This window comes from Formosa haliotis (assembly GCF_001685485.1).
In the GTDB taxonomy this organism is placed as follows: Bacteria; Bacteroidota; Bacteroidia; order Flavobacteriales; family Flavobacteriaceae; genus Formosa; species Formosa haliotis.
Window position 1 is genome coordinate 4141887 of the sequence record NZ_BDEL01000001.1, and the last position, 57671, is coordinate 4199557.

A 57671-nucleotide genomic window follows, 5' to 3' on the forward strand; every position below is an offset into this window, starting at 1 on the left:
TCGGTCAGAATGAAAAATTAAAGACTGGGTTAAAGTTGTTTTCTTTATAGCCATATGCCAAGCTTTAATAATAGTATCCTCTGTGCTTAGGTTATCGCTTAGAGCCCACCCAACAACTTTACGGTTAAACAAATCAATAATGACAGTAAGATATAACCAGCCTTGTTTGGTTTTAATATAGGTAATATCACTTACCCAAACTTGATTTTGTCTGCTTACTTCAAAGTTTTGGTTTAATAAATTAGGTGCTATAGGATAATTATGCTTACTATCTGTGGTTGCTTTAAACTTACGTTTTCGTTTTGCAAACAAATAATTAGCACTCATAATACGCGCCACTCTGGGCTTTGATATTTTATAGCCTAATGTCTCCAGTTCTGTTTTTATTCTAGGAGAACCATAGCTTTGAAAACTATCCTTAAATATACCTTTAATAAGCGCAGTTACCTTTTGATTTTCTAACCATAATTTACTTGGTCCTGATTGCAACCAATGGTAATAACCGCTTTTGCTTACCTTTAATATTTGACACATCGTCTCGACAGGAAATCTCATAAGGTGTTGTTTTATAAACCTGTATTTTTCTTGTCGATCGCGGAGAAGATGCTGATGGCCTTTTTTAAGATGTCACGTTCCATTTCAGCACCCTTTAAAGCTTTTTTTAATCGAGCCATCTCTTTTTCTTCATCGGTCATTTTAGGATTACCACGGCCTGGAAAACTGTTCTTACCGTAATCTTTTAACTCTTTACGCCAACGGTAAAGTACGGATGGGAATATGTCCAGGTCTTCACATACTTGCTTTACATTGCCTTTGGCATAACTCAACTCGACTGCTTTTTGTTTAAATTCTAAGGTGTAATGTTTAGATTTTCTTCTCATAATGGCTAAGATAAAAACTAACTAACATATTCTCTCATCTTTACGTCCAGTCTAATATAGGAAGTCCAGTCGATTCAATTTTAGTATTTAAATATTTCACTACAGACTATATTTTTTTTGCCACCATCTTTTTATGGTATTAGGATTTTTACCATATCCGTATCCATATCCGTAACCATAACTTTTTTTATGATCAACATCATTTAGAAGTATGGTCATATTAGGTAATCTTTTTTCATCGTACATGGTCTTCGCAATATGCAATCCTCGTTTATCAATATAATTAGCACGAACTACATAAATAAATAAATCAGCATATTTACTTATGAGTAACGTATCTGTCACCAAACCGATAGCAGCAGTGTCTACAATTATATAATCGTATTGAAGTCTTAATCCATGGAATAACTCAACTATACGATCATTCATTAGTAATTCTGCAGGATTTGGAGGTATGGTACCAGAAGGTATTATATTTAAATGAGGATTATGTTTTATTGGAATTATTATATCTTCAATTTTTAATGAATTATTACTTATAAAATCGGTTAGACCTTTCTTGTTTTTTACATCTAAATATTTAGATGCTTTAGGAACTCTTATGTCCGTTTCTATAAATAAAACTTTTTTATCTGAGTATGATAATGATAAAGCTAGATTGACTGAAGTATGTGACTTCCCTTCTTTACTAGTTGTAGAGGTAATAAATATAATTTTAGCGCGATCCTGTATATTTTTCAACATGAAATCTATGTTTGTTCTTAAAATTCTAAAAGCCTCAGCTTTTGGTGAATAATCTACTTTCTTTACAGTAACATCTTTTGAGTTTGATTTAGGTATTTCACCAATAAATGGTATTTTTAAATAATCTATTAAATCTTTTTTTGTATGAATTTTGTTATCCAATAAGTTTTGTAAATAAATTATTGAAATAGGAACGAACAGACCTAATATAAAAGAAGCTAATAATATAATGTTCTTTTTAGGAGAAACAGGGTTACTTGAAGCATAAGCTTTATCTATTATTTTAGCATTTGGAGAAGACATACCTAAAGAAATAGCTGTTTCTTCTCTTTTTTCTAGTAAATAAAGGTATAAAGATTCCTTTATATTTTGTTGTCTTGTGATATCTCTAAACTGACGTTGTTTTCCTGGAGCAGAATAAATTTGAGAGCTAATTCTATCGTCCTCTTTATTTAAATTATTTAGGGTAATTTGATTAGTTTGTTTTATGTTTTCTAGGCTTTGTTTTAAATTTTGTTTAAGCGCACTTATTTGATTATTAAGATTTATTACTGTTGGATTCTTTTCACTTGAGTTTTTTAAAATCCTATTTCGTTGTAGTACCAATTCGTTATGACTCTTTGTTATTTGGGAAAGTCCGGAGTCTGTAATTCCTATGTCTGCAGGTAATAAGTCAGAATCTTTATCGTTTTCAGTTAGATGGTCACTCATGTAATTAATTAACTGTAATTGATTTGATGTTTTTATTATATTGGACTCATTTTCTCTTTCACTCTGTAGATATATATCTGCTTGTGATGCAAGTGCTGTTAATTTATTCTTTTTTTGGAGAGTTTCTGCAGTAAAATCAATGTTTTCAAGTTCTATAGATACATTCTCTAATCTCTTATTAATAAAATCAGATGTACTTTTTACAATTAATTCTTTATCTTTTATAACATCAATATTATATTTTTCAATAATTTTATTTAATATAGCTACAGCTTTATTTGGAGTTGTTTCTTCTAAGCTCAGTTTAATAACGTTAGATTTTTGATCATTTGAAATTTTAATTTCTTTTAGATACTCATCAACAACTAATTCATAAGGAGATATCTTTATTTCTATAAATGTTCCTGTGTTAGCTCCATATCTTCCAGGGTTGGGAGTAATAATTAAATTTCCATATTCTGTTGAAATTTTATTCCCAAAAGTATACGAAACAGGAGGGTCTGAGTTATTGAATTTAAGTAATTTACTTTTATCATTTTGGTATAAATCAAATTTAGATTCTGATAGGATTTTTATATAAAAAGAAGTATTAATATTCTTTATAATAGAGTCTGCCATAAGAAAATTAAGATTTACAGGTGGATTAACAAAAACTTCTTGGTTTTTTATCTGACCTGAAACATAAAACTTGATGTTTAACTTCAACTCATCGACAACCTCACTAATTATAGTTCTTGATTTTATAATTTCAATTTCATCAACTACTTTAGTGAAAGTGTTAGAGAACATTCCGTAATCTTGAAGTGCAGAAATTTCTGGCATTTTTTTAGAATTTTCATCCTCTTGAATTTTAATCGTTGCTTTTGCATTATATTTGAATGTAGAATATTTGATTTTCAAATAACCTAAACCTATAAAAAAAAATAAACTTAAAAGAATTAGTTTCCATTTAGAAAGATATAAATTAAAAATATTTATAAACTCTTCTTTATTGTTTTTAGATTGAATGTTCATAATCAATTGTTAATTATTAGTGCTGTAATTGTAGCTAATGTAGCTATTGCAGAGATGAGTACAATATTATTCTGATTGTATTTCGAAGATTTAGATTTAGCTTTATTTGGTTCTACGTATATTACATCATTCTGTCTTAAATAATAATATGGTGAGTTTAAAACACTTATAGAGGTTAAGTCAAATTTAAAATACCTATTTTCACCATCAATCTCTCTGATTAAGAATACGTTTTCTCTTTTTCCGTAAATTGTTAAATCTCCTGCCAAGCCTAGAGCTTCTGTTAGAGAGATTTTTTCATCCTGGACGTTATAAGTTCCAGGTCTATTTACCTCTCCTAATATTGTAATAACAAAATTAGCAAGCCTAATGTTTACTATTGGGTCTTTCAAATATTCAGTCAATTTATTTTTTAGATAATTATTGGCCTCGCTTCTTGATAAACCACCAATTTTAATTGTACCCAATATTGGAAATTCTATATTCCCAAATTTATCTATTAAATAAGTTTGCATTTTCAATGTACCCTGTGCACTAATAATCGAAGTGGTATTGTAAGAAACGGCGGGTAAATTAAATGGCTTTGCCGCTTCAGGATCTAATGCTGAAACATCTATCGTTAGTAAATCATCAGGTTTAAAACGTATTTCAAAATCAGGTAAGTTGTTTGAGGAGGAGATAAGTTCATCCTGAAAGTAAGCAATGTTTTCAGAAGATCCACATGAACACAATAAATAGGATCCTATAAATATTGTTAATAATTTAATGTTTTTCATATTGATTAATTGCGTTGATTTTGGTTAATTGATGTTTTTTATTTGTCTAGAACTTCAAATTCTGAATTATTTGAAATATACTCAGGAACAATTTCTTTGATTTTACTAACAATTTCTAAATTTTGCCAATAGGAAATGTTATCATTTAAATCGGTTATTACTTTACAGAGGTTTTTAGAATCTATCATTTTAGACTTTGCTATCATTATTTTTTCATGATAAGTAGGTTTCGTGTTTTCATCATTAGCTAGTAGTTCTTCATATATTTTTTCACCAGGCCTTAAACCCGTAATAGCAATATCAATATCCGAAGGGTAATTAAGACCTGACAATGTTATCATGTTTAAGGCTAAATCGAAAATCTTAACTGATTTTCCCATATCGAAAACAAATATTTCACCTCCTTTACCCATAGCTGCTGCCTCCAATACTAATGAACATGCTTCGGGTATCGTCATAAAATATCTAGTTATATCTTTATGGGTTACAGTTAATGGACCTCCCTTCTCTATCTGTTTTTTGAATAAAGGTATCACGGAACCATTCGATCCTAAAACATTTCCAAAGCGCGTAATTATGAATTTTGTTCGGTTTTCTTTATTAAGACAGCTAATGTATAATTCGGCAATACGTTTTGTGGCTCCCATAACATTAGTAGGGTTAACAGCTTTATCTGTAGAAACCATTACAAACTTTTTAACTTCGTATTTTATTGCTAAATTGGAAATACTTATTGTCCCTCCAACATTTACACTCACGGCCTCAAAAGGATTGTTTTCCATGAGAGGAACATGTTTGTATGCTGCAGCGTGAAAGATAATATCGGGTCTATAATTAGAAAATGTTTGATCTAGTCTATAACTATTGCGAACATCTTGAATAATGACTTCAAAATTCTTTATGTTATTTTGTAAAAATTCTTGTTGCAGTTCGTAAAGTGGTGACTCTGCCACGTCAATCAAAATTAATTTTTTATAATTGAATTTCGTTATTTTCCTAGCAATCTCACTACCTATAGAGCCTGCAGCTCCTGTAACAAATATAACTTTGTTGTAATATTCTTCAATAAGTATTGGGTTATCGATACTTATTGGTTCTCTACCTAGTAAGTCTTCAATATTAACGTCTTTAATCTGACTTATTTTTAAATCACCATCTATCCACTGTTGAACCGGCGGGGTAATTTTTACTTTAATATTTTTAGATAAATAATTTTTTGTGATTTCTAATAAACGATCAGAACTAATATTTTGGATAGATATTATTATTTCGTCAATATTATTTTCCTTTATAAATTCTGTCGTAATTTTGGAGGGAGAATAAACCTCCAATAAGTTTATTTTTTTACCTATTTTTCTGATATTATCATCTATGAATCCGAAAATCTCAATATTACTATTTGAGTCGTTTGTAATCGCATCATAAGTAACCATTCCTGAGTTTCCAGCGCCATAAATTAAAATTAAATGATCTTTTTTTCCAGTTAATAGTAGATCAGATTTTATACTGTGATATACTGATCTTATAAAGAATTTTGCTCCAATTAAGAAAAATATATTCAGTAATAAATGAATATAAATTATTGAACCAGGGATATCAAAAACAGAGTCATAATTATAATTACGACTAATGTAAGTTGAAATAATTAATATCGTTGCTAAAAGGTTGATTCCTATTATTATGTTAATAACATCTTTAATACCAGTAAACCTTACGACACCTTTGTGTGAATTAACTAAAATAAAACTAATGGTAGCTGCAATTAATACAAAAGGGACTTGTTTAAAGAATTTAGTAAAATCGAAAGCTAATTCAAAGTTATATCTAATAAGATAGGCTAGAAAAAACGTAAAAGTAACGATACATAAATCAAATAATAAAACCAGCCATTTGGAGGCATATCTATTTGAAAGTTTGATTAATATGTTGTTTATTTTATTCAAAATATTGAATGATTAAAGACACGATTCTGTTTAAATCTTCAGATGTTAAATTAGATCCGCTAGGAAGACATAGCCCACGATTAAATAAATCATCGGATACCCCATTTATATAGCAAGGATAATTCTTGAAAATGGGCTGCTGGTGCATAGGCTTCCATAAGGGACGTGATTCTATATTATCCTCTTCAAGTAACTCTCTTAATTCTTCTCGCTGATTTTTGTTTTTTAGTAATATACAACTTAACCATCTATTGGAAAAATAGCCTTCAGGCTCATTAAGAAATTCAATAGCATTTATATGATTTAATTGTGCTTTATAAAAATTATAATTTTCACGCCTTTTGGTTACGTGGTCTTCTAAAATTGTCATTTGACCTCTACCAATTCCAGCTACAATATTAGACATCCTATAGTTGTAGCCAATATGAGAATGCACGTACGCAATAGCTTTGTCTTTAGCTTGGGTAGCTAAGAAAACAGCTTTATCCTTGTTTTCTTTTGAATTGCAAACTAAAGCACCTCCTCCAGAAGTTGTAATAATCTTATTTCCATTAAAGGATAATATACCAAATTCTCCTAGGGTACCACACTTTTGTTTAAAATAAGAACTTCCTAAGGCTTCTGCACTATCTTCTATAACAGGTATATTGTATGTTTTCGAAAGCAATGAAATCTCTTTGTGCTTGTATGGCATGCCATAAAGGTGAACAGCAATAATAGCTTTTGGTTTTTTACCTTTTGCTATTCTGTCTTTAATTGCTTGTTCTAATAGTATTGGACAAATATTCCAAGTATCCTGTTCACTATCTACAAAAACAGGTGTAGCACCTTGGTAAACTATTGGATTGGCCGAAGCAGAAAACGTTTTTGATTGGCAAATTACTTCATCTCCTTGCGTAATATTTAATAATATTAAGGCTAAATGTAAAGCCGAAGTACCAGAACTAACAGCAGCGACTTGTTTTTTATTATCTAAATAGCTAATTATATCATTTTCAAAACCGGTTACATTTGGTCCTAGAGGTGCAATCCAATTGGAAGAAAAAGCCTCGTTTATAAAGACAATTTCATTGCCACTCATATGCGGAGATGATAACCATATTTTAGATTTCATAAGTAAAATTGTTTGGTAAAGTTTGTCAACAATTTTATGTTTATTCAGGGACTTTGAACATAAAAATAATACAAGTTTTTAATTTTATTTTAAATGCTGTAAGATAATTAAGTATATAAATATCAACAATTAGTTTATAGTAATTCAAATAAAAACGATGAATAGCAGATATTTACGTTAACTCTTAAAAGAGTGTTAAATTGTCTAATTCTGTACTTTTACAGCTATTAAATTAACATTAAAATCTAGTTAATCACCTTGTTTTAATGCAATTAATCTATCGCATTTTGAGAAAGTCAGGTTAGGTTTAAAATGGTTATGTTTTAATGGCTCGTTGATACCGTTTAACCAGTCGATATACATATTTACAATATGCCCTCCAGCTTCATGGGTAAATGGATAACCTCCCCCAAATCGAGGATTTAATTCAAGAACATAATATTTGTTTTTATGTTTTAAAATATCGCAATCTAGGTTCCCTATATGCCCAAGGCTGTTGCTAATTTTTGCACCAATATTTTGTATAGTTTCGTTAATAATAGACTTAGCAATATCTGTTTCGCCAGATCTCATTTTTATTTTTTCTTTTACAAATGTAGTGACATAATTAGTGTCTAAATCATTTAAAATATCTATTCCATATTCAGAGCCTTCAATTTTTCTTGAATGAGAATAGCGTGATCAAAATCAGCTTCGCTAGCTGTATTAAGAATTGATTTTTTTAGTTTGATTTTTTGTAAAGCGTAAGCCAGTTTCATTTCTTCAATAGATTCTGCAAAATCTATCCCAATTGAAGCACTTCCCCAACGAGGTTTTATAACAACAGGAAAAAGTAATTCGTCTTGATTAATACCATCTAAAGCATCATCAATAGTTAAATAAGTTTTAGGAGTAGGAATATCATGTTTAATAAAGAAATTATAAGTTTCCCATTTATCGCATGAAATGTTTATGACACGTTCGTTAGAAACGATTAATGCTACTTGTCTGTTTTTAAATGCTTCAAAATGTTTAGATAATATTGGTAACTCCAAGTCGTTTAAGGAAATGATTGCTGTTATCTTAAATTGATCTATAATTTTTAGTAGCTCTGGAATATAATTTTCGCTATAAATACTAGGAACTTCAATAGCAACATCGGCATCACTCATAGCTGGGGCTTGAGTGCTTATATCGGCAGCATAAATTAGCCCGTTACCATTTAAGGCTTCTTTAAAGTAATTAATCAGATAGTTTCTTCTACCTGCACAAGTAAATAGTATATTTTGAATCATTTTTGGTGGTTTATGTTGATTAATAGCAATTATTTAAATTAAGTTTTCGTGCCTTTAAAATCGGGTACTATGTCGTTTTCTACACTGTAAATTCCATCTTTTTGAAAACTTTATACACGGTTAGAAATAAAATCTTAATATCAAGTAGGAAAGATAAATTGTTAACATACCAAATATCATATTCAAATTTTTGTTCCCAACTTAATGTGTTTCTACCATTTATTTGTGCCCAACCTGTAATACCGGGTTTTATATCATGTCTATGTTTTTGCACATCGTTATATAGAGGTAAATACCTAACCAATAGTGGTCGGGGGCCAATTAAACTCATGTCTCCTTTTATAACATTTAATAATTGTGGAATTTCATCTAATGAATATTTTCTAACAAAAATCCCTGCCTTAGTTAAGCGCTTCGACTCTGGAAGTAAATCTCCTTTTTCGTCTTTTTCATCGGTCATGGATTTAAATTTAATTATTTTAAATACTTTACCGTCTTTTCCTGGACGAGGTTGAAAGAAAAATGGAGAGCCGTGATTTATCCACGATAATATTAGAGCAACTGTAATAAATATTGGAAAAAGTATGATAAAACTAGTCAATGCTATTATGAAGTCTAAAAATGGTTTAAATAAATTTTTATATATTTTCATATAATTTAAGCATTAATATTTTCAAGTGATTTATACTCGTTAAGTAATTCTTTCCAAATATATTCTTGTTGGTAATTTTTTATAATATTATTTCTTGAATTTAATTTTAATGTTTCAACTAACGTAGGTTCGTTTAGTAATAATTCCATAGCTTTATATAATTCCTCTTCATTTTTTGAAGGAACTATTAGTCCATTAATATTATGTTTAATAATTTCATTACAACCATTAATATCACTTACAATACATGGTAATTCCATAGCACTAGCTTGTAAAACTACGTTAGGAAAACCTTCTCTGTAACTAGGGAAAACTAATGCGTTAGCAATTACAAAATAAGGTCTAACATCGTTTTGAAAACCTGTTGCAATAATATTTGGGTTATTATCAATTTCTGAAACAATACTTTTATTTAATGGATCTAGGCTGTTTTCATATCCACCCACTAATAGTAACTTACATTTTTTATAGCGTTTATTCAGATTTAAAAAAACTTGAACTAATTCGTTAATACCTTTATCTTTAACAAGTCTCCCAACAAATACAAAGATAAAATCAGAATCTTTAATATTTAATTCTTTTTATAATTTAATTTAGTTTGCTGGGAAATTAGGTTTGGGTCAAAATGGTTTATGTTTATTCCGTTAGAACTTCCTTTCCCAATAACTTTAAGTTTAGATGGATTTGTGAATTTTTTTTTAAGATATAAGAGTATAACCCATTGGAATTCGGATAAATTTTGGTGGCACATGAGTACGTTATTTTTTCAACCATATTTAAAATATGCATTTTAATTCCTGAAGACTCCATCAGAGGTAATCCTGCTATAGTATGTAGTCTATTTGGTACACCTGCTAATTTGGATGCTAACATACCAACTGTACCTGCTTTAGGAGTATGTGTATGAACAATAAACGGTTTTTCCTTTTTAAAATTTTATATAGTTGGTATGTAGATATTAAGTCTTTAAAGGGTGTAATCTTTCTTGTCATCATTACACCAATTGTTTTAATACCTTCTTTTCTAGAAACTTGGTCTAAAATGTCTCCTTTACTTGATATCCCAATAACTGTATAGAATTGGTTCATATACCTTAGTTGTCCTTTAAGTAAACTGTCTAAAGATGTGGGAACTGTTGTTATTCTGATTATTTTTTTGATAATGATGTGATTAAAATATTAATTCAAAAATAATTATTCAATATAAGAATTTATTTGTTGTATAAATTTAATTATTGTTCTAGTTTCTAAAAATAAATCAAATTCTTTCCTATTAAACGAAGTATCACTAGAATAGCATAGTTTTAAACTCTCATATAAAGAATTTATACATTCTGTATTACATGTGAAAATTCCTTTGATTTCATTGATTCCTCCAGCACATAAAGTACTAACTACTTTTGTGTTTTGAGACATCATTTGTAGTAATACATTGGGAAACCCTTCAACCCTTGAAGATACTACACATATTTTTGCATATTTAAAATAACTATATACGTCATCAACATGTCCTGTAAATATGACACTTGTAGATAAATTTAAATTATTAACTAAGCTTTTTAATTCGGTTTTATTTTGACCATTCCCGAGTATATATAAATATAAATTTGGAAAATCTTTTTTTAATAATTCAAATGATTTAATTAAAATGTCGAAGCCTTTTTCATCTATGAGTCTACCGGCTGAAACTATATAATCATGATTACATGATTGTATTTTTTGATTAGTTTTTATTTTTTGTGAATAATTTAAATTAATTGGATTGGGTATAACTTTTACTAATGTTCTATTTTTTATAAAAGGAATATTTAAAATTAGTTGATCCTTCATAAATTGTGTCTGACAAATTAATAAGTTAATGTTATAATACCCAATTTTATATGCTAATTTGTAGCTAAGTAATTTACTTCCTTTAAATCTTGTGAAAATTGAGGTAGACTCTCTTGCGATGAAGTATTCAGTTTTTAATGCCTTAAATTTTAGTAATAGACCTATTAATGCATTTAGGTAAACATGCGATGTAAAAACATAATTAAAATGTAGTTTGTTTTTTGTTATATATTTCACAAATTTGATCGTACCGTGAAGTTGTCCTTTATTAGAGCCAATTATTTGTGTTGTGTTTAATATTAAATCATCCCATTGCTTACTTTTATTATCTTTTAAAAGTAAATAATAATTTTTTCTTTTAAATAGAAGCGAGTAATCATCTTTAAAATATTTTCAGCCCCACCGAGATTATTATTGGGAAGTACAATCAATATTTTTTTCATTTTTTTGATACTAGTTCTGTAAATAAAGATTCGTATTTTGGAATGATAATTGATTCATCATATCTATCTTTTATAGTCTTATTTATTTCTTTAGGGTTAAAATGATAGTTCTTATTTATAGAATTTAAGGTATTAATAAACTCATTTTCAGATTTAACAAGAAAACCATTTTTTGAATTTATTATTATTTCATTTAATCCACCAGGGGCTTCAAATGCAACAACTGGCGTCCCTATAGCACAACTTTCTACAAGTGCATTAGGAAAACCCTCTACATAAGACCCGTTCAAAAAAACATCACTAGTGGCTAAATATTTAGACACGTTATTTGTGTAGGAAATGTGAGTAATCTTATTTTCTAAGTTTAAAGCTTTAATAAGCCTTGTTATGTTTGGTAATTCTTCTCCATCACCGATAATTATGTACTTGAAATTATGATTTATTTTAGAGAGCCCATAAATTATTCTATCGTAACCCTTTCTTTTGTGTAATGTACCGATTGTAATATATTTAATTGGTTTTTCAAATTTATATGGAAGTGGTTTGCATTTAAAATTTTTTGATACGGGATTATTAATTATTACAATTTTTGTGTTTTTAATATTATAATTTGATTTAAGATCGTTATACATGTCTTTAGATTGACATATTATCACATCAAGAAATGAGTGGTAGTTAGAAAAAATATTGATTTTTTTGTTTTTAGAGGGTTCAGCAAATTTTTTTAATGTGGTTATTACACTAGCTTCACGGCCAATAAATTTAATTTTAGGAAAAAATATAGAAATTAGTGATAAAAGCTTATTAACATGAGATATAGATCCTAACACAATGTCGGGTTTAGTTTTTATGATTAAGTTTAGTAATGGAGGGACTCCTTTTAATACTCTAGATTTGTTTAAATAATAAACATCTGTTTTATTAGTAGTATAAACAGCATCCTTTTTATAACCGATTACAATCAAAATTGGAATAAATTTCTTTTTATCTAAGTGTTTTGAAATATAAGAAATAACACGTTCAGCACCACCTGCTTTTAATGAAGGTAAAACAAATAATATTTTTATTTTTTTAGAAACCATTTAGCGAATTGAATAACCTTTACCATTCTTAACTAACCATTGCTTTAAAACTAAGAGACTCCAAATTGTAGAATACCTATTACTCTTTCTTGACATATGCTCAGCTATAATCCTTTTGGCGGCAGTCTTATTTATTAATGGAATAAGATCCAAGCCTTCATCGTTTAATTCTGTTAATACATATTCTTTTAACTCATTTCTAAACCATTCAGAGAAAGGCATTGTAAACCCAGATTTAGGTCTGTTAAATATATCTTTTGGGACATAATCAAACAATAATTCTTTTAAAATATATTTGGTAACATTATTTTTAAAATCATATTTATAAGATGTAGGTAAAGATCGAGCAAATTCAACAATACGATAATCTTGAAGTGGAGCTCTAACTTCTAGAGAATATGCCATAGACGCTCTGTCTACTTTGGTATTAATATCCCAATTTAAATAGGTTTTTATATCAAAATCAGAAATTCTTTCAAATATATTTTTATCAGTATGAATTAAGTATTTTAACTCTTCGATGTTCTTATATCTATGCGTTAAACTCGAACCAGTAATTGAGTTTATATATAAATCGTTAATATCATCAGACATTAGCCAACTTGATATTCTTTGTGTTTTATAATTAGGATATAGATTTAATGCTTTAGCAGAAAATTTTCTTAAATTTACAGGGATTTTCATAGCTAAATTTGCCGTTTTCATCCATTCGTATCTTTTGTAACCAATAAAATTTTCATCTCCTGCATCACCTGAAAGAGCTACTGTTACTCTTGATTTAGTGTGTTTGGACAAAAGCATTGAAGGTATGGCCGAGGAGTCGGCAAAAGGCTCGTCAAAAAAATAACAAAAATTTTCAATTAAATCTATTCCTTCTTTGTAATTACAGGCAATTGTGTGATGATCTGTGTTTAAATGGTTGGCAACTTGTTCTGCAAATTTGCTTTCATCAAATCCTTTTTCATTAAATTTTACAGAAAATGTTTTTATTTTACTAGAAGTTGTTTGGGAGGCTATAGCTGATATTAAAGATGAATCTACTCCGCCAGAAAGAAAAACACCTACAGGTACATCTGCAAATAATCTTGTTTTTACGGCGTCTTTTAATAAAATATTAAGATCTACTTTGGCTTCGGAAAAGCTTCCCTTATAAATGTTTTTCGATTGGTAATCGATATCCCAATATTGATTTATTTTAATTGTTCTTGTGCTTAAATCGAAAACAAGTGTATGCCCAGCTTTTAATTTCTTTATTTCATTAAATATGGAATTGGGGTCAGGAATATTACCCCATGTTAGATAGCTGGAAATAGATTCTTTTGATATTGTTAAATTCGAGTTATGGAGTTGAATTGACGATAGCTGGCTAGAAAATTCAAAATCATGGTTTTCTTGATAATAGTAAAAAGGCTTTTGCCCTAATCGATCTCTCGCTCCAAATAACTGATTTTTATTTTCATCATAAATTACAAAAGCGAACATCCCATTAAAATGGTTAACACAATCTTCTCCATATTCTAAATAGGCAGCACATATGACTTCGGTATCACTAGCTGTGGAAAATATATGCCCCTTTAATTGAAGTTCTTTCTTTAATATTTTAAAATTAAAAATTTCACCATTGAAAACGATGTGGGTACGTTTATTAAAAGTTAGAGGTTGATTAGATCTAGGGTCTAAATCTATTATAGAAAGTCTATTATGACCTAATATAACGTTTTTTGATTGAGGAGAGGTAAAGGATTTAAAACCCATTTTGTCTGGACCTCGAAAAGAAGCTCTTTTTAGTTTATCTTCTATTTCACTTAGATTATAATGTAATGTAGTTCCGTAAATTCCGCACATAAATTTATTGATCGCTTTTAGATTTAAAAACATTTTTATATAATTCAAAATGCTTATCGTAAACATTTTCTATACTAAAATTGTTTTTAGATGTTAGGTAGAGTTTTTCCGCTTTTAGCATTGATTCTTCAAAATTCTTAACAGTATATACTAATGCATCATTAAATTTTGTTAGAGATATGACTGTAGCATTAGAATCATTCAAAAAATCTGGTATGCTGCCCACAGGAGTAGTAACTATTGGGAGTTTGTTTGCTGCAGCTTCAATTAAAACTAATGGCATGCCTTCCCATAGCGAAGGAAGTATTAAACAATGGGCAGATGAGAGGTACTTTTGTATTTTATTTTGAAATCCATGAAATACAAAATATTTATTTAATCTTTTTTCATCAATTCTTTTTAATAATTCAGTTTTCATATTGCCATCACCTACTATATTTATTAAAAAATTAGTTATATCATTTTTTAATAAATGTTCTGCAGAGGAAATAAGAAATAAAGGGTTTTTAGGCGTATTTAGTCTACCTAGAAAAAGGAAATTAAAGGTTTCTTTAGTTTCATATGTTCTGGGTTGTTTGTTTGCTAAATTTTTGAAATCAACCCCATTTGGGATGATTTTATTGTTTTTTAGATACCACTTTTTGGAATTATCACTAAAAATAATATCTACTTCCCTTATTTTTTTTGTTAAAAACAGAAATGATCTTCTATTTATGGACGCGACTTCATTTGTGTGTATCGTAAATATTATAGGAATTTTATTCAAATATTTTATTTTATATAGCACACCTAAGAATACACTATGAAATTGATGACAATGAAAAATAACATTTTTTAAATTGCCTATAACTTGGTGTAAATTTTCAAGTCCTTTAAATAAGCTTTTGTTCTTAAATGAATTTATATTCAAGAAGTGAACTTCAATATTATTTTCGTTAAATTTATGCTTAAGAGTATCAACATGCGATAAAGAGAAAACTATTGTTCTTATACTTTTATTGCTCTGTTTAGCTAATTGTAATACCATTTGCTCAGCTCCTCCTCCTGCTAGGCTGCTAGATAAATGTACTATTATCATAAAGTAAATTGGTTATTATCTGATTAATGTTTTTTGATTCAACATAGCGAAAAAACTAGATAGGTTAAATATAAATAAAATTGATAGAATAATACTTCGTATTAAGCTTAATAATTAACTAATATATTGATGTTTATTAATGAACTAATTAATTTAGTTAAATTAATATTACGATTTAATATTTAATTAGCGAGATTCATTTTTTGTGGTTACGATTTCATTTCTAGTATTTAAAGAAATAAAAAGCCATAAAGAAATAAAAGTAACATGATTTATTGTATCAAAATTATGATTAGTCAGATGTACTGCAATAATAACAAGTGTGGTTAAGAATAGGTATACTTCATTTTTTATACTTTTTAAACTTTTATAAAGCATGAATAAATAAATACAGATAAACAAGAAGAAGGGGATTAAACCACCTTCACCTAATATTCTCAAATAATTATTATGTACCCCAACTCCATTTTTTTCGCCAATCGAAAAAGATTTATATCCATTACCAAAAGTTATTGAATTAAAAATTTGATCATAATATAATGACCATGTTTGAGTCCTAGAGTCTTCGTTTATTTGAGAAGAATTTATAACATTGTTGTTAAATATATTTTCTAAGAGAGAAAGTCGTTCGGTATTTAATTTTAATATAGAAGCAAAGCTTAAAAATAATAATATTGATCCGAGACCTAATATTAATATTTTAATGTTTTTTCTGTTTTGAAGAATTGAAAATAATACTATTATTAACCATAGTAAGAAAAATGTTCTAGAGAATGTTAAAGCTCCACTAACCGTAAAAATAAAAAAACATATTAATTTCCATTTTTCTACTTTTAAAGAAAAAGAGAGTGCGCAACCTATTAAACAAACAAAACCTGCTGAATTAGGATCCAAATAAAAACCACTATATCTACCATAATCCATTGGAAAAAAAATAGCATTTATAACAATACTAATAGCTCCTAATATAAAGAATATAATAAGTTCTTTATTGCTAGTTTGTCTTGCTACTTCTGTACTGCAAACAATAAGTAGGATATATTTAAAAAAATCAATATAATAATATTTTTCGTCATCAACGTTAATTACTCCCGAGATAGTAAAATAAGAAATAGCAAATATTATAAAAACCCATATGGGCTTGTTCTTAGGGTTGATTAAATAAAAGGTCAATAAAAGGAAGAAACTTAAATAACTAAAAAAACTACCTAGAGAGTCTCCAAAGCAAACAAGAATAATACTAGGTATATTACATATTAAAAATAGTAGTATAATATATCTGAAAAACTTCATGTTATATAATTTTTAATTTATTCAAATGTTTAATATAAATGTATAAAATAATACTATTGGTTGCAGAAACAATTGATGTAGAGAGAGCCAATCCGAAAACACCAAGTATGTTAACCAAATAATAGTTTAGAATTATATTTAAAATCAAGCTAAAAATGGCTGCAATAGCCATAAAATTATTTTTATTAATTGATGTTAAAAACCTAACCATAATTATTCCTGAAATATAAGCAGGTATTTGTAATAAATACATTTGCTGAATTTTAGATACAATTAATGTGTCTGCATTGGTAAAGGCATTTCTTTCAAAAATTAGGGAGATAATAGGAGTAGATATTATTATAAGCAATATAGAAATTAAAGAACTACTAACCACTATAATCTTTAAAATTTTATTTAGTTTAATATAATTTCCATTTGGGTCATTTGTCGCATTTTTTGAAAAATAAGGTAATAGTACGTTACCTAGAGCTATTGTAGCTATTCCGATAGCAAACATTGGTATTTTAACACCATAATTTAACGCAGCAATTGATCCTATTATTAGTTGAGCTGCAAAATATTGATCTACAACTTGGTTTAGTCCTGAAAATAAATTGGAAGTTAATTTAGCAGGTAGTTGTTTAAATAGCATTGTGATATTACTTGAAGTTAAATCGGGTTTTTTTAAATGAATTATGTTTCTTCTAAAAGAAACAATCGACAGGAAAATAAAATTTAAAATACTACCTAACAATGTAGATAGAGCCAATACTGTCGGCCCTAATTCCTCTTTAAAGAATAATAAACTTATTATTATTGTAATTGGTATAAAGATTGAACCTATAGAAGAAAAGGTAAATTCATTATCTATGGTTAACAATCCACTTAATAAAGATGAAAGTCCCCAAAAAATAATACTAGGAATAATATAGTATAATTGAATTTTAATTAATTCATAGTAAGCTACTGTATGTCCTTTAAAGAAAAGTTCTAAATAGACGTCAGTAGTTAATAATGCTATAATGCAAAAAAATAAAGAAATACCAACTGTTATAATAAAGCAAGAACTTTGAAAGGCGCCTATATCTGTTGATTTTTCTTTTTCTAAAACATAATTAGGAATAAATACACTCTTAAAACCACTTAAAAAAATATTACTGATTAATCCAGGAATTAAAATAGCAATATAAAAAGTGTCTAATAATTCGGATATTCCAAAATTATTAGCGATAACTATTTCTTTAAAAAATCCAATTCCCTTTACTAATAAAGTTGTAAGAGCAACTATTAGAATATTTATTAAGGTTGCATTTTTTAAAATGGATCTAATAAATCTAGAGTATTTAAATTTGAATGTCAACGGTTTTTTATTGAATGTTTAAATATAGATAATTATAAGTTTTGTAAATGAATTTAGTAAATTATTTTTTTTGTAAGAGTTTTTTTCTAAATGTTAAAATTTAGTGTAGTTATAATCTAAATTTCAGATGTCAACGTATTTAACATGTAGAGAATAAACCTAGCGTAAGGTTTTTCTTTCGTAAAATTTTTATTGAAAGAAAAACACTTCAAATTAGTGTTTTTGTCTTCAAATAGTGTTTTTAGTCGTTTTTTGTTTAATGAAAAGTGATTAAATTAGTTTAATTAATAAGCCCCAAATCTATTAATAAAATGAAATATTTTTTCAGGTTACATAGTTATGTAACTAATCAACATTTACTAAAAAAAGTATTAATTGCCGTCTTTATATTCTTTAACCTTAATTTATTTTCTCAACAATTAGCATTTCCCTCAGCTCAAGGATTTGGAAAATACGCAATTGGAGGTAGAGGAGGAAAGGTTATTAAAGTTACCAATTTGAATGATAGTGGTTTCGGAAGCCTTAGGGCAGCTCTTGAATCCTCAGGAGCCAGAACTATTGTTTTTGAAGTTGGAGGAATAATTACACTTAAGCAAAATATATATATTAAAAGTGGTAATCTTACAATTGCGGGACAGACAGCTCCTGGTGACGGAATTTTAATAAAAGGAGGAATGATTCAAATAGAAGCTTCAGATATAGTTATACGTTTTTTAAGATTTAGACCGGGTGCAGGCGCCCCGGACGGAATTGATGCTCTTAGTTTAACTGCTTGGAGTGGTAAAAAAGTAGAAAAAGTTATTATTGATCATTGTTCTATTAGTTGGGGAATTGATGAAAATTTTAATATGCGAGGTGTAAACGGTGGAGTTATCCAAAGTGTAACTCTTCAAAATTCAATAATATCAGAATGCGGTTACGGTGCTTTAGGTTTCTCTGGAACATCAGACGTTACATTTTATAATAATTTATTTGCTCATAATGGGGAAAGAAATGTTAGAAGTAATTATCCTGAAAGCGGAAAGTTTGATTTTGAACTTATAAATAATTTAATTTATGGTTTTCGCTATGCTACTGTTCCAAGTTTAGGATCTAAATTCACAGTTATTAATAACATATATAAAGCTTCTAATCAAGTTTCTATTTCTTCTGGAGCAATAGTTGAAGGTACTTCTGCTGGTCAAGGAAATGTGTCTGATACTTATGCTTATATAAAAGGGAATATTATTAATTCAGGTTTAAAAGAATACAATTCAGCATTAACTCCATATATAAAGGGGAATTATTATAAAACTTCAGGAATAAATCCATCAACAGCTACTACATTAGAATCAAAATTATTAGATAATGTAGGAAGTAGTTATCCAAATAGAGATGAAGTAGACAAAAGAATAGTTGATCAATACAAATCAGGGACAGGTACTTTGTTGAAGTCTGGTACTTTTCCCAATATAAAGGGAGGAACTCCTTTAAAAGATACGGATAATGATGGGATGCCTGATAGCTGGGAAATAGAAATGGGATTAGATATTAATGATCCTACCGATAGAAATATTGTTAATAGTGATGGTTATACAAACTTAGAATGGTATTTAAACGGTATTAATTCGGACAATTCCCCTCAACCATCTCTAGAAGTCAACGCTGGAGAAGATCAAACTATCTGCGAAGAGGAATCTGTGATATTAAAAGCAACTGGGGCTTCGACTTACGAGTGGAGTACTGGTGAAAAAACACAAAGTATTACAGTTAAGCCTACTAAAACTACAACTTATACGGTTACAGGAAAAGATGCTTCAGGAAATACAGATACAGATGAAGTTAAAGTTACAGTAAATGAAATACCAACTGTTAGTGCTGGTGATGATGTTACGACCTGTGAAGATCAAGCAGTAGAACTAACCGCAACAGGTTCAGGTACTTTTAAATGGAGTACAGGAGAAACCTCGAAAACCATTACGGTTCAACCCGATAAAACAACTACGTACACAGTTACCGCATCCAACGGAACATGTTCAAGTTCCGATGATGTCAAGGTAACTGTGTCACCCAGGCAAACGGTTAACGCCGGGAGCGATAAAACAATAGGTTTAGGTGAAAGCACTACGCTGTCAGTAACTGGTACAGGTTCTATAAAATGGAGTACTGGAGAAACTACGCGCGAGATTACAGTTTCACCCACTCGTACAACTAATTATACGGTAACAGTTACCCAAAATGGATGTGAATCCCAGGATCAGGTTCGTGTAATAGTTCAAGCTATTTCAATTGAAGCTGATGCTGGAGACGATCAAACAATTTGTGAAGGTGAAACAGTAACCTTAACGGCAAACGGCGGATCATCTTATACTTGGAGTACAGGCGAAACATCAAAAAGCATCACGGTTAGTCCAAAATCTACAACGACCTATTCAGTAGAAGTAAAAGAAGGATCAGCTACAGCCACAGCAGAAGTTACAGTAAATGTAAACGCTCTACCAACAGCCAATGCAGGCGCGAATCAAACTATCGAGCAAGGCGAAAGTGTAACCCTTAGTGCAACTGGCGGAAGCCGATACAAGTGGAATACTGGAGCAACAACTCAAAACATCACAGTTAGTCCGAACACGACAACAACCTATACGGTAGAAGTATTTAATGCGAACGACTGTTCCGATACAGATCAGGTAAGAGTCACGGTAAACGCTACAAAACTGGAAGCTGATGCTGGAGACGATCAAACCATTTGTGAAGGTGAAACAGTAACCTTAACTGCAAGTGGCGGATCATCATTCATCTGGAATACAGGAGAGACTTCAAAAAGCATCACGGTTAGTCCAAAATCTACAACGACCTATTCAGTAGAAGTAAAAGAAGGCTCAGCTACCGCCACAGCAGAAGTAACGGTAAATGTAAACGCTTTACCAACAGCCAATGCAGGTGCGAATCAAACTATCGAGCAAGGCGAAAGTGTAACCCTTAGTGCAACTGGTGGAAGCAGATACAAGTGGAATACCGGAGCAACAACTCAAAACATCACAGTTAGTCCGAATACGACAACGACCTATACGGTTGAAGTGTTTAATGCTAATGATTGTTCGGATACAGATCAGGTAAGAGTTACGGTAAACGCTACAAAACTAGAAGCCGATGCTGGAGACGATCAAACAATTTGTGAAGGCGAAACCGTAACCTTAACAGCAAGCGGCGGATCATCATTCATCTGGAATACAGGAGAGACTTCAAAAAGCATCACAGTAAGTCCAAAGTCTACAACCACTTATTCAGTAGAAGTAAAAGAAGGATCAGCTACAGCCACAGCAGAAGTAACGGTAAATGTAAACGCTTTACCAACAGCCAATGCAGGTGCGAATCAAACTATCGAGCAAGGCGAAAGTGTAACCCTTAGTGCAACTGGTGGAAGCAGATACAAGTGGAATACCGGAGCAACAACTCAAAATATAACTGTTAGTCCGAACACGACAACCACCTATACGGTAGAAGTATTTAATGCGAACGACTGTTCCGATACAGATCAGGTAAGAGTTACGGTAAACGCTACAAAATTAGAAGCCGATGCTGGAGACGATCAAACAATTTGTGAAGGCGAAACCGTAACCTTAACAGCAAGCGGCGGATCATCATTCATCTGGAACACAGGAGAGACTTCAAAAAGCATCACAGTAAGTCCAAAGTCTACAACCACTTATTCAGTAGAAGTAAAAGAAGGATCAGCTACAGCCACAGCAGAAGTAACGGTAAATGTAAACGCTTTACCAACAGCCAATGCAGGTGCGAATCAAACTATCGAGCAAGGGGAAAGTGTAACCCTTAGTGCAACTGGCGGAAGCCGTTACAAGTGGAATACCGGAGCAACGACTCAAAACATCACAGTAAGTCCGAACACGACAACAACCTATACGGTTGAGGTGTTTAATGAGAACGACTGTTCGGACACGGATCAGGTTCGTGTAATAGTTCAAGCTATTTCTATTGAAGCCGATGCTGGAGACGATCAAACAATTTGTGAAGGTGAAACCGTAACCTTAACTGCAAGCGGCGGATCATCTTTCATCTGGAATACAGGTGAAACGTCAAAAAGCATCACGGTTAGTCCAAAATCTACAACCACTTATTCAGTAGAAGTAAAAGAAGGCTCAGCCACAGCCACAGCAGAAGTAACGGTAAATGTAAATGCTTTACCAACAGCCAATGCAGGTGCGAATCAAACAATCGAGCAAGGCGAAAGTGTAACCCTTAGTGCAACTGGTGGAAGCCGATACAAGTGGAATACCGGAGCAACGACTCAAAACATCACAGTAAGTCCGAACACGACAACAACCTATACGGTTGAGGTGTTTAATGAGAACGACTGTTCGGACACGGATCAGGTTCGTGTAATAGTTCAAGCTATTTCTATTGAAGCCGATGCTGGAGACGATCAAACAATTTGTGAAGGTGAAACCGTAACCTTAACTGCAAGCGGCGGATCATCTTTCATCTGGAATACAGGTGAAACGTCAAAAAGCATCACGGTTAGTCCAAAATCTACAACCACTTATTCAGTAGAAGTAAAAGAAGGCTCAGTTACCGCCACAGCAGAAGTAACGATAAATGTAAACGCTTTACCAACAGCCAATGCAGGCGCGAATCAAACTATCGAGCAAGGCGAAAGTGTTACCCTTAGTGCTACTGGCGGAAGCCGTTACAAGTGGAATACCGGAGCAACAACTCAAAACATCACAGTTAGCCCGAACACAACAACAACCTATACGGTTGAGGTGTTTAATGCGAACGACTGTTCCGATACCGATCAGGTAAGAGTTACGGTAAACGCTACAAAACTAGAAGCTGATGCTGGAGACGATCAAACCATTTGTGAAGGCGAAACAGTAACCTTAACTGCAAGTGGTGGATCAGCATACATCTGGAATACAGGAGAGACTTCAAAGAGTATAACGGTAAGTCCAAAATCTACAACCACATATTCAGTAGAAGTAAAAGAAGGCTCAGCCACAGCCACAGCAGAAGTAACGGTAAACGTAAACGCTTTACCAACAGCCAATGCAGGCGCGAATCAAACTATCGAGCAAGGCGAAAGTGTTACCCTTAGTGCTACTGGCGGAAGCCGTTACAAGTGGAATACCGGAGCAACAACTCAAAACATCACAGTTAGTCCGAACACGACAACAACCTATACGGTTGAGGTGTTTAATGCTAATGATTGTTCGGATACGGATCAGGTAAGAGTTACGGTAAACGCAACAAAACTAGAAGCTGATGCTGGAGACGATCAAACGATATGTGAAGGGGAAACCGTAACTTTAACTGCAAGCGGCGGATCATCATTCATCTGGAATACAGGTGAAACGTCAAAAAGCATCACGGTTAGTCCAAAATCTACAACGACCTATTCAGTAGAAGTAAAAGAAGGCTCAGCCACAGCTACAGCAGAAGTAACGATAAATGTAAACGCTTTACCAACAGCCAATGCAGGCGCGAATCAAACTATCGAGCAAGGCGAAAGTGTAACCCTTAGTGCAACTGGTGGAAGCCGATACAAGTGGAATACCGGAGCAACAACTCAAAATATAACTGTTAGTCCGAACACGACAACCACCTATACGGTTGAGGTGTTTAATGCGAACGACTGTTCCGATACCGATCAGGTAAGAGTTACGGTAAACGCTACAAAACTGGAAGCTGATGCTGGAGACGATCAAACCATTTGTGAAGGCGAAACAGTAACCTTAACTGCAAGCGGCGGATCATCTTTCATCTGGAATACAGGCGAAACATCAAAGAGCATCACGGTAAGTCCAAAATCTACAACGACCTATTCAGTAGAAGTAAAAGAAGGGTCAGCGACAGCCACAGCAGAAGTAACGGTAAATGTAAATGCTTTACCAACAGCCAATGCAGGTGCGAATCAAACTATCGAGCAAGGCGAAAGTGTAACCCTTAGTGCAACTGGTGGAAGCCGATACAAGTGGAATACCGGAGCAACGACTCAAAACATCACAGTTAGTCCGAACACGACAACAACCTATACGGTAGAAGTGTTTAATGCGAACGACTGTTCAGATACCGATCAGGTAAGAGTTACGGTAAACGCTACAAAACTAGAAGCTGATGCTGGAGACGATCAAACAATTTGTGAAGGCGAAACCGTAACCTTAACCGCAAGTGGCGGATCATCATTCATCTGGAATACAGGCGAAACGTCAAAGAGTATTACGGTTAGTCCAAAATCTACAACGACTTATTCTGTTGAGGTGGCAAATGCAACGTCAAGAGCTACTGCAGAGGTGACAGTTAACGTTTATGCCATGCCAATTGCAGATGCCGGTTCAGACCAAACTATTTTAGAAGGGGAAAGTGTTATTTTAACAGCTTCAGGAGGTGCTTCTTATCTATGGAATACGGGGCAAACTACACAAAGTATTGAGGTTAGTCCAAGTCAAACGACCTTATTTAGTGTAGAGGTATCTAATGAAGGAGGTTGTGCTAGTTCAGACGATGTTGTTGTAACTGTTGAATCTCTTAAAGATGAAGGCGAGAGTTTAATACCAGAAAAACTTGACTTTGAATTTAGTGTGTATCCAAATCCAACTTCAGATATTTTAAATATAAAAATTGCTGGATTGGAGCATTCATCACCAGTTCAAATTTATGATATGTCTGGAAAAGTATTGTATAACGAGGTGATAGAATCTGATGGAAGTTTAATGAAAAAAACGATAGACTTATCATCTTATCCAAAAGGATTCTATATGTTAACCTTATATAGATATGGTAGACCAATTTCCAAAAAAATAGTCTTGAAATAAAAGAACGATTATTATAAATGTAAAAAACCGTCTAAATCTATTATGATATTAGACGGTTTTTTTATGAATCATTTTAATTCTTAATCCTTAAATGGTGCCTTGTAATTTGGGCTATCCTATGTCATTTTACTTTGAAGGCTTTCTTCTTAAAAATAGAATTATTATCGTAAATAGGAGACAAAATGGAATAACAAACATAACCATTGTAAGTCCTCCTGCAAGGGCGCCTTCAGAAAAAAGTAAGCTTAATAAGCTAAAAGCTAAAACTATAGGGTATAGCCAAACCAACCAAACATACTTCATATTAAACTGCTTAGAAAAATAAAGAATTATAGCTGGTGCCAGAAGTGGAATTTGTACGAGTACAGCGTTTAGAAGTTCTGTTTCGAGAGATTCGTTAAAATCGAATCCTTTACTTATTCGGAAAGCATTATAAATTTGATAAGCAAAAAATAGTAAGGATATAATTCCTCCTATAATTCCTGCGTTTTTTACTTGTTTCATGAGTGGTTAGTTTAAAGATGTTTATTCAAATATAGCTAAAATTCGATTAGATTAAGAAATCGAACTTTTAAGTCTAGTTCGTTATAATCCGTCTACATTAGAAATTAAGAGTATAATTGAAATAATTATAAAAAACAAAAGCGACTTTGAATTAACAAAGCCGCTTTCTAAATAACAAGACCAAAATTGAAAACTGACAAACTATTTCGGCTTGTATTAGTGCAACACATACTGATATTGAAGTACGCACATATATTTTCTATCTGTTTGTTTGTGGGTGATATTCGAGAATATTGGACGGTTTTGTACATCTAAGCTCAACTTAGAATGATGTCCTTTTAAATACCAATTGATGCCTAAATTACCAATAATCATTTCAGATTTTAAGGCGTCAAAATTACTGGTCTGCATAACCATATAAGGCTCTAGTTGTCCCCAATCTTCATGTTTTCCCATTTTATTAAAGAGGACTCCAAAATGGCTATATAAACTTTGTCCAGTTCCTAAAACAGGATAAGAGTTTCCTGTACCATTTAAAATGTTTGCACTGTTGTCGAAACTGTAAGCCGGATTGTTTACACCAATATTTCTTAAATAATTTGGCCCAAGATCATAATTAAAATAGCCAAGGTAGGCATTAGTTCCTGCAACCCATTTAGACTTTATTGGGTAGTCGAAATACACATCTGCTGCCCATAATTTCATGTCATGGTAATTTGTAATATTATTATCAACCGAGTATAAAGCATCATGTTGGTATTTTGCACCAAGCCCCACAGAAAGTAATTTTTTTTGTCCCAAATAGGTTCCCGTAAAATTTGGTCCACGATTATTTTCTCTTTCTAAAAAATCATATTTAATATAAGAGGTGTATTGTATATTATTAAATTCATCTGTAAATTGAGACGTTCCGTCTTCAGGTTCCGGTGGATTGGCTCCTGTATACGAAAATTTAAAGGGCTTGATAAATACCGCTCTATAACTAAATCTGTCAATATCACCATAAAAGACTAAACTTAAATCTCTAGTAATATCGTCGGTGTAATTTAGGGTGGGTTGTGCAACTAAAGGTAAATCTGTTTGCATCATAGTCGATGTAGATGGTGCCGTAAATCGCGACAATCCATCGTAGGTCGATTTTCCAAATGCCATAGCAAAAGATTCAGAAATATCGTAAGTGCCATACAAGTCTAGAATTTTAATGTATGGAAACGTTTTACCTTTAGCATTAAAGTTGTTTTCTCCAATATTAAAATGCAATTTTACTTTGTTACCAAAATAATACGTACTTGTTAGGCGTAATCGTCTTATGGCTAGTCCAACATCGTTATTCTTGTATTCGCCAGCTTGGTTTTGGCTTCCTGGATTCCACTCGGTATATTGCGCCCAAGGTTGAATAAATCCGCCTATTTTCATTTTAATATCTGGGTTATTAAATAGTGTATAGGTAAACCGCTGTTTTTTGGAATTTACTGTAGTGGAATCTTTTGTTTGACTAAAAGTTAAAAAAGGAAAAAGTAAAAAAGAAAGTGTAAATGTAGCCGTCCAATTTAAGCGATTATGCTTTTCTGTTCTGGTAATCGCATTAATATAATTTGATTTTTTATAGCACATCTGTTAATAATTCAGTAGAAATCAATTGGTTTATAGGGTTTCTATTGTTTCACTTTTTAAGACTGCAAATTTAATTTAAGAGAGTAAGCTATGCAATGACTATTGTCATGTTTAATTGTTGTTTTATTCGTAACTTTAATGCACGTATAAGAACCTTTTAAAAATATTTAGAATACATGAAAAAGTTATTTAAAATTCTAGTACCGTTCGATTTTTCAGATACTGCAATGAATGCACTTAATTATGCAAAACAATTTGTTAAGCTAGATGGGAATTCTGAAATCATTTTACTTCATGTAGTTGAAGAAAATAGCGACCATGCCGAGGATCGACTAGAAGCTGTAAAGGCTAATGTAGAAAAGCAAAGTTTAAGTAAAGTTAAGGCTTTGGTTGTTAATGGTGAATTACAATCAACAATATTAAAAGTTGAAGAAGACGAAAAGGCTGATATTATTTTTATGGGAACGAGTTTAGTAAATCATGAAAAATTAAACACCAATACGTCAACATTTGTACTATTAGCCGACTGTCCTGTGATTGTTATTCCAATAGATTACGATAATTTTCAGATAAAAAAAATAGCCTTGGTTATAGGAGAAGATTTAATTCATAATAGTAAACTCCTTGATACTTTACTGGAAGTTGCACGACGTTTCGATGCGAAAGTAGATGTACTTACCGTTAAAAACAAAGATGGGGAGTATGGATATACTAATGAAGATGAAAAGAATGAAAACACGATATCGTATTACTTAGAAAATTTTTATTCTCAGCATGTGTTTATTGATGGTCCAGATATACCTGAAGGTATTTTTAAATATGCTAAAGAAAAGGAAATAGACCTGATAAGTATTTTACCTAGAAATCATGCCGAAGGACCAATTACCTCGGAAGGTGCTTTAACCAAAGCATTATCTCAAGTGTCTAAAATACCTTTGTTAGTAATAGATTAAATTTTTAAATTAAAATATGTTTCTGAAAGACCGTCTGTTTTAGACGGTCTTTTTGTTTTATGGATGAATTATCTAGTTGTTGAAGTTTCTTTGAATTTTTTAAAGCAGAAATGTTAAAATAAGGAGATATGGTTTGTCAAAGGATGAAATGTGTATCACTCAAATATTTATTAAGCATATCCGATTTACATGGTTAAAATAGTTTCAGATTGTATCATATAATAGTAAATTTGTGGCAAATTGTAATAAAGGTAGACTTTAAGAACGGCTACTTTAATAATAATATAAATTAAAATAGAATGAGCAAGGTATTACATGCAGATAAAACTTCGGTAGAGAATTCAGATTTAGAGACTTATTTTCAGTCTTTTAAAGATGGTGTAATCGGAGATAATTATACGTTTACAAGTATTTTTGGAGAACAGCAGTTGTTGTATGCCGATTGGATTGCTAGTGGTCGCTTATATGAGCCGATAGAAAAAATTATGCAAGAGCAAATCGGTCCTATGGTGGCGAATACCCATTCTTTTTCTAGCGAAACTGGTAAGGCTTCAACATATGCCTATAAATATGCACGTTCTATAATAAAAAGTCACGTTAATGCTAATGATAACGATGTGTTAGTGACTGCCAATACTGGAATGACAGGGGTGTTGTCGCATTTACAACGTGTAATGGGCTTGCGTTTTCCCGATGCTAAACAAAAGAAGGCATTGCTTGCAGAGAACGACCGTCCGGTAGTTTTTATCTCACACATGGAACATCATTCTAATCATGTGCCTTGGCATGAAACTATTGCAGATGTTGTTATTTTAAAGTGTAACGATCAAAAACTTATCTGTCCTAAATCGCTAGAAGAAACTTTAGAATTATATAAAAATAGAACCACTAAAATAGGTTCGTTTACAGCGTGTTCTAACGTTACAGGAATTATTACTCCGTATCACGATTTAGCTAAAATAATGCATAAACATGGCGGATATTGTTTTATCGATTTTGCTGCGTCTGCACCATATGTTGAAATTGATATGCATCCAAAAGATGAAGATGCTCGTTTAGATGCAGTTTTCTTTTCTCCTCATAAGTTTTTAGGAGGACCAGGAACCTGCGGAGTTTTAGTTTTTAATAAAGAATTATACAAAGCGAATTGTCCAGATGTTCCGGGAGGTGGAAATGTGCAATGGACAAATCCATGGGGAGACTATGCTTATTTTAAAGATATAGAAGTACGCGAAGATGGAGGAACACCAGGGTTTTTACAAGTTATGCGAACAGCCTTGGCAATGCGCTTAAAAAATAAAATGAATACACAAAAAATAGCCGATCGTGAAGAAGAACTGTTGTCTATGTGTTTCGATAAATTAAAGGAAATTCCTAATTTATTTGTTTTAGGCTCTACAGAGGTTAAACGAATTGGTTGTGTGTCTTTCGGAATTAAAAATGTACATTATAATTTAATAGTGCGATTATTGAATGATCGCTTCGGAATTCAAGTACGTGGAGGTTGGTCTTGTGCAAGTACCTACGGACATTATTTATTCGATTTTGATGATAAAAAATCATTAGAAATGGTTGAAGATCTTAATTCTAAAAATTTAACCAATAAACCAGGTTGGGTACGTTTATCGCTGCATCCAATAACCTCAAATAAAGATTTAAGTTTTATTTGCGATGCTATTAAACAGGTAGCAGAACATCATGAAGCTTGGAGCAAAGATTATGTTTATAATAAGGCGAATAATGAATTTGAAGACGCTAGTAAAGATTCAGATATCATAGAAAAAGTTAAAGATTGGTTTGTAATTTAAACCGAATTTTATTTTCAGCTACGTTATAAAGTGAGTTATTTATAGATTACTAGGCTTTAAAAGCATAAAAAAACCTTCAATTTAAAATTTAATTTTAGTTGAAGTTTTTTTTATATACAATTCAATCAGTTCATTTAAATTTGCAAACAAATTAATTTTTATGAAGTTTAAAATAGATCGCTTTGTACTAGCGATTATTGCAACAATAACATTTGCATATTTCTTTCCACAGTGGGGAATAGAGGGTAGTGGTTTTCCTATTTCAATAGTAAGTTCTATTGGTTTTTTCTTGATTTTCTTTTTTTACGGATTAAAATTAAGTCCGCAACAAATTAAATCAGGACTGTATAACTGGAAACTTCATATTCTAGTACAATGCTCTACCTTTCTATTATTTCCGTTATTGGTGTTATTATTTTACCCCTTTGTACATACCGAAGAACAACAAAATTTTTGGATGGCTTTTTTGTTTATGGCAGCACTTCCGTCTACGGTATCTTCATCGGTCGTGATGGTCTCTGTTGCTCGCGGAAATGTACCGGCGGCTATCTTTAACGCCAGTATTTCGGGTATTATAGGTATACTTATTACTCCGCTTTGGGTGGGGTTATTTATGGAGCAAACAGGAGCAGAATTCGATTATTCTTCCATCTATCTCAACCTAATATTGGGTATAATTTTACCCGTTGTTTTGGGTGTTTCCCTTCAGAAATTTGGTCACGAATTGGCCTTAAAATACAGCAAGCAGCTTAGTACATTCGACAAGTCTGTAATTTTGCTTGTAATTTATAAGAGTTTTTCAGAATCGTTTTATAACAATGTCTTTAGTTCGGTTAGTATATTAGATTTAACTTTAGTATTTGGTCTTGTTATTGCGCTTCTTTTTACAGTATATACTATTATTGGGTTTATAGCAACTAGGTTTAAGTTTAATACCGAGGATAGGATTACTGCGCAGTTTTGTGGGACAAAAAAATCGTTAGTCCACGGAACGATATTTTATAAAATATTATTTAAGAATACTTCTGCGTCAAGTCTTATTTTGCTGCCTCTTATGATTTTTCACGCTGTTCAAATCTTTATTATTAGTATTATCGCTTCTAAATTGGCAAAACGAGAGGTTTAATTTTTAGTAAAATTATTTTCAATAATTGACTTGTTTTGTTGCTGAACTCTTGAACTTTTTGCATCTTTAGGTAATTATAGAATGGATATAATCTAAAAATAAAATTTCATGTACACGTTTCAAGAACAATTAGAAAGCATCAGAGATGGCAAAGGATTTATTGCAGCTCTAGATCAGAGTGGAGGAAGTACGCCAAAGGCACTTTTGGGCTATGGTATTGATGAAAATCAATATAAGGATGAAACAGAAATGTATCAGTTAATTCACGATATGCGTACTCGAGTAATTACCAATGAAAATTTTACAAACGATAAAATTTTAGGGGTTATACTTTTTGAAAAAACCATGAAAGGTTTAATAGGCGAACAACCCGTTCCGTCTTATCTTTTAGACAAGCATATTGTTCCTTTTTTAAAAGTAGATAAAGGACTAGAAGACTTAGAACATGGCGTGAAACTAATGAAACCGATTCCTAATCTTGAAAGTAGATTGTTAGAGGCTAAAAAACTAGGTGTATTTGGTACTAAAATGCGCTCTGTAATTTATGAAAATGATACTACAGGAATCTCAGATATTGTAAAGCAACAATTTGCTTTTGGCTTAGATATTTTGGCCTGCGGATTAATTCCGATTTTAGAGCCAGAAGTAGATATTCATGCTAAAAGTAAAACCGAAATTGAAGCCGTTTTAAAGAAAAACATCTTAAAAGAATTAGATAATTTGCCAAAGGACGCCATGATTATTTTGAAACTCACGTTGCCTACGGTTTCTAATTTTTACCAAGACTTGGTAAATCATTCTAAAGTTGTTCGAGTATTTGCCTTGTCTGGAGGTTACGATATAGAAACAGCCAATACGCTATTAGCCAAAAATAAAGGGGTCATTGCAAGTTTTTCTAGAGCCTTACTAAACGATTTAAAAATACAACAAAGCGAAGAGGAGTTTTCTTCAGCCCTAAATTCAGCAATCAGTAGTATTTACGAAGCATCTATTACTTAATAGACGTTGTTCTATTTTAGAGCAAAATCACCTTACAATTGAACTTGTCTTCGTGAAGAATAGATGAATATCAATTAAGAAATGAAGATTAATTAAATATCAACTTAATTAATCTTCGTTTCTTAAATCTAAGATCGATAAATACCAGGTTTTAATAAGTTCCGGACCATATAAACGCTCTAGTTTTCGTATTATAAAATGGCCTTTAGCCACATCCTGAAAATGATCCATAAAAAGCGTGTTAATAATTCCGCCTCCAACGGCTCCTAGTGCCGGAATCGCTTGTGCCGCAGCTTTTTCTGTAACCAATATATTAAAACGAGAAGCGACGTTTACAATAAAACGTACTAATGCAGGCGCACCTTCTTCAGATATTTTTTTAGTGGCTACAAATTGGGTCGCTTCAGAAATAGAATTGGCCATAGCGGCTCTCACAATAAAATATCCGCTTTCAGCATCATCATCAGATTTACTTTCGCCACCTAAAGCAAAAACTTCCATACAAGCTAACTTGGTGCCATAGTCACTTAAAGATTCGCCTTGAGACCTTGCTATATCGGCAATAGAGCGTAGCATAATAGTAGTAGATAATGGTAATTCTACCGCAAGTCCGGCCAATCCAAAAAATCCCCCAACACCACCAGTTACAGCTACTCCAAATTTATGTAAAAGGTTAGATGGTTTATCTGTAACCAAATCGTCTAAAGACCAAATGGCTGCTTCTGTTGCTTTTGTTAAAGATTTTTCGGTGATTTTACTTATATTTTCTTGCCAATTATCAGGAAGATAATCAATAGCTTTCTCAATGGGCATGCCTATTACATTAGTTATTTTGGCAGCTATACTGGGGTTTTCAAGCAATTCTACTGCCGTAGTTAATTCTTGTATATGTAAATCGCTTAAGGATGTTTCCATAAGTATGTTGTTTGAATTAGAATATTATATCTGAAATTTACAAAAAGTATACTAGAGAAGATTTAAAGTTTTCTTAAGATATTGATTTTTAAATATTAAATATACCTAAAAGGGGGTATTGTTAATTAGGAAATAGTGTTTTAAATTCGACTACTGAATTGTTAATCAAAATGTTTCGTTATGAAAAAAATAATGTTTTTCTGTTTCTTATTGGGTACTATGTGTAGTTATTCGCAAAGTAATACCGATATAAATCCATTCCGTATTGGTGTTAGAGGCGGTGTTCCAACTGGGGTTGGATTGGAGTTTGAATATGCTACACCACTATTGCAAAATAGAATAGCACCATTTATTAGTTATGGAATGTTTCCCTTTGTAGACGATTATGAGTTTAGTTTTTTTGAAGTAGGATCGAACATTTATTTTGGAAGTAAAGGTAAAGGTGGCTATGTAGTGGTTTCTTACGGGGATTTAAATGCTGAAGTGAGTAATTTAAGTGGGGAAACAGATAGCGGAGAACGTTTTGAAAATGGAGAATCTAAAGAACAATTGTCATCCTTTAATCTTAAACTAGGTTGGAAATATGGTAGCACACTTTATTTTAGAATAGAAGGTGGGTATGCATTTGGAAAATTACCACAAACCTTGGAAGTTACAGGAGATGTAAATGGTAATCGCGAAACATTTTATTACACCTATGGGGATGATGTTTTCGATTATATTTCGGGAAATGGATACGCCATGCTCACCTTAGGAATTGGGTATTCGTTTTAAAAAGGTAACACTCCGTAAATCATAAACAGAGTAGGGTTTAAATATTAATTACGATTTTTTCGAACACGTCGAAAGACAAAAGCAGTCCGTTTTATAGGAAAGGGGATAGGAATGTGGTATAAATAATTTGGAAGTAGGCTATTAATCAATCTAAATATATTATTATGAAAACAAGTGTAAGTTTAATTATTTGTATGTGTTTAACTGTTTTTTGTTCCTATGGAAATCATTTAGATGATTTTCCAGGGAGTAAGAAAATAAAGTTGAGTTGTTCAGAGCATGATGCCGAAATTTATGTAAATGGAAAACTGGTGGGTAAAGGTGCGCTAGATATTAAAGTTCCAGACAAAGGCTGCTCTACTGTTGAAGTGAAAAAGGCTGGATTTTTAACAGAAAAAATGGAGTTCTGTAATAAAAAAGATATGCCAAAGCCACCCAACAAATACCAGTTCTCTATGGTAAAGGATGAAGCTTTCGAGGTTACAATGGCTTCAGATTTAGCGAATGAAGATGTGACTATTAAAGCCACAAAAGGCAAAGACGATTCCTGGAAGTTAATAAACCAAATTGTATTGTCTCATTTCGATGTTATAGAGATGAACGATAAAGAAACAGGTTATATAAGAACGGCTTGGGTTGTAGATGCTTTTGCAAAAAGTGCGGTAAGAACGCGATTAATTGTTAAAGAATCGTCTAGCGATCCACTAATATACAAAGTAAAACTCGTTAGCGAGCATACAGACGAACATGTATTGGGAGCTACTAAAGATATACAATTTAGAGAGTGGAATAGGATCTTGAAGAAATATGAAACCTTGGTCACCGAAATACAAGCTCGGGTGAAATAGTTTATAATAAAGGCAATATGAAACGCTTTGTGTTTTTAATGTTGGTTGTATTTGTAAATATAACACATGGTCAGGAAAATTTAGATTTTAAATTATATGAAACTTATAATGAAGGGTCTAATTCGTTTATAAATAATTACAAGGAATTGTACACCTATAATACAAAAGGTCAGCTTATTGAAACCATAGGCTTAAACTGGTATGAAGAACAAGATACGTGGATAAACGATTATAAAGAAGAGTATTTTTATGATGATAAAGGGAATTTAATATCGACTGTATTATATTATGGGGTTTCTTCTACAGAAAAATGGCAGTTATATACTAAGCATGATGTCGTTTTTAATGATCAAAATTTAAGCAGTCAATTTTTGTCTTATGGATGGAAGAATTCTAAATGGAGTCTTACTTATAAAGAAGAGGTAACCTATATTGGAACAAAAATAGACCGGATTTTATCTTATGTTTTAAATGATGGTAAATTAGAGTTAGATATGCGGTTTTCTTTTGAATATGCAGGCAATTTTGTTTTAAATTATATAGGGGAAGCTCTTAACAATGGAAGTTGGGATTTAGATTTTAAAGCACAATTTAAAAGAAATTCTAAAACTAATAAAATTGAAGAAGAAATTTGGGAATCCTGGAATGGTTATGCTTGGGAAAATGACGACACATATATCTATAAAGTAGATGAAAATTTAAATAGGGTAGAAGAATTATTTTCTTATAACGATGTGCCATACGATAAAAAAGAGTTTTCCTTCGATAAAGCAATTTCAATATCTAAGTTTTATACGCCATTTAATAAAAATAAGAATTTCGTAGACTTAACCGTAGAAGATGTGCGATTTTATAATAAAGTATTAACTGAAGTAAATAGTTCTTATGATGAAGAGACCAAATCATGGAGCGTTTCTTCAAGGGGTACCTACCATTATAGTACAGATCCTCCGTTAGGCATAGACGACAACCAGGATTGGAGTGAAGTTGTCATTTATCCAAATCCAATGCTAAATGAAATAAACTTTAAATTAAAAGAAAAATCACCGGCACAGGTTTCAATTTTTGATGTTAATGGAAGACTAATTATTAATGAGAACCTCGATACTATCCAAAACAAATTAAATGTAGATATGTTGCAATCTGGATTATATGTTTGTCAAGTAAAGATGTCTAATAAATTGATTCGTAAACATTTAGTTAAAAAATAGATTGTAGAAGGGAAAATTTTTAATACCTTAGGTTTAATTCCAATTAGTAGTATAGGTTATTCATAATTCATTCTAGAATAAATAATTAATAGCATAATTATTTAATCCATCTAAAAAAAGTATTATGAAAACACTTAAAAAAATTACCGTATTATTCATGTTATCCTTAGCACTAATGTCTTGTGACGATGTTATAAATGAAATACAAGAAAAGGACTGTGGTATTTTCATTGAAAACTTAGAAGAAGAATATCAAGAAAATATTAATACCATAAGAAATAATACTGAATTGACTGAAGAAGAAATTTCAGATCAGCTTATTGCATTACAAGATCGCTACGAAGAGGCACGAGAAGAATTGCTTCGTAGTTGCGAGGAAGATTTAATATAATTCATACCTTCTTAATACATAAGAAACACCACCGTTATTACTACAAATAGTAATAGCGGTTTTCTTTTTTTGTAGGGGCACACAAATTTTATTAAATAAATAATTATATGGTTTATCTTTGCCCACTTAAATTAAATAAATTACATGATTTCAATAGACGGACTTGCAGTAGAATTTGGAGGAACAACATTATTTAGTGATGTGTCTTTTTCCATAAATGAAAATGATAAAATAGCCCTTATGGGGAAAAATGGTGCTGGAAAATCAACCTTATTAAAAATTGTTGCCGGAGCTAGTAAACCAAGTCGCGGAAATGTGTCATCACCTAAAGGATATGTTATTTCCTATTTACCACAACATCTTTTAACCGAAGACAATTGTACGGTTATGGAAGAAGCTTCAAAAGCTTTTGGCTCTATTTTTAAAATGAAAGCTGAAATTGATGCCATAAATGAAGAGTTAACGGTGAGAACCGATTACGAAAGCGATGCCTACATGAAACTAATTGAAAAGGTATCAGAACTAAGTGAAAAATACTATTCTATTGAAGAAATAAATTACGAAGCCGAAGTTGAAAAAATATTGATGGGATTGGGCTTTGTACGTTCAGATTTTAGTAGACCAACCTCTGAGTTTAGTGGTGGTTGGCGCATGCGTATAGAATTGGCTAAAATCCTACTTCAAAAACCAGATTTAATTCTGTTAGACGAGCCAACAAACCACATGGATATTGAAAGTATACAGTGGTTAGAAGAGTTTTTAATCAATCAAGCCAAAGCGGTAGTTGTAATTTCTCACGACCGAGCATTTGTCGATAATATTACTACACGTACCATAGAAGTTACTATGGGACGTATTTACGATTATAAAGCAAAGTATTCGCACTATTTAGAGTTACGAAAAGATCGCCGGGCGCATCAGCAAAAAGCATACGACGAGCAACAAAAAATGATTGCCGATAATCAAGAATTTATAGACCGTTTTAAAGGCACATATTCTAAGACGCTACAAGTGCAATCGCGTGTAAAAATGCTTGAAAAATTAGTGCCTATAGAAGTCGATGAAGTCGATACGGCTGCTTTAAAATTAAAATTTCCACCATCACCAAGATCCGGTCAATACCCAGTTATTGTAAACGAACTTACAAAAACCTATGGCGATCATGTAGTGTTTAACAAGGCTAATTTAGTGATTGAGCGTGGACAGAAAGTTGCTTTTGTAGGAAAGAATGGAGAAGGTAAATCTACCATGGTAAAGGCCATTATGAACGAAATTGATTTTGAAGGTAGCATGGAACTAGGGCACAATGCCCAAATAGGGTATTTTGCTCAAAATCAGGCATCTTTATTAGATGGCGAGTTAACCATTTTTGAAACCATAGATCGCATTGCGGTGGGCGATGTTAGAAATAAAATAAAAGACATGCTTGGTGCCTTTATGTTTGGGGGCGATACTTCCACTAAAAAAGTAAAAGTACTTTCTGGAGGTGAAAAAACCAGATTGGCCATGATAAAATTATTATTAGAACCCGTAAATGTGTTGATTCTAGATGAGCCTACCAACCATTTAGATATGAAAACGAAAGACATCATTAAAGATGCTTTAAAAGATTTCGATGGTACCTTAATTTTGGTCTCTCATGATAGAGATTTCTTAGATGGTTTAGCTACAAAAGTGTTCGAATTTGGAAATAAACGTGTAAAAGAACATTTTGAAGACATCAACGGTTTCTTAAAACATAAGAAAATGGAAAATATGCGAGATTTAGAAAGTGCTAAATCTTAGTTGTCATTTTTTATTTTGAAAGCTGAAAATATTGAATTTCCTGTTAGTCTAAAGCATGTTTTGCTTCCATAGCTATTCCGTTTACATAGTTGGTGATCATTTGCAATTCAGTAGCAAATTCAGAACCCTTAAAGTTGGTGATATCTTGGTAAGAAATATTCGAATTATAAAAGGATAAATATGTAGAAGCCAAGGGTAGGTAAGACCAGTGCCATTTTTCTTCTAGATATCCTGTTCTTCCATGTTCTTTGGAGGTATAAACTTGGTAAAATCCAAAAGTATGGGCATGTTCTTGTAACCAGTTATATTCTTTTAGGCCTTGCCCAGATTCAAAATAGCTATTTGTTAAATGGTTTAAATCTATATCTGTTCCCCAATGGTGTCTAGAAGTGGAGGGCATAGAACTATACTGAAGGATTTTTTTAGCACGCTCTATAGGAGATAACTCTTGGTATCGTTTCCATTTACGATCCCAAATGGCTTTTTGTTCATTAAAATTTCGCGTTCCCGAAACTATTTTAAAATGTATGCCGTCTGCTTTTGCGGCCTCATTCATTTTAAAAACGAGGCATAAACCTCCTGTTGTAAGTATAGGGTTTTGTTAGAGAGTAAAGGGTCTACTTTTACAAAACAAGAATCTGTTTTATAATTGAATTTACCCAAAATAAAATCTTTTGTTATGGTTTTAGTCCTGTAAGAACAAGAATCCTGAACCGCTGATAAGGGGCCGAAATCTGGTTTAAACATGGTAGAAGTTTTGGTAGGTCCTTCGCTAATACATAATACCGTGAGTATGGTTGAAAGTAATCTTAAAAACATAAAAGTTGAACTGCTAAAATCGTAATATCAAAGAAACGTAATTTAGCGTATAATCTTTTGCTTAGCAGAAGATTTATTGGTTCTCGTAAAAATATAATCTGTTTTTTAGGGCTCTTAACTCGTTTTGTAAGCGATCTACTTTTTGCAATAAGTTAAATGCAACATCTATGCCTTCAATATTAACATGTAATTCGTTATGTAAGCGAATTATTTTTTCTAAATCGGTTAATTTGTCCTGATGTAGAAATTGATCGTTTTCAATGGTTGTTATTTCAATTAAACCAATACCGTGTAGTTCATCTAAAAAAGTAGGTTCTATTTGGTATTCAACACAAATGGTTTTTACGAGTATATATTGATTTGTTGCCATGTTATCTTAGTTTTTTTAATTCTGAAAACAACTCTTTTTCTTTATCACTTAGGTTTTTTGGCATGCTAATTTGGTAAGTAATTATAAAGTCGCCAAATTCACCTTTCTTTTTATAAACCGGGAATCCTTTACCTTTTAATTTCACTTTGGTTCCGTTCTGAGTTTCTGGGGCTACTTTTAATTTCACTTTTCCCGAAAAGGTGTCTACCATAATATCGCCTCCTAAAATGGCTGTATACAAATCGACTTCAACATCGGTATGCAGGTTATTTCCATAGCGCTTAAATTTAGTATTATTAACAATATTAAATTTAATATAAAGATCTCCGTTCGGGCCACCATTAACACCAGGGTCACCTTTACCCGGAATTTTTAATACTTGTTCGTTTTCTATTCCAGCCGGGATGGTAAGTCTAATTTTCTTGCCATTAACAGTTAAAACCTGGGTCTCGTCTGTATAAACATCGGTAAGATTTAGTTGTAATTCGGCATTGAAATCTTGTCCCTTAAAGTGCATGTTTCCATGACCTTGGCGTGAGCCTGCACTGTGTTGTCCACCAAACATAGATTCAAAGAAATCTGAAAAACCATCGTCGGAATGGCTTCCGCCACCACCAAAACCGTGACTGTATTGTTGGCGTGAACCTTGTTGTTTTTGTGCCCGTTCTATATCATCTGCATGTTTCCAATCTTTACCGTGTTTATCGTATTTTTTACGATTTTCAGGATTTGATAAGACCTCATTGGCTTCATTGATGTCTTTAAACTTTTTTTCAGCTTCTTTATCATTCGGATTTAAATCTGGATGATATTTTCTCGCCAATTTTCTATAGGCTTTTTTTATATCAGCTTCACTAGCTGTTTTATCAATTCCTAATATCTTGTAATAGTCAATAAAATTCATAAATAAGACCTGGTATTACATCATTAATGGGTACTAAAGTCCTATAAATATCCGAAAATATTATAAAATCACAAAACCTTATTCTTCTTGAAATTGTAAATGTTCAGAGAAAAAGGGCAGGGTCTTAGTGGCAATACGTTCGCCTATTTTATTGGTATGGTCTCCCTTATAACTTTCGTACGTATGGTTTACGTTGTTTTTAGTTAAGATGTTATGAAACTCTAAGGTGGTTTTACTAATAGCGACATCTTCTGTACCAGCATCTATAGCAATAGCCTTAAGTTTTTTAAATTAGATAGGTACGGATTTACCATATGTAATATTTGATTTTCTGAGAATTTCTGAAGGATTTCTGGCCTAAGTATTCCGTCCTTATAAGGTAAATCGATGTACAGCGGTGCATTTTTTGGGTTAGAAGCCCAAGCTGCCGAAAAGGCTAAATTTATACTTTCAACAAAATCTAAATCGGCAATATTAAATTTGTACTTAACAGCTTCCATATTTTTTATTTGTGCGGCATTTGGAATAAAACTATCGTCCATGCAACAGGCACTTAATACGTAAATCGACGAAAACACATCTGGATATTTCATAGCTAATCTCAGGGTACCATAGCCACCCATAGAATGCCCTGCTAATCCTCGACTTTTAGCATTTGGGATGGTGCGGAAACGGTTATCAATAAAATCGACTAATTCTTTGGTAATAAATGTTTCCCAATCGCCATTCGTTTTAGAGCTGCTATAAAAACTACCTTTATATGTGGTGTAAGCATTTGGCATAACAACAATAAACTCTTTACTCGTACCGTTTGCAATACTCGTATTTAAAATATCGTACATATTAATCCAATGCCGTTCTCTTCCAAACCATTTATTATCGGTATCTGTAAACCCATGAAGCAAGTAAAGCACAGGGTAAGTTTTGTCTCTATTGGTTTGATAAGATGGTGGTAAATATATAGTAACATCTCGATTAGACGGATCGTTAATTAAATTCCCATTTAAGGCTTCACTCTGTATTTTTAAACGCTGTCTAAAGCCCTGTGCCTGCGATATGCCTATACAGAAAAGCGCAATGCAGAGGGGTAATAGAAAGGATTTAAAATTCATTTTAAACGGTTTAGGCATTTGGTTTAGGGGTATGAAAACATAGTTGAAGCATGTTGAACAATTCAGGATGCTTTTTTTGCATGAGTTTCGGATTTTCAAAGAAATATTCTGAGGCGACTGCAAAAAACTCTGCTTGATTTGTGCCTCCATAACTTCTAATATCCGATTTATGGTGGTGAATGGCTTCCATTTCCTTATGAATCATTTTTAACCACGGAATGGTGTAGGCATGTTTCATAATATATTCTGGAACTCCGTCGGTATCGCCATCCATCTTATCAATTAAATGTACAAATTCATGTATGGCCGTATTACTTTTATCGTTAGAGTTGGCAAACCCATGATATAATGCTTTTTTAGAAAGAATCATTTGTTTTTCTAATCGACCAGTCCCAACCATCCCAGCTATAATACGGTTTTTGTTAGTTTTATCGAAATCAAAATCATCATTAAAATTATCCGGGTATAAAAGCACGCCACTTAAGGTATTGTAATGCCATTCTGGAAATCCGAAAACTGGAATTACGGCACTCGCTGCAATTAACATTCTGTCTAAATCTTGTAATTCTAGTTGAACACCTTCAATGGTAACTTCACTTAAAAATAGCATCATCCGCTTTTGAAATTCTTTCTGTTTTTCTGAAGACAATTCACGATAAAAATGAACATGCTCTAATAATTGATTGTGCCATTGTTTTGGAAAAGATTCAGATTTTTTCGGCTTTAATTTAGACAAGGCGAAAATGATAAATCCAACTAAAATAATAAATGCGATAATAGTAAAAGTCATAAGTAAACGTCAGGTTTTTAAGATAGGACAAGATAGTATAAATTTCAAAACTTAGTATGCCAGGAAGGATGAAATAGAAAGTAGTTTTTTAAGGTTTTGTTAACATTTAACCCAAGGTGTTCTATGTAATTTTACAAGAAACTAAAAACAATTTATATATGAAACATCTTATGTCTGCAATTTTTGCATTTGTTGTCACCATCGGACTTCAAGCACAAGTTAAAACGCCTCAACCAAGCCCAAGTAGTAAATTAGAGCAAACCGTGGGGTTAACTAATGTTACTTTAGAATATTCTAGACCAAGTATGCGCGGTCGTGAAGTTTTTGGAAACCTTGTACCTTATGGTAAAACATGGAGAACAGGAGCAAATGCCAATACAAAAATCACTTTTTCTGATGCAGTCGTTATTGATGGCAAAACATTAAAAGCAGGAAGCTATGCTATTTATACAGTGCCAAACAAAACGTCTTGGGATGTGATTTTTTATTCGAAATCTGATAATTCAGGATTACCTAAAGAATGGGATGACAGCCAAGTAGCTTTAAAAACCAAAGCGCAAGTTTACCCAATGCCTGTAGATATTGAAACATTTACCATGACATTTGATGACCTAACAAACGATTCTGCTGTAATAGGAATGTTATGGGGAAAAGTTTATGCAGGTGTAAAGTTTGAAGTGCCTACTGAAGCGATGGTAATGAAAAACATTGATGCTACAATGAAAGGCGCACCAACAGCGAACGATTATTATGCTTCTGCTGTGTATTACTTAGAGTCTGGAAAAGATATTAATAAAGCGAAAACTTGGATTGATAAGTCAATTTCAATGTCTGATAAACCTGCATTTTGGCAACTGCGTAAGCAATCTTTAATTCATGCTAAGGCTGGAGATAAAAAGGGAGCAATAGACGCTGCTAAAAAATCTTTAGAAGGTGCAAAAGCTGCAGGGAATGCAGATTATGTAAAAATGAATACCGATTCTTTAAAAGAATGGGGAGCCCTTTAAATCGAACAAAGTGTTAATTATAAGCCGCTGTTAATGTGAATTGATGGCGGTTTTTTTGTTTTTTAATTTTAGTATTCTAATTGAATAAGCGCTCGTACCTTATCTAGAATATGAATAAGTTTTAAACTAAAATCGTAAGTCATAACATCACTTTCTGTTTTACCTTCTCGTAATAATTGATTAAAGTGAAGAATTTCAAAATTATACCCAATGGTGGCTCCTGTAAAATCTATAGTTTCTGAATTACCTTGTTGAGAAATCGTAATGCTTGTCGGGGTATGAAATTGAGTGTTTAAAGTAATCGTACCGTGTTCGCAAGTAAAAACACAAGTTGTTGGTGTGTCTTTTAGTAACGTACTTTTTAAAATGGCTTCTGCTCCAGATTGATATTTAAAAACCATATCGCAGGATGAATCTGCTCCGTTTTCAAAAGTTGTACATTGTGCTTCTATATGGTCTGGTTCTCCTAAAGTTGATAGTGTGGCAAAAATAGGGTAGATGCCTATATCTAATAAGCTACCGCCGCCAACTTTTTTGTCGAATAACCTAGACGCTTCATTAAAAGGTCTTGTAAACCCAAAATCGGCTTCAACTTTTAATAGTTTTCCGTAGGTTTCTTCTTTTAAGGCCTTTAAGGTAAACCGATAATGCGGTAAGAAATAGGTCCAAAGCGCCTCCATTAAAAGGACATTTTTGCTTTTAGCTACAATAATCATCTCTTTAACCTCTTCGGTATTCATAGCGAATGGTTTTTCGCATAAAACTGCTTTTCCATGATGTAAACAAAGTAAGGTATGGGCTTTATGAAAACTATGTGGTGTGGCAATATAAACGGCATCTACATTGGGGTCTTGAGCTAAAGCTTCATAATTATCATATACTTGAAGAGGATTATAGGTGTTACCAAAGGCTTTGGCGTTTTCTAAAGACCTAGAAGCCACGGCTTGTAATTGTGCGTCTTCGATGGTTAATAAATCTTTAGCAAATTTATTAGCAATTTTACCAAGACCAATAATACCCCATCTTATGGTTTTATGTGGTTGTGATGTCATTTGATTGTGGTTTAAAAAGTTGGCCGAAAAATGAAAATATAAGCGCTAAGGTTATCACTAAAGTGCATCCAAAAAGGTTGAGCCATAAGTACGGCATCCAATCTACAGACCAACCATAAATTACAATGGCTTGTGTAATTATGGCTGCAATAAACACAGGATTTGCTTTAACATGTTTAAAGAAAAAAGCGAGTAAGAAAATCCCCAATACGTTACCATAAAAAATAGAACCAATAATATTTACAAGCTGAATTAAATTGTCGAATAAAGAGGCAAAACACGCAATGCAAATGGCTAATATTCCCCAGCCCAGTGTAAACCATTTTGTAGCTTTTACATAATGCATATCGTCGCGGTCTGGAGCTAAACTTCGTTTGTAAATGTCAATACTTGTGGTTGAAGCTAAAGCGTTTAATTCGCTAGCGGTGCTAGACATGGCCGCACTTAGTATAACAGCCAATAAAAGACCAATTAAGCCACGTGGCAAATTGTTTAGAATAAAATGAATAAACACATAGTCTTTATCGTTGGTTTCAATTTTAGTTTGATGTTCATAAGCCGCTTTTTCTAGCACCAATTTTGCCTGATCTCTATTTGATTTTTCAGCAGAGTTTATTTCCGAAATTTCGCGCTTTAAATTATCTGTTGGTGTTGAAATATAAGTGTTTAATAATGCTTTTTTGTTTTCGAAAAGTTGATGTTGGTCGGTTTCTAAACTTTTAAATTCATCTGAATATGACGATGCTGCCACCACCTCCTGTGCGTGTGGATTAAAATGAATTGGCGATTCGTTAAACTGATAAAACACGAAGACCATAACCCCAACAAGTAGAATAAAAAACTGCATAGGAACTTTTAAAATCCCATTAAAAATTAATCCTAATTGCATTTCGCGTAGCGATTTACCAGATAAATAACGTTGCACCTGACTTTGGTCTGTGCCAAAATAAGAAAGCATTAAAAAGGTTCCGCCTATTATTCCACTCCAGAAGGTGTATCTGTTTTCAAAATCGAAAGAGAAATCTAGGATGTTCATTTTGTTATTTACAGCGGCAATTTCTAAAGCATTACTAAAGTTTATATTTTCTGGGAGATAACTTAAAATTAAAAAGAAAGCAATAAACATTCCTGTGAAAATAACGGCCATCTGGTGTTTTTGAGTAACACTCACCGCTTTAGTACCTCCGGAAACCGTATAAATAATAACCAGTACACCAATAATAATATTTAACTGATTTAACGACCAACCTAAAACTGCAGAGAGAATAATAGCAGGGGCATAAATGGTAATTCCGGCAGCTAAACCACGTTGCACTAAAAACAGTCCGGCTGTTAAACTTCTGGTTTTTAAGTCGAATCGATTTTCTAAAAACTCGTATGCGGTATATACTTTTAACCTATGATATAAGGGGATAAACACCATACAAATAATAATCATGGCAATTGGCAAACCGAAATAAAATTGCACAAAGCCCATCCCATCGTTAAAGGCTTGTCCGGGAGTCGATAAAAATGTTATTGCACTCGCTTGAGTAGCCATTACCGATAACCCAATAGTCCACCATTGCGCCTGATTTCCACCACGAATATAGTCTTGAACGTTTTGGCTACCTCGGGTTTTCCAGGTTCCGTATGCAACGATCGTAAATAATGTGCCTATTAATATAATCCAGTCTAAAGTCTCCATATTAAAAGGTTTTCATAATTAAATAAAACAAAATAATGTAAACAGCATTGGCAATTAAAACCCAAGTGTATGAGCGTTTCCATCGTTGTTTTATGGGCTTTTCCTCCGGCATATTAATCGTTTAATTTAGTGGTGTTATTAATATCTTTTTTTCCTATAGATAGCATGTTTGCAAATAGGCGATAAGCTCCAGAAACTCCAGCAGGAAACTCTCTAAAGAAACTTAATCCCGTATATATATAATGTCCTTTCCCGTATTTGGCAACTAATAAGCTTCCATCTTTTTCAGATTCATTCTTGTCGTGCATGCCTAAAACAGGTGTAAACTCTTTTCCCCAAACATTCGGGAAATATAAACCGCGTTCTTGTGTCCAACCTTCAAAATCTTTTTGAGTGATTTTATTCGGAACATTTAATAACTCGTTTGAAGGATCTAAAAAGGTGACTTTCGCATTTTCATCGGTAACACGATCTCTAGAAAGTTCTAATTTATAAGGTGCCAAGGTGTCTACTTTTAACCCGCGACTTGTGTTATACTGTACAATTAAATTTCCTCCTTGAGCAACAAAATCGAATAAAACATCTTGTTTGTATGCTAAATCTTCAACCGTGTTATAGGCTCTTATACCTACAACAATGGCATCAAAATGACTTAAGTTGGAAGCCGTAATATCTTCAGGGTCTATAATAGCCACGTTGTAGCCAATTTGTCTTAAACTTTCTGGAACAACATCGCCAGCACCTTGAATATAGCCAATATTTTCTCCTTTTTTAATGATGTCTAATCGAACAAATTTACTTGGGCTAGGCATCACTACGGTTTGAAATGGAATATGGTCGTAATCAATTTCGATTAAAGCTTTATTATAGGCCATGCCATTTACTGTAACGGTAGAAGTAATTTTAACTTCGCTTTCGTTTTTTGGTGGCGTTACTGTAAATAAAACAGTTTTTGTTTCTCCGCGATGCGCAATAGAAACCGGTATTGTTTTCGGAGAAATAGTCCAACCTTGGGGTGTGTTTAAGCTTACCGTACCTTCAACAAGATCGCGTCCTGCTTTTACAATTACGGCAACTTGTTTAGGAGTGCTGGTGTTAAAAATAAGAACAGGCTCGGAGAGTTGAGATGCAACTTCGGGAACAATTTCGAAAGGCTTATACACTTCACCTTTTACAGGGTCGTTGGTTTTATAAATAATGGCTTTTGTAAACGGAATGGATACATTTTCTATAATTAGGTTGAATGTCATGTTTTGACTTCGTGGTGTTTCTGGTTTCCCGATTAGCGACTTGTCTTCAGCCTTATACATGCCTAAACTTCCTGGCTCTGTTAACCAATATGGCGTTGTTATATCTTGTTTAGCATTAACGGTATAATGCTCGTTAAAATTAAATTTAATATTATTTTTTAAAGTTATATTTTTTGCAATAGAAATTTGACTTGGATTAACAATACTCTGTAACGTTATTGGCGTAGCACTTCTGTTTATAACTTCAATATTTAAATCGACATTCTCGTTTGCAGTCGCCCAATTATGGGATGCAGCAGCCTCTAAATACAAACCTGCACAAGCGGCGATTACATTTTTTATGTCTTCGGATTTTATAGGTTTCCAATGATTCTCATCTAAGTTTTGAATGAGCGTATAAGCTTTAACCAATTTAGGGATACTAGCTGATGGATTTTTAAAATCGTATTCTTTCTCTATTTGTGTAAGTAAGTCACCAATGGCTTTTCCGCCTTTTACACGATTCCAACTAGTATCGATTCCTTCAAAAATATTTGAAGGGTCGTTAGGCATATCACCTTTAAGTAACTCTATATATTCAATTTCAGAACCACGAGTTCCTGTGTTTCCAAAACCTTGAGATTTATGCTGACTTCTGCTTAAAGAAGAGATTTCTGTGTTCGATAATCCGCTTGACGGAAAATAAACTCCCGTATCTATAGATAGTAGGTTGGTTTTGTCGGCTGCCTCAAATTTTTCTTTAGAGCCATAAAACCACCAAGAGGCGTTGAAAAATAAGCGTTTTGGTTGCCAGGTTGAGGTTGTTTTTAATTGCTCTGGATATTTTGAAGCATCGTTAGTTAGGCTAAACGCTTCGACACTTAACATGGCAGAACTTGTATGATGGCCATGTGTTGTTCCCGGCGATCTGTGGTCGAATCGGTTTATAATAACATCGGGTTGAAATTTTCTTATGGCTAAAACCACATCTTTTAAAACTTCGTCTTTATTCCAAATAGTTAAAGTTTCATCTGGGTGTTTAGAATATCCGAAATCGTTAGCTCGGGTAAAAAACTGTTCTCCGCCATCAATGCGTCTTGCTGCCAATAATTCTTCGGTGCGAATAACTCCTAAAAGTTCTCTAATTTCCGGACCAATTAAATTTTGTCCGCCATCTCCACGAGTTAACGATAGGTAGGCGGTTCTAGCTTTTACGTTGTTTGCCATATACGAAATTAGCTTGGTGTTTTCGTCGTCTGGATGAGCTGCTAAATATAAAACGGAACCTAAAAAGTTTAGTTTTTTTATAGATTCGTGAATCTCGGAAGCACTAGGTTTTTTAGGGCTTTGCGCAAGACAGGCAGGTAATACTAGTAAAATAATTAAAAGTGTAAGAACTTGTTTTTTCATTACTATCAATTTGATTTTTGGCATGAGCTTCAAATATAAAAAGTAGGCTCGGCTTTTAGGGTGTTTTAAGGTTTCTTTAACTTTAGTATAATAGTATAGACGTTATCTAATCAAAATAATTTCAAAATAAAAAAAGAGAATAAAAACTTAAGCGTTTGTAACTATACCCCACAAGGAAATATGTTATTCATTTTTTACCCTAATGAAAAATCGAATAAAGCCTTCAGTTATACACAGAACAGGAAAAATGTACGAAGACCACCCTTTGTCAAATTTGATAGCTCTACATCTAGATTTTAGGAACTCGCTATAAAGTATTGCTTTTTATTTATAAGTTTCTGAAAAAAGATCTCATTTTACAAGAGATCTTACAACCACTTTTTACGTTTAAAATAGATAATCATAATAATAAACATAACGGCCATTACACCAAGTAGAATAGGATAACTATGTTTATAATGTAACTCTGGCATTTTGTCGAAATTCATTCCGTAAATACCTGCAATGAAGGTAAGCGGAATAAAAATAGTTGATATAATGGTTAGTACTTTCATGACTTCGTTCATTTTATTGCTGATACTCGTCATGTACATATCCATAAGGCCCCATACCATTTCACGGTAAATTTCTGTGTTTTCATTAATTTGAACGGTATGGTCGTAAACATCTTGAAAGAAGGGGAGTGTTTTTTCGTTTATTAGGCTATGTTCACTTTTTTCTATGCGATTTATAATATCGCGTAGCGGAAAAATAGCACGTCGAATACGTAATATTTCACGTTTTAAATCTTGAATTTGGGTGGTTACATGATCTTTAGCCAAACCGTTAAAAAGATCGTCTTCTAAATCTTCAATTTTTTCGCCTATAGCCTCGATAACCACATAATAATGATCGACTACATTATCAATTAAAGCATACAAAAGATAGTCAGATCCTAGGGTTCTAATTCTTCCTTTACCTTGGCGAATGCGTTCTCTTAAATCATCAAAAACATCGCCTTCGGCTTCTTGAAACGAAAGCACATAATTATGTCCGAGAATAAAACTAATTTGTTCTGAGCTTAAACCATCATTAGCATCATAATACAACATTTTCATGTTTACCGAAATATAATGTACAAATTCATCAAATTTAGGACGTTGCGAAATGTTTGCAATATCTTCTAGAATTAATGGATGTATATTATAATGCGCTCCAATTTTTTCAATAGCATCAATATGGTTTAACCCGTTTATGTTAATCCAAGTAACTTCGTTTGTAGTTTCAGACTTATATTTAAAGGCTTCTTCTATGGTTTTTAGCTCCTTTTCATAAATATGTTCGGGGCTGTAATTAAAGCATTCAATATATAGCTTTTGAGATTCTTTTTCACCCGTATAAACAATTGTTCCTGGAGATAATCCTGGTTTCTGTTTCGGTTTTTGCCTTGGTTTTTTTGTGCGTGTTTTTTTTGCCATACTTAAGTGCTTTACGAATTAAAGGGCATCATGGCCATCGTCTATCGCATCTTTCTGAATTAAAGTTACAGCTTTTTGAAGAATTAAATTGTTTGGGTAGGTAACTAAGTTCCCATTATCTAAACGTAAATGTAATTGAAAAGCCCCTATGTCTTCAATTATAGCTTCTATAGGAAAGTCTTTATCGTGAATACTTATTTTATCGCCCACTTTATACGGAAAAGAGAAAAACATAATAACACCAGAAGTGATGTTGCTTAAAATAGACCAAATAGCAAATAAGGCAATCCCGATAACTGCAAAAACAGACGAAAAGACTAGCGCTAAATCTTCAGGTTTTGCACCTAAAATAATAGATAGAAATAACAGGCCTATTAAAAAAATGCTGACCGTAGAGTATCGCTGAATTAAATGAATTCGCGCTTCATTAATACCGCTTTTTCTTCCAATCTTTTTTACTAAAACAATAACGATTTGTCTTATTATAAGAAGGATAATAAGCAAAATGATACTCGAAATAATTTCTTTTAAATGTGCTTCTAAAAACATATCATTAAGATGAATTTATTACCCAAAGATACTTGAAGATATTTACATGACATGCATGATTTGAATAACTTTAATAGGAATTATTTACGCAATAATTTCGTTTAAAATTCTGTAAACAACATCTGTTGGCAAGCCCATAACATTAAAATAGGAGCCTTCAAGTTTGGTTACACCTATAAACCCAATCCACTCTTGTATACCGTATCCGCCAGCTTTGTCGAAGGGTTTGCATGTTTTTATATAGTAGTTAATCTCGTCTTCGGTTAACGCTTTAAAAGTTACTTTAGTTACCGAACTAACTGTTTTTTCGTAATTCGTTGTTGTAAAACATACCGAGGTAATTACTTCGTGTGTGGTATTACTTAAAGATTGAAGCATCTGGAATGCTTCTGCCTCTGTTCTTGGTTTTCCTAATGCTGTTTCGTTATGCCAAACTATGGTATCGCTGGTTATTAAAATGTCTTTAGGTTTTAAGTGTGCTTTAAACGGAAGGGCTTTAAGCTGCGATAAATAATCGCTAATTTCAAAATGACGCAATCGCGGTGGATATATTTCTTCTACAGGTTTTAATTCGATAGAAAAATCTAATCCTAAATTCTTGAAAAATTGTTGTCTTCTAGGAGATCCTGAAGCCAATATAATATTATAATTTTTTAAATTTTGATGTAACATTTTTATGGTGTAAAAACATATAAAAGTAATGATAAAACGCCTGTTAACATAACAAATTTAATTACAGAACTAATTTTGCGAAACTCTTTTTTTGTTTTAGCACTAAATAATTCAATGCTTATATAAATAAGTGGGCCAATAATTAAAAAAGTAAAATAGCCTACCTCTAAAGGGTTTTTGTACAAATATGTTATTACATAATACAGTAAAATGAAGGTCGGGATAAAAGACAATATTAAAGCGACCTTCGAGGCACGAGCTCTACCAATAAGTATAGGTAGGGTGTGCATTCCAGACTTGTAATCGCCATCTACATCTTCTATATCTTTTACTATTTCCCGGATAAAATTTAGTAAAATAGCCATACCAGCATATGTCAAAACCAGTTTAAAAACTAAGCGTTGATTATCTTGATTTTCGAAAGTTATAACCGGTATTAAATCGAACAATCCTACGATTATTAAACTTAAACCAACTAAAACAGAAATGATCATGTTTCCAACTAATAGCGTCCGTTTTAGGTAGCTAGCATATAAATAAAGTAAAACGGAGATTATAACGAATAGTGCGAAAAATCCACTTTTACCTATAGCATTCGAGAGGTAAAAACCTAGGGCCACGCCAATAACATTAAAACCAATAAATAAGTTGTAAGCTGTTTTTTCGGATATGAATTTGCCTACAATTACCCGATTGGGTTTATTAATGGTATCGGTATCAACGTCGTAAATGTCGTTTATAATATTTCCGGCAGCGGCCAAACATAAGGTCGCTATAACAAGGATACTAAATTGCCAATCATTTAAAGCCGTATCGACATAAAACGCTGGGAATAAAGCGTATTTTATTAATGTTTGAACAAGTATAATTAGCAATAAATTTTTCCAACGTATGAGGTTTAAAAGCCACATGTTAATCGTATTGAGCGTCAAAATTACCACGCCATTTACCTTGCACTTTTAAAACTTGCTCAATAACATCTCTTACAGCGCCTTTACCACCATTTTTATGAGACACATATTTTGAGATGTTTTTTATTTCTGGAACAGCATCCTGCGGGCAGGTAGGTAAACCAACAATGAGCATAACGGGATAATCTGGAATGTCATCGCCCATATATAGAATGTTTTCGGTTTTAATATCGTGTTTTTCTATAAACTCGTCTAGTTTATCAATTTTATTGTGGGCTCCTAAAAAGATATCGGTAACACCTAACCCTTCTAAGCGTTTGCGTACCCCTTCATTGGATCCGCCAGAGATAATGCACATTTTAAAGCCTTCGTCTATAGCCGTTTTAATAGCGTAACCATCTTTAACATTCATTACTCTTAGCATTTCGCCCGATGTAGTTACCGTAACGTTACCGTCTGTTAAAACACCATCCACATCAAAAATAAAAGTTGTAATATGTCCTAAGTATTCTTTATAGCTTTTTTCTTCCATGTGTTTCTGTTATTGAATCCGTTAATAGTTGGTATATCGCTTTTTGTTGCGGGTTTTGTATAAGTTTTAAATGCTTGGTAACTGTAGTTTTGTCGCCTCGAACAGCCGGTCCGGTTTGAGCACGATAGGGTGATAAGTTTTGTATTTTTTTAGCTGTTTCTAAAATAAGTGGCTTTAATACATCGAATTCTATCTGGTTGGCTTCGCAAATTTCATGAGAAATTCTATACATCTGATTTGTAAAATTGTTTGCAAAAACAGCAGCCACATGTAAATAGCGTCGTTGTTCTGTAGATACTTTATAAGCCTTGCAGCCAATTGCTTTAGCCAGTCCTTTAAGCGTTTTAAAATCGTCTTTTAATAGGGCTTCTAAACATAATGGAACCTTTGTAAAATCCATTTCAGAATCTTTAGAAAATGATTGTAACGGATAAAAAACACCACGTCTATGTTTACTGTCTAATTCGTAAAGGCTTGCTGTGCCAGAGGTGTGCACTACAAACCGATCTTGAAAAGGTAAAGCTTCAGAAATTGTAGATATGGCATCGTCGCTTACTGCAATAATATAAAGATCGGCCGCTTTTAATTCTGAAAGGCTATCGGTAATCTGAACTTCATTTTGATAAGACGATATTTTATTAATATGCCTATTGTACCATTGTGTTACAGAAATTTTGTCGGAATTCTGAAACACTTTAAATAAATGTGTGGCAACATTTCCTGCGCCAAGTAATACAATTGAAATCATCTTGCTAAAATACAGTTTTTAAAAATATATTTTAAGGCTGTGAAAAGATTTTAAGTATGTAAAGATTCAATTTTAAAGATTGAGACCATATTTAACACGTATTGAGCGTGGTGTAACTATATTTGTAATATTGCTTTTATAAACCTAAATCAATTAAAATATGGATACTAATAAATCTGATATAAAGACTCATGACGATGTGTATAAACTGGTTTCTACGTTCTACGATAAGATAAGAAAAGATGATTTTTTAGGACCTTTTTTTGAGACCTTAATCACCGATTGGCCAGCTCATATAGAACGCTTAACAACTTTTTGGGAGTCGAGTCTGTTTTTAAAAACTAAATATTATGGGAATCCTTTAGAGGTTCATATTAAAGTCGATCAAGCAAATAATAATAGTATTTCTGAAAAACATTTTGGAGCATGGCTAAATCTTTGGATACAAACTATAGATGAACTTTTTGAAGGGGATATGGCAAATAATGCCAAACAAAGGGCACGTAAAATGGGGACATTTTTGTATTTAAATATTTTTCAAGCACGAACCAAAACGGAATAAGCTCATGGTAATCTTAAAATTAGGTTAATTTTAACAGACTTTAAATTTAAATGGTGACGGGCAACTGAACAAAATAAACTAAATTTGCCCGACTTAAATTTAGAGTAAACATTATGCAAAATAAACTTGCCAAAATACTTTTTTCTACACGTTTAACTTCCGTTTTATTTTTAGTTTTTGCCGGGGCTATGGCCATTGGAACTTTTATGGATGCGGGTCAAGATACATCGCCTACACCATATTCTAGAACTTTAATTTATAATACGTGGTGGTTTGAAGCCATCATGGTTATTTTCCTTATTAATTTTATAGGAAACATTAAGCGCTATAGGCTTTATAAGAAAGAAAAATGGGCCTCTTTAGTGCTGCACTTATCGTTTATTTTAATATTATTAGGTGCTTTTATTACCCGATATATTGGTTTTGAAGGGATGATGGCTATCCGTGAAGGAGCTACAGAAAACACATTTTTATCTCAAAAAACGTATATAACGGCATATATTGATGGGGATTATGTAATCGACGGTTTGCCACAGCGTTTACCAATAGAACGCGAAGTAGATTTTTCTCCACGATTAGACAATAAATTTAAGGTTGAAACAAAATACGATCAGCAACCTGTAACGATAGAGTTGGAATCTTTTATTAGCGGGGCAGAAGAAGATATTATTCCAGACGAATCGGGTGAATCGTATTTAAAGTTGGTTGAAGCCAGTGATGGCGGATCGCATAACCACTTTTTAAAGTCTGGCGAAGTGCAAAGCATTCACAGCATGCTAATTTCTCTAAATAAAGAAACTCCAGGCGCTATAAATATCACCTCTAACGATGAGGGGATTTTTATTAAATCGCCTTTTGAAGGAGAATACATGACCATGGCAACTATGGCCACAGGAACTTTAGCAAAAGATAGTTTGCAACCTTTGGTATTACGTTCGCGTTATGTTATTGGTAATATGCAATTGGTGTTTCCTAAGCCTGTTGTAAAAGGAAAATTCGATATCGTAAAAAAAGCAGAATTTCTTAAAAACGATGAAGATGGAGTGGTTTTAAAAGTAACTACAAATGGTGAAACTCAACGTGTAGGTGTGTTAGGAGGCAAAGGAAGTAATGGTGCTTTTAAACAGGTAAAAATTGGTGGATTAGATTTTGCCTTTAAATACGGTTCTAAAGTTTTAGAACTTCCGTTTAGTATTAAATTAAACGATTTTGAAGCAGAACGTTATCCTGGAACCGATAAAAGTTACTCCGCGTTTTCTAGTCAAGTTACAGTAATTGATGACCAAGAGGGCGACTTTGATTATAAAATTTTTATGAATCATATTTTAGATCATCGTGGGTATCGCTTCTTCCAATCTGGTTTCGATCCAGATGAAAAAGGAACTATTCTATCTGTTAATCACGATTATTGGGGGACATTATTCACCTATATTGGGTATTTCTTATTGTATTTCGCCATGTTGGCAACCTTATTTAGTAAAGGGACTCGTTTTGGAGATTTACGTAAAAAGTTAGATCAGATTAAATCGAAAAAAGCAAAACTGCTATCGGTAATCTTATTGTGTTTCGGTTTACATGGTTTTGCTCAAGATCATGGCCATACAGATCACGATGGACATGCTCATAATAACCGACCTACAAAGGCACAAATAGATTCTATTTTAATAGCCAATAAAGCGCCACAAGACCATGCCGATAAATTTGGACATATGGTTATTCAAGATATTGGTGGTCGTATGATGCCTGTTAATACCTATGCATCAGAGTTGTTGCGTAAAATTTCTAATGCCGATACCTATGCAGATTTAGATGCCGACCAAGTATTTCTTTCTATGCATGAGAGTCCGTTACTTTGGTACAATGTCCCAATCGTTTATTTAAAGTATAAGAAGTCCGATTCTATTCGTTCTATAATAGGCATTCCTAAGGATCAGAAATATGCAACTTTAGCCGATTTCTTTACAGATCGTGGGGCTTATAAATTGGGACCGTTTTTGGAGGATGCGTATAAAGCACCAATACCGAATGGATTTCAAAAGGAATTTAAAGAAGTAGATCAGCATGTAAACTTATTATATAATACGATTGAAGGTCGTTCGTTACGAATTTTCCCTATTCCAGATGATGAAAATAACAAATGGATTTCTTCTATAGAATATAAAAACGGGAATTATAAGATTCAAGATTCATTATATGCCAATTTTGTGAAAAGCGGATTTTCGGCGTATTTAATGACTTTAAATCAGGCTAAACAAACGGGAGATTTTACCGATGCAAATAAAATTTTAGAGGCTTTTCATAAAACTCAGCATCAATACGGAAGCGACGTTATGCTTTCTGATAAAAAGATAAAAACCGAGATTTTATACAATCATTACGATATTTTTAAAAAGTTGTACAGTTGGTATTTATATGCGGGCATGTTAATGTTCGTACTATTAATTGTTCAGATTTTTAAAAGTAAAAACAAAACCATCGATGTTAGTGTGTCTGTGTTTAGATGGATTGTTGTTGGGTTGTTTGTATTGCATACTTTAGGATTAATTGCGAGATGGTATATCTCGGGGCACGCGCCTTGGAGTGATGCCTACGAATCTATGATTTATGTGGCATGGGCGACGATGTTATTTGGATTAGTATTTGGAAGAAAGAGTGATTTAACCATTGCGTCTACAGCTTTAGTAACTTCTATGATTTTAATGGTGGCGCACTGGAACTGGATGGATCCAGCCATTGCCAATCTGCAACCGGTATTAGATAGTTATTGGTTAATGATTCACGTTGCTGTGATTGTGGGTAGTTATGGGCCGTTTACTATTGGTATGGTTTTAGGTTTAACCGTACTTTTCCTTATGATTTTTACAAATAAAGACAATAAAGACAAGATGCTAATTAACATACAAGAGCTTACTGTAATTAACGAAATGGCGTTAACGGTAGGATTGGTTATGTTAACAATAGGAAATTTCCTTGGGGGTATGTGGGCTAACGAGAGTTGGGGACGCTACTGGGGATGGGATCCAAAAGAAACTTGGGCGTTAATTAGTATTATGGTTTACGCTTTTGTAATTCATATGCGATTGGTGCCAGGATTACGAGGTAGATTTGGGTTTAACTTAGCATCTATACTTGCGTTTTCTAGTATTATGATGACTTATTTTGGGGTAAATTTCTACTTGGCAGGTTTGCACTCTTACGCCAGTGGAGACCAAATTGTAAGTGTTAAGTTTATTTTAATTGCCTTAGGTATTGTGGCTGTTATTGCCGGGTTAGCCTATGCGAAATACGTTAAGTATTACAAGAAATAAAAGTTTATAAAATCGTGATTAGGTAGTTAAACACCAATCCGCAACTTATAGCAAGACCGAAACTTATTAGGGTACCAATTAAAATGTATTCTGTTAATTTTCGGTCTTTTGCTTTAGATAAATCTCCAAATCGAAATACCGATTTTGCAGTTATTAAAAACCCGATACCTTCCCAATAGTGCATCACGATAAATGCGAATACAAATAGGCGCTCTAACATGCCAATATACGCGCCTGCATCTTTTAAAGACGCTTCATTGGTTTCTTCTAATTGCCATTTCGAGATAATAATTTTCATTATAACCGACGAGACTACGGTTACAAATAGGATGCAGCAAATAGTCAATAAAAAGGTGGTGTCGTAAAAAGCTTCTATAGGAATTTTGTAAGGTTCGTATAGGCGAACAGCAATGGCTATAATAATTAAATGGGCTAGTTGGTCGGCTATAAATAACCAGCGAGAATTTATTTTACCGGTTAAATATAGCTTAATGGCATCTATAATATAGTGCGAAATGCTAATGAGTAAAATACCCCAGATATAATCAAAATTGAATTGCAGTACCACTAGTAATGCGATAGCATGAATTGCAATATGAGCATATAAATACTTCGATTTTAGTTTATGTCTTTCTTTGTCGAGTACCCATTTTGTAGGTTGTAAAAGAAAATCGCCAACCAAGTGTGCAAGGAGTAATTTTATAAATAGCGCTATCATAACATGACATTTTTTGAATAATAAGCAATCATTTTAATAATTTCGTCGTAACCCGCTCGCTTTAATCCTTGACTAA

At 32.7% G+C, this 57671-nt stretch carries 47 protein-coding genes and 1 pseudogene (2 of these 48 cut by a window edge); 13 read left to right on the forward strand and 35 right to left on the reverse strand.

The annotated features are described in order from the left end of the window. The 15 genes and pseudogenes from A9D35_RS17560 to murJ all read right to left on the reverse strand — a co-directional run. A protein-coding gene (locus A9D35_RS17560; protein ID WP_141675575.1) for an IS3 family transposase occupies window positions 1-881 on the reverse strand; the annotation gives its coding sequence in 2 pieces (ribosomal slippage) (window positions 1-626 and window positions 626-881; 1182 coding nt in all) (it extends 300 nt beyond the left edge of the window). A 99-nt stretch (window positions 882-980) separates the two neighbouring features. Continuing rightward, entirely contained in the window at window positions 981-3350 is a 2370-nt protein-coding gene (locus A9D35_RS17570; RefSeq protein ID WP_066225417.1) for a GumC family protein, read from the reverse strand. A gap of 2 nt (window positions 3351-3352) precedes the next feature. After that, the gene (locus A9D35_RS17575; protein ID WP_066225419.1) at window positions 3353-4126 is read right to left on the reverse strand and encodes a polysaccharide biosynthesis/export family protein; all 774 of its coding nucleotides are present in this window, start codon (window positions 4124-4126) and stop codon (window positions 3353-3355) included. A gap of 38 nt (window positions 4127-4164) precedes the next feature. Further along, window positions 4165-6069, reverse strand: a complete 1905-nt coding sequence (locus A9D35_RS17580) for a polysaccharide biosynthesis protein (RefSeq protein WP_083191746.1) — start codon at window positions 6067-6069, stop codon at window positions 4165-4167. Further along, window positions 6062-7183 (reverse strand): DegT/DnrJ/EryC1/StrS family aminotransferase, encoded by a 1122-nt coding sequence (locus A9D35_RS17585; RefSeq protein ID WP_066225421.1) that lies wholly within the window; start codon window positions 7181-7183, stop codon window positions 6062-6064. The genes A9D35_RS17580 and A9D35_RS17585 overlap by 8 nt, the downstream gene beginning before the upstream one ends. A 249-nt stretch (window positions 7184-7432) precedes the next feature. Beyond that, window positions 7433-7840, reverse strand: coding sequence for an ATP-grasp domain-containing protein (locus tag A9D35_RS19320; RefSeq protein ID WP_369692209.1), 408 nt, complete (start codon window positions 7838-7840; stop codon window positions 7433-7435). Then, on the reverse strand, window positions 7816-8457 hold the full coding sequence (locus A9D35_RS19325; RefSeq protein WP_235817920.1) for an ATP-grasp domain-containing protein: 642 nt from the start codon (window positions 8455-8457) through the stop codon (window positions 7816-7818). The genes A9D35_RS19320 and A9D35_RS19325 overlap by 25 nt, the downstream gene beginning before the upstream one ends. Before the next feature lie 79 nt (window positions 8458-8536). Then, a complete protein-coding gene (locus A9D35_RS17595) occupies window positions 8537-9103 on the reverse strand; it encodes a sugar transferase (protein WP_141675615.1) in 567 nt (188 codons plus the stop codon). 11 nt (window positions 9104-9114) lie between these two features. Next, window positions 9115-10269, reverse strand: a pseudogene (locus tag A9D35_RS17600) (glycosyltransferase family 4 protein). 33 nt (window positions 10270-10302) lie between these two features. Next, on the reverse strand, window positions 10303-11175 hold the full coding sequence (locus A9D35_RS17605) for a glycosyltransferase (protein ID WP_066225423.1): 873 nt from the start codon (window positions 11173-11175) through the stop codon (window positions 10303-10305). Window positions 11176-11377: 202 nt separating this feature from the next. Beyond that, entirely contained in the window at window positions 11378-12463 is a 1086-nt protein-coding gene (locus A9D35_RS17610) for a glycosyltransferase (RefSeq protein ID WP_066225425.1), read from the reverse strand. Beyond that, a complete protein-coding gene (asnB, locus tag A9D35_RS17615; RefSeq protein ID WP_235817921.1) occupies window positions 12464-14341 on the reverse strand; it encodes an asparagine synthase (glutamine-hydrolyzing) in 1878 nt (625 codons plus the stop codon). Further along, window positions 14313-15386 carry a glycosyltransferase family 4 protein gene (locus A9D35_RS17620; protein ID WP_066225428.1) on the reverse strand — a complete coding sequence of 358 codons (1074 nt, stop codon included), beginning with the start codon at window positions 15384-15386 and terminating at the stop codon, window positions 14313-14315. The genes asnB and A9D35_RS17620 overlap by 29 nt, the downstream gene beginning before the upstream one ends. 186 nt (window positions 15387-15572) lie before the next feature. After that, a complete protein-coding gene (locus A9D35_RS17625; protein WP_066225431.1) occupies window positions 15573-16679 on the reverse strand; it encodes an O-antigen ligase family protein in 1107 nt (368 codons plus the stop codon). Between the two features lies 1 nt (window position 16680). Then, window positions 16681-18021 carry a murein biosynthesis integral membrane protein MurJ gene (gene murJ / locus A9D35_RS17630; RefSeq protein ID WP_066225433.1) on the reverse strand — a complete coding sequence of 447 codons (1341 nt, stop codon included), beginning with the start codon at window positions 18019-18021 and terminating at the stop codon, window positions 16681-16683. A 311-nt stretch (window positions 18022-18332) separates the two neighbouring features. Here murJ and A9D35_RS17635 point away from each other — a divergent pair, with 311 nt between their 5' ends. Then, entirely contained in the window at window positions 18333-24830 is a 6498-nt protein-coding gene (locus A9D35_RS17635) for a T9SS type A sorting domain-containing protein (RefSeq protein WP_066225436.1), read from the forward strand. A gap of 126 nt (window positions 24831-24956) precedes the next feature. Here A9D35_RS17635 and A9D35_RS17640 read toward each other — a convergent pair whose 3' ends face one another. Both A9D35_RS17640 and A9D35_RS17645 read right to left on the reverse strand, forming a co-directional pair. Then, window positions 24957-25334: a hypothetical protein gene (locus tag A9D35_RS17640; protein ID WP_066225439.1), complete on the reverse strand. Its 378-nt coding sequence runs from the start codon at window positions 25332-25334 to the stop codon at window positions 24957-24959. Between the two features lie 216 nt (window positions 25335-25550). Further along, window positions 25551-26948, reverse strand: coding sequence for a hypothetical protein (locus tag A9D35_RS17645; protein ID WP_066225441.1), 1398 nt, complete (start codon window positions 26946-26948; stop codon window positions 25551-25553). Window positions 26949-27124: 176 nt separating this feature from the next. Between A9D35_RS17645 and A9D35_RS17650 the strand changes: the two genes are divergently transcribed. The 4 genes from A9D35_RS17650 (at window position 27125) to A9D35_RS17665 (ending at window position 31834) form a co-directional block, all read left to right on the forward strand. Beyond that, window positions 27125-27901, forward strand: coding sequence for a universal stress protein (locus tag A9D35_RS17650; RefSeq protein ID WP_066225445.1), 777 nt, complete (start codon window positions 27125-27127; stop codon window positions 27899-27901). 299 nt (window positions 27902-28200) lie between these two features. Next, on the forward strand, window positions 28201-29709 hold the full coding sequence (locus tag A9D35_RS17655) for an aminotransferase class V-fold PLP-dependent enzyme (protein WP_066225447.1): 1509 nt from the start codon (window positions 28201-28203) through the stop codon (window positions 29707-29709). Between the two features lie 160 nt (window positions 29710-29869). Continuing rightward, a complete protein-coding gene (locus A9D35_RS17660; protein ID WP_066225449.1) occupies window positions 29870-30835 on the forward strand; it encodes a bile acid:sodium symporter family protein in 966 nt (321 codons plus the stop codon). A gap of 108 nt (window positions 30836-30943) precedes the next feature. Next, a complete protein-coding gene (locus tag A9D35_RS17665; protein WP_066225451.1) occupies window positions 30944-31834 on the forward strand; it encodes a fructose bisphosphate aldolase in 891 nt (296 codons plus the stop codon). A gap of 108 nt (window positions 31835-31942) precedes the next feature. On the opposite strand, the gene A9D35_RS17670 is transcribed toward A9D35_RS17665, so the two are convergent. After that, window positions 31943-32749, reverse strand: coding sequence for an EcsC family protein (locus A9D35_RS17670; RefSeq protein WP_066225454.1), 807 nt, complete (start codon window positions 32747-32749; stop codon window positions 31943-31945). Between the two features lie 180 nt (window positions 32750-32929). Between A9D35_RS17670 and A9D35_RS17675 the strand changes: the two genes are divergently transcribed. The 5 genes from A9D35_RS17675 to A9D35_RS17695 all read left to right on the forward strand — a co-directional run bounded on the left by A9D35_RS17675 (window position 32930) and on the right by A9D35_RS17695 (window position 37758). Then, entirely contained in the window at window positions 32930-33523 is a 594-nt protein-coding gene (locus tag A9D35_RS17675; RefSeq protein WP_141675577.1) for a hypothetical protein, read from the forward strand. A gap of 164 nt (window positions 33524-33687) precedes the next feature. After that, complete coding sequence (locus A9D35_RS17680; RefSeq protein ID WP_066225458.1) at window positions 33688-34371, forward strand: hypothetical protein; 684 nt, start codon at window positions 33688-33690, stop codon at window positions 34369-34371. Between the two features lie 17 nt (window positions 34372-34388). Next, the gene (locus A9D35_RS17685) at window positions 34389-35582 is read left to right on the forward strand and encodes a T9SS type A sorting domain-containing protein (protein WP_066225459.1); all 1194 of its coding nucleotides are present in this window, start codon (window positions 34389-34391) and stop codon (window positions 35580-35582) included. A 124-nt stretch (window positions 35583-35706) separates the two neighbouring features. Continuing rightward, entirely contained in the window at window positions 35707-35973 is a 267-nt protein-coding gene (locus A9D35_RS17690) for a hypothetical protein (RefSeq protein WP_066225460.1), read from the forward strand. Between the two features lie 144 nt (window positions 35974-36117). Beyond that, the gene (locus A9D35_RS17695) at window positions 36118-37758 is read left to right on the forward strand and encodes an ABC-F family ATP-binding cassette domain-containing protein (protein WP_066225462.1); all 1641 of its coding nucleotides are present in this window, start codon (window positions 36118-36120) and stop codon (window positions 37756-37758) included. A 43-nt stretch (window positions 37759-37801) separates the two neighbouring features. Here the strand turns inward: A9D35_RS17695 and A9D35_RS17700 are convergent, their stop codons facing one another. The 6 genes from A9D35_RS17700 to A9D35_RS17725 form a co-directional block, all read right to left on the reverse strand. Further along, the gene (locus A9D35_RS17700) at window positions 37802-38314 is read right to left on the reverse strand and encodes a M15 family metallopeptidase (protein ID WP_066225464.1); all 513 of its coding nucleotides are present in this window, start codon (window positions 38312-38314) and stop codon (window positions 37802-37804) included. Next, window positions 38311-38577 (reverse strand): hypothetical protein, encoded by a 267-nt coding sequence (locus A9D35_RS19330; RefSeq protein ID WP_066225467.1) that lies wholly within the window; start codon window positions 38575-38577, stop codon window positions 38311-38313. The genes A9D35_RS17700 and A9D35_RS19330 overlap by 4 nt, the downstream gene beginning before the upstream one ends. 73 nt (window positions 38578-38650) lie before the next feature. After that, window positions 38651-38947 carry a chaperone modulator CbpM gene (locus tag A9D35_RS17710; protein ID WP_066225469.1) on the reverse strand — a complete coding sequence of 99 codons (297 nt, stop codon included), beginning with the start codon at window positions 38945-38947 and terminating at the stop codon, window positions 38651-38653. A 1-nt stretch (window position 38948) separates the two neighbouring features. Then, window positions 38949-39851 (reverse strand): DnaJ C-terminal domain-containing protein, encoded by a 903-nt coding sequence (locus tag A9D35_RS17715; RefSeq protein ID WP_066225471.1) that lies wholly within the window; start codon window positions 39849-39851, stop codon window positions 38949-38951. A 263-nt stretch (window positions 39852-40114) separates the two neighbouring features. Further along, window positions 40115-40963 carry an alpha/beta hydrolase gene (locus A9D35_RS17720; protein ID WP_159427077.1) on the reverse strand — a complete coding sequence of 283 codons (849 nt, stop codon included), beginning with the start codon at window positions 40961-40963 and terminating at the stop codon, window positions 40115-40117. 10 nt (window positions 40964-40973) lie between these two features. Beyond that, window positions 40974-41753: a M90 family metallopeptidase gene (locus A9D35_RS17725; RefSeq protein WP_066225474.1), complete on the reverse strand. Its 780-nt coding sequence runs from the start codon at window positions 41751-41753 to the stop codon at window positions 40974-40976. A 158-nt stretch (window positions 41754-41911) separates the two neighbouring features. On the opposite strand from A9D35_RS17725, the gene A9D35_RS17730 reads away from it, so the two are divergent. Next, window positions 41912-42760, forward strand: a complete 849-nt coding sequence (locus A9D35_RS17730; RefSeq protein WP_066225475.1) for a DUF2911 domain-containing protein — start codon at window positions 41912-41914, stop codon at window positions 42758-42760. 68 nt (window positions 42761-42828) lie between these two features. On the opposite strand, the gene A9D35_RS17735 is transcribed toward A9D35_RS17730, so the two are convergent. The 9 genes from A9D35_RS17735 to A9D35_RS17775 form a co-directional block, all read right to left on the reverse strand. Then, window positions 42829-43812: a Gfo/Idh/MocA family protein gene (locus A9D35_RS17735; RefSeq protein ID WP_066225477.1), complete on the reverse strand. Its 984-nt coding sequence runs from the start codon at window positions 43810-43812 to the stop codon at window positions 42829-42831. Beyond that, window positions 43793-45499, reverse strand: coding sequence for a sodium:solute symporter family protein (locus A9D35_RS17740; protein ID WP_066225479.1), 1707 nt, complete (start codon window positions 45497-45499; stop codon window positions 43793-43795). The genes A9D35_RS17735 and A9D35_RS17740 overlap by 20 nt, the downstream gene beginning before the upstream one ends. 113 nt (window positions 45500-45612) lie before the next feature. Next, a complete protein-coding gene (locus tag A9D35_RS17745) occupies window positions 45613-48138 on the reverse strand; it encodes a PIG-L family deacetylase (protein ID WP_066225481.1) in 2526 nt (841 codons plus the stop codon). Window positions 48139-48506: 368 nt separating this feature from the next. Further along, window positions 48507-49595 (reverse strand): magnesium/cobalt transporter CorA, encoded by a 1089-nt coding sequence (gene corA, locus A9D35_RS17750; protein WP_066225485.1) that lies wholly within the window; start codon window positions 49593-49595, stop codon window positions 48507-48509. 18 nt (window positions 49596-49613) lie between these two features. Further along, window positions 49614-50144: a mechanosensitive ion channel domain-containing protein gene (locus tag A9D35_RS17755; protein WP_066225486.1), complete on the reverse strand. Its 531-nt coding sequence runs from the start codon at window positions 50142-50144 to the stop codon at window positions 49614-49616. A gap of 84 nt (window positions 50145-50228) precedes the next feature. Continuing rightward, window positions 50229-50816, reverse strand: coding sequence for a Maf-like protein (locus A9D35_RS17760; protein ID WP_066225488.1), 588 nt, complete (start codon window positions 50814-50816; stop codon window positions 50229-50231). 2 nt (window positions 50817-50818) lie between these two features. Beyond that, window positions 50819-51727, reverse strand: a complete 909-nt coding sequence (locus A9D35_RS17765) for a geranylgeranylglycerol-phosphate geranylgeranyltransferase (protein WP_066225490.1) — start codon at window positions 51725-51727, stop codon at window positions 50819-50821. A gap of 1 nt (window position 51728) precedes the next feature. Then, complete coding sequence (locus A9D35_RS17770) at window positions 51729-52259, reverse strand: KdsC family phosphatase (protein ID WP_066225492.1); 531 nt, start codon at window positions 52257-52259, stop codon at window positions 51729-51731. Continuing rightward, window positions 52240-53007, reverse strand: a complete 768-nt coding sequence (locus A9D35_RS17775; RefSeq protein ID WP_066225494.1) for a Rossmann-like and DUF2520 domain-containing protein — start codon at window positions 53005-53007, stop codon at window positions 52240-52242. The genes A9D35_RS17770 and A9D35_RS17775 overlap by 20 nt, the downstream gene beginning before the upstream one ends. 160 nt (window positions 53008-53167) lie before the next feature. Here A9D35_RS17775 and A9D35_RS17780 point away from each other — a divergent pair, with 160 nt between their 5' ends. After that, entirely contained in the window at window positions 53168-53569 is a 402-nt protein-coding gene (locus tag A9D35_RS17780) for a group III truncated hemoglobin (protein ID WP_066225495.1), read from the forward strand. Window positions 53570-53682: 113 nt separating this feature from the next. After that, window positions 53683-56877 (forward strand): cytochrome c biogenesis protein CcsA, encoded by a 3195-nt coding sequence (locus tag A9D35_RS17785; RefSeq protein ID WP_066225497.1) that lies wholly within the window; start codon window positions 53683-53685, stop codon window positions 56875-56877. Between the two features lie 4 nt (window positions 56878-56881). Here A9D35_RS17785 and A9D35_RS17790 read toward each other — a convergent pair whose 3' ends face one another. Both A9D35_RS17790 and A9D35_RS17795 read right to left on the reverse strand, forming a co-directional pair. Then, a complete protein-coding gene (locus A9D35_RS17790; RefSeq protein WP_066225499.1) occupies window positions 56882-57595 on the reverse strand; it encodes a DUF3307 domain-containing protein in 714 nt (237 codons plus the stop codon). Further along, window positions 57592-57671, reverse strand: the 3' end of a protein-coding gene (locus tag A9D35_RS17795) for a transcriptional regulator (protein ID WP_066225500.1). The gene runs 517 nt beyond the window's last position; 80 of the gene's 597 nt are visible here — the last part of the coding sequence; its start codon lies beyond the right edge, outside the window; the stop codon is at window positions 57592-57594. Before A9D35_RS17795 ends, A9D35_RS17790 begins: the two co-directional genes overlap by 4 nt.

Excerpts from the sequence above, each read along its gene's own strand:
- A9D35_RS17720 (WP_159427077.1), bottom strand. The coding sequence starts at position 40,963 with ATGAATTTTAAATCCTTTCTATTACCCCTCTGCATTGCGCTTTTCTGT.
- A9D35_RS17695 (WP_066225462.1), top strand. The coding sequence starts at position 36,118 with ATGATTTCAATAGACGGACTTGCAGTAGAATTTGGAGGAACAACATTA.
- A9D35_RS17665 (WP_066225451.1), top strand. The coding sequence starts at position 30,944 with ATGTACACGTTTCAAGAACAATTAGAAAGCATCAGAGATGGCAAAGGA.
- A9D35_RS17710 (WP_066225469.1), bottom strand. The coding sequence starts at position 38,947 with ATGGCAACAAATCAATATATACTCGTAAAAACCATTTGTGTTGAATAC.
- A9D35_RS17785 (WP_066225497.1), top strand. The coding sequence starts at position 53,683 with ATGCAAAATAAACTTGCCAAAATACTTTTTTCTACACGTTTAACTTCC.
- A9D35_RS17780 (WP_066225495.1), top strand. The coding sequence starts at position 53,168 with ATGGATACTAATAAATCTGATATAAAGACTCATGACGATGTGTATAAA.
- A9D35_RS17715 (WP_066225471.1), bottom strand. The coding sequence starts at position 39,851 with ATGAATTTTATTGACTATTACAAGATATTAGGAATTGATAAAACAGCT.
- A9D35_RS17655 (WP_066225447.1), top strand. The coding sequence starts at position 28,201 with ATGAGCAAGGTATTACATGCAGATAAAACTTCGGTAGAGAATTCAGAT.
- A9D35_RS17730 (WP_066225475.1), top strand. The coding sequence starts at position 41,912 with ATGAAACATCTTATGTCTGCAATTTTTGCATTTGTTGTCACCATCGGA.
- A9D35_RS17645 (WP_066225441.1), bottom strand. The coding sequence starts at position 26,948 with ATGTGCTATAAAAAATCAAATTATATTAATGCGATTACCAGAACAGAA.
- A9D35_RS17760 (WP_066225488.1), bottom strand. The coding sequence starts at position 50,816 with ATGTTACATCAAAATTTAAAAAATTATAATATTATATTGGCTTCAGGA.
- asnB (WP_235817921.1), bottom strand. The coding sequence starts at position 14,341 with ATGTTTTTAAATCTAAAAGCGATCAATAAATTTATGTGCGGAATTTAC.
- A9D35_RS19330 (WP_066225467.1), bottom strand. The coding sequence starts at position 38,577 with ATGTTTTTAAGATTACTTTCAACCATACTCACGGTATTATGTATTAGC.
- A9D35_RS17570 (WP_066225417.1), bottom strand. The coding sequence starts at position 3,350 with ATGAACATTCAATCTAAAAACAATAAAGAAGAGTTTATAAATATTTTT.
- A9D35_RS17790 (WP_066225499.1), bottom strand. The coding sequence starts at position 57,595 with ATGATAGCGCTATTTATAAAATTACTCCTTGCACACTTGGTTGGCGAT.
- A9D35_RS19325 (WP_235817920.1), bottom strand. The coding sequence starts at position 8,457 with ATGATTCAAAATATACTATTTACTTGTGCAGGTAGAAGAAACTATCTG.
- A9D35_RS17585 (WP_066225421.1), bottom strand. The coding sequence starts at position 7,183 with ATGAAATCTAAAATATGGTTATCATCTCCGCATATGAGTGGCAATGAA.
- A9D35_RS17725 (WP_066225474.1), bottom strand. The coding sequence starts at position 41,753 with ATGACTTTTACTATTATCGCATTTATTATTTTAGTTGGATTTATCATT.
- A9D35_RS17610 (WP_066225425.1), bottom strand. The coding sequence starts at position 12,463 with ATGGTTTCTAAAAAAATAAAAATATTATTTGTTTTACCTTCATTAAAA.
- A9D35_RS17670 (WP_066225454.1), bottom strand. The coding sequence starts at position 32,749 with ATGGAAACATCCTTAAGCGATTTACATATACAAGAATTAACTACGGCA.
- corA (WP_066225485.1), bottom strand. The coding sequence starts at position 49,595 with ATGGCAAAAAAAACACGCACAAAAAAACCAAGGCAAAAACCGAAACAG.
- A9D35_RS17680 (WP_066225458.1), top strand. The coding sequence starts at position 33,688 with ATGAAAACAAGTGTAAGTTTAATTATTTGTATGTGTTTAACTGTTTTT.
- A9D35_RS17675 (WP_141675577.1), top strand. The coding sequence starts at position 32,930 with ATGAAAAAAATAATGTTTTTCTGTTTCTTATTGGGTACTATGTGTAGT.
- A9D35_RS17700 (WP_066225464.1), bottom strand. The coding sequence starts at position 38,314 with ATGAATGAGGCCGCAAAAGCAGACGGCATACATTTTAAAATAGTTTCG.
- A9D35_RS17640 (WP_066225439.1), bottom strand. The coding sequence starts at position 25,334 with ATGAAACAAGTAAAAAACGCAGGAATTATAGGAGGAATTATATCCTTA.
- A9D35_RS17625 (WP_066225431.1), bottom strand. The coding sequence starts at position 16,679 with ATGAAGTTTTTCAGATATATTATACTACTATTTTTAATATGTAATATA.
- A9D35_RS17660 (WP_066225449.1), top strand. The coding sequence starts at position 29,870 with ATGAAGTTTAAAATAGATCGCTTTGTACTAGCGATTATTGCAACAATA.
- A9D35_RS17770 (WP_066225492.1), bottom strand. The coding sequence starts at position 52,259 with ATGGAAGAAAAAAGCTATAAAGAATACTTAGGACATATTACAACTTTT.
- A9D35_RS17620 (WP_066225428.1), bottom strand. The coding sequence starts at position 15,386 with ATGATAATAGTACATTTATCTAGCAGCCTAGCAGGAGGAGGAGCTGAG.
- A9D35_RS17735 (WP_066225477.1), bottom strand. The coding sequence starts at position 43,812 with ATGACATCACAACCACATAAAACCATAAGATGGGGTATTATTGGTCTT.
- A9D35_RS17740 (WP_066225479.1), bottom strand. The coding sequence starts at position 45,499 with ATGGAGACTTTAGACTGGATTATATTAATAGGCACATTATTTACGATC.
- A9D35_RS17755 (WP_066225486.1), bottom strand. The coding sequence starts at position 50,144 with ATGTTTTTAGAAGCACATTTAAAAGAAATTATTTCGAGTATCATTTTG.
- A9D35_RS17685 (WP_066225459.1), top strand. The coding sequence starts at position 34,389 with ATGAAACGCTTTGTGTTTTTAATGTTGGTTGTATTTGTAAATATAACA.
- A9D35_RS17775 (WP_066225494.1), bottom strand. The coding sequence starts at position 53,007 with ATGATTTCAATTGTATTACTTGGCGCAGGAAATGTTGCCACACATTTA.
- A9D35_RS17650 (WP_066225445.1), top strand. The coding sequence starts at position 27,125 with ATGAAAAAGTTATTTAAAATTCTAGTACCGTTCGATTTTTCAGATACT.
- A9D35_RS17635 (WP_066225436.1), top strand. The coding sequence starts at position 18,333 with ATGAAATATTTTTTCAGGTTACATAGTTATGTAACTAATCAACATTTA.
- A9D35_RS17690 (WP_066225460.1), top strand. The coding sequence starts at position 35,707 with ATGAAAACACTTAAAAAAATTACCGTATTATTCATGTTATCCTTAGCA.
- A9D35_RS17765 (WP_066225490.1), bottom strand. The coding sequence starts at position 51,727 with ATGTGGCTTTTAAACCTCATACGTTGGAAAAATTTATTGCTAATTATA.
- A9D35_RS17575 (WP_066225419.1), bottom strand. The coding sequence starts at position 4,126 with ATGAAAAACATTAAATTATTAACAATATTTATAGGATCCTATTTATTG.
- A9D35_RS17745 (WP_066225481.1), bottom strand. The coding sequence starts at position 48,138 with ATGAAAAAACAAGTTCTTACACTTTTAATTATTTTACTAGTATTACCT.